General features: G+C 59.2%; 56 protein-coding genes and 5 tRNA genes (1 of these 61 running past the window's edge). 44 read left to right on the top strand and 17 right to left on the bottom strand.

Going from position 1 to position 56,261, the window contains the following annotated elements; genetic code table 11:
* The first annotated feature begins 661 nt into the window (after positions 1–661).
* On the top strand, positions 662–1,234 hold the full coding sequence (locus ACEG18_RS01360) for a hypothetical protein (RefSeq protein WP_372540958.1): 573 nt from the start codon (positions 662–664) through the stop codon (positions 1,232–1,234).
* A 307-nt stretch (positions 1,235–1,541) separates the two neighbouring features.
* Here the strand turns inward: ACEG18_RS01360 and ACEG18_RS01355 are convergent, their stop codons facing one another.
* Positions 1,542–1,757 (bottom strand): hypothetical protein, encoded by a 216-nt coding sequence (locus ACEG18_RS01355; protein WP_117747089.1) that lies wholly within the window; start codon positions 1,755–1,757, stop codon positions 1,542–1,544.
* 80 nt (positions 1,758–1,837) lie between these two features.
* Positions 1,838–2,503, bottom strand: coding sequence for a hypothetical protein (locus ACEG18_RS01350; RefSeq protein ID WP_204987176.1), 666 nt, complete (start codon positions 2,501–2,503; stop codon positions 1,838–1,840).
* A gap of 858 nt (positions 2,504–3,361) precedes the next feature.
* On the opposite strand from ACEG18_RS01350, the gene ACEG18_RS01345 reads away from it, so the two are divergent.
* Positions 3,362–5,062 carry an AIPR family protein gene (locus ACEG18_RS01345; protein WP_372540957.1) on the top strand — a complete coding sequence of 567 codons (1,701 nt, stop codon included), beginning with the start codon at positions 3,362–3,364 and terminating at the stop codon, positions 5,060–5,062.
* Positions 5,063–5,390: 328 nt separating this feature from the next.
* On the opposite strand, the gene ACEG18_RS01340 is transcribed toward ACEG18_RS01345, so the two are convergent.
* On the bottom strand, positions 5,391–5,591 hold the full coding sequence (locus ACEG18_RS01340; protein ID WP_368159231.1) for a transposase: 201 nt from the start codon (positions 5,589–5,591) through the stop codon (positions 5,391–5,393).
* A gap of 183 nt (positions 5,592–5,774) precedes the next feature.
* On the opposite strand from ACEG18_RS01340, the gene ACEG18_RS01335 reads away from it, so the two are divergent.
* The 5 genes from ACEG18_RS01335 (at position 5,775) to ACEG18_RS01315 (ending at position 11,322) form a co-directional block, all read left to right on the top strand.
* The gene (locus ACEG18_RS01335) at positions 5,775–8,012 is read left to right on the top strand and encodes a hypothetical protein (protein ID WP_349088379.1); all 2,238 of its coding nucleotides are present in this window, start codon (positions 5,775–5,777) and stop codon (positions 8,010–8,012) included.
* Between the two features lie 160 nt (positions 8,013–8,172).
* Entirely contained in the window at positions 8,173–8,511 is a 339-nt protein-coding gene (locus tag ACEG18_RS01330) for a hypothetical protein (RefSeq protein ID WP_161154736.1), read from the top strand.
* A 5-nt stretch (positions 8,512–8,516) separates the two neighbouring features.
* Entirely contained in the window at positions 8,517–9,161 is a 645-nt protein-coding gene (locus tag ACEG18_RS01325; protein ID WP_372540956.1) for a hypothetical protein, read from the top strand.
* A gap of 255 nt (positions 9,162–9,416) precedes the next feature.
* The gene (locus ACEG18_RS01320) at positions 9,417–10,532 is read left to right on the top strand and encodes an AAA family ATPase (protein WP_372540955.1); all 1,116 of its coding nucleotides are present in this window, start codon (positions 9,417–9,419) and stop codon (positions 10,530–10,532) included.
* Positions 10,525–11,322: a hypothetical protein gene (locus ACEG18_RS01315; protein WP_161154730.1), complete on the top strand. Its 798-nt coding sequence runs from the start codon at positions 10,525–10,527 to the stop codon at positions 11,320–11,322. Before ACEG18_RS01320 ends, ACEG18_RS01315 begins: the two co-directional genes overlap by 8 nt.
* A gap of 131 nt (positions 11,323–11,453) precedes the next feature.
* Here the strand turns inward: ACEG18_RS01315 and ACEG18_RS01310 are convergent, their stop codons facing one another.
* A complete protein-coding gene (locus ACEG18_RS01310) occupies positions 11,454–12,755 on the bottom strand; it encodes an RNA-binding domain-containing protein (RefSeq protein WP_372541242.1) in 1,302 nt (433 codons plus the stop codon).
* A gap of 284 nt (positions 12,756–13,039) precedes the next feature.
* On the opposite strand from ACEG18_RS01310, the gene ACEG18_RS01305 reads away from it, so the two are divergent.
* From ACEG18_RS01305 to ACEG18_RS01295, 3 genes are all read left to right on the top strand, one after another.
* Positions 13,040–13,828 carry a DUF3825 domain-containing protein gene (locus ACEG18_RS01305; RefSeq protein ID WP_372540954.1) on the top strand — a complete coding sequence of 263 codons (789 nt, stop codon included), beginning with the start codon at positions 13,040–13,042 and terminating at the stop codon, positions 13,826–13,828.
* Positions 13,829–13,966: 138 nt separating this feature from the next.
* Positions 13,967–14,041 (top strand) — tRNA-Val (locus ACEG18_RS01300).
* A 392-nt stretch (positions 14,042–14,433) separates the two neighbouring features.
* Positions 14,434–14,506, top strand: a tRNA-Ala gene (locus tag ACEG18_RS01295).
* 115 nt (positions 14,507–14,621) lie between these two features.
* On the opposite strand, the gene ACEG18_RS01290 is transcribed toward ACEG18_RS01295, so the two are convergent.
* Positions 14,622–14,697 (bottom strand) — tRNA-Ile (locus ACEG18_RS01290).
* 281 nt (positions 14,698–14,978) lie between these two features.
* On the opposite strand from ACEG18_RS01290, the gene ACEG18_RS01285 reads away from it, so the two are divergent.
* The 20 genes from ACEG18_RS01285 to ACEG18_RS01190 all read left to right on the top strand — a co-directional run bounded on the left by ACEG18_RS01285 (position 14,979) and on the right by ACEG18_RS01190 (position 32,361).
* Positions 14,979–15,051 (top strand) — tRNA-Ala (locus tag ACEG18_RS01285).
* A 75-nt stretch (positions 15,052–15,126) separates the two neighbouring features.
* Positions 15,127–17,160, top strand: coding sequence for an ABC-F family ATP-binding cassette domain-containing protein (locus ACEG18_RS01280; RefSeq protein WP_372540953.1), 2,034 nt, complete (start codon positions 15,127–15,129; stop codon positions 17,158–17,160).
* Positions 17,147–17,443 (top strand): hypothetical protein, encoded by a 297-nt coding sequence (locus ACEG18_RS01275; protein WP_372540952.1) that lies wholly within the window; start codon positions 17,147–17,149, stop codon positions 17,441–17,443. The genes ACEG18_RS01280 and ACEG18_RS01275 overlap by 14 nt, the downstream gene beginning before the upstream one ends.
* Positions 17,444–17,452: 9 nt before the next feature.
* The gene (locus ACEG18_RS01270; RefSeq protein ID WP_372540951.1) at positions 17,453–18,136 is read left to right on the top strand and encodes a site-2 protease family protein; all 684 of its coding nucleotides are present in this window, start codon (positions 17,453–17,455) and stop codon (positions 18,134–18,136) included.
* 84 nt (positions 18,137–18,220) lie between these two features.
* On the top strand, positions 18,221–19,033 hold the full coding sequence (locus ACEG18_RS01265; protein WP_372540950.1) for a segregation and condensation protein A: 813 nt from the start codon (positions 18,221–18,223) through the stop codon (positions 19,031–19,033).
* A gap of 11 nt (positions 19,034–19,044) precedes the next feature.
* Positions 19,045–19,773 carry an SMC-Scp complex subunit ScpB gene (scpB, locus tag ACEG18_RS01260; protein ID WP_372540949.1) on the top strand — a complete coding sequence of 243 codons (729 nt, stop codon included), beginning with the start codon at positions 19,045–19,047 and terminating at the stop codon, positions 19,771–19,773.
* The gene (locus ACEG18_RS01255) at positions 19,760–20,722 is read left to right on the top strand and encodes a pseudouridine synthase (protein WP_372540948.1); all 963 of its coding nucleotides are present in this window, start codon (positions 19,760–19,762) and stop codon (positions 20,720–20,722) included. The genes scpB and ACEG18_RS01255 overlap by 14 nt, the downstream gene beginning before the upstream one ends.
* A 66-nt stretch (positions 20,723–20,788) precedes the next feature.
* Entirely contained in the window at positions 20,789–21,475 is a 687-nt protein-coding gene (gene cmk / locus ACEG18_RS01250; protein ID WP_342996813.1) for a (d)CMP kinase, read from the top strand.
* A gap of 3 nt (positions 21,476–21,478) precedes the next feature.
* The gene (locus ACEG18_RS01245; RefSeq protein WP_372540947.1) at positions 21,479–22,207 is read left to right on the top strand and encodes a lysophospholipid acyltransferase family protein; all 729 of its coding nucleotides are present in this window, start codon (positions 21,479–21,481) and stop codon (positions 22,205–22,207) included.
* Positions 22,208–22,209: 2 nt separating this feature from the next.
* On the top strand, positions 22,210–23,106 hold the full coding sequence (locus tag ACEG18_RS01240) for a 4-hydroxy-3-methylbut-2-enyl diphosphate reductase (RefSeq protein ID WP_372540946.1): 897 nt from the start codon (positions 22,210–22,212) through the stop codon (positions 23,104–23,106).
* A gap of 2 nt (positions 23,107–23,108) precedes the next feature.
* The gene (locus ACEG18_RS01235; RefSeq protein ID WP_372540945.1) at positions 23,109–24,551 is read left to right on the top strand and encodes a DUF512 domain-containing protein; all 1,443 of its coding nucleotides are present in this window, start codon (positions 23,109–23,111) and stop codon (positions 24,549–24,551) included.
* Positions 24,552–24,561: 10 nt separating this feature from the next.
* Complete coding sequence (gene der, locus ACEG18_RS01230) at positions 24,562–25,896, top strand: ribosome biogenesis GTPase Der (protein WP_006236029.1); 1,335 nt, start codon at positions 24,562–24,564, stop codon at positions 25,894–25,896.
* Positions 25,889–26,572, top strand: coding sequence for a glycerol-3-phosphate 1-O-acyltransferase PlsY (gene plsY, locus ACEG18_RS01225; protein WP_372540944.1), 684 nt, complete (start codon positions 25,889–25,891; stop codon positions 26,570–26,572). The genes der and plsY overlap by 8 nt, the downstream gene beginning before the upstream one ends.
* A gap of 9 nt (positions 26,573–26,581) precedes the next feature.
* Positions 26,582–27,589, top strand: coding sequence for an NAD(P)H-dependent glycerol-3-phosphate dehydrogenase (locus ACEG18_RS01220; protein ID WP_372540943.1), 1,008 nt, complete (start codon positions 26,582–26,584; stop codon positions 27,587–27,589).
* Positions 27,590–27,607: 18 nt separating this feature from the next.
* A complete protein-coding gene (rpe, locus tag ACEG18_RS01215) occupies positions 27,608–28,279 on the top strand; it encodes a ribulose-phosphate 3-epimerase (protein ID WP_022095090.1) in 672 nt (223 codons plus the stop codon).
* A gap of 6 nt (positions 28,280–28,285) precedes the next feature.
* The gene (locus ACEG18_RS01210; protein ID WP_372540942.1) at positions 28,286–29,464 is read left to right on the top strand and encodes a cysteine desulfurase family protein; all 1,179 of its coding nucleotides are present in this window, start codon (positions 28,286–28,288) and stop codon (positions 29,462–29,464) included.
* Entirely contained in the window at positions 29,461–30,270 is an 810-nt protein-coding gene (locus ACEG18_RS01205) for a Nif3-like dinuclear metal center hexameric protein (RefSeq protein WP_372540941.1), read from the top strand. Before ACEG18_RS01210 ends, ACEG18_RS01205 begins: the two co-directional genes overlap by 4 nt.
* Positions 30,267–30,986 (top strand): zinc ribbon domain-containing protein, encoded by a 720-nt coding sequence (locus ACEG18_RS01200; RefSeq protein WP_117646532.1) that lies wholly within the window; start codon positions 30,267–30,269, stop codon positions 30,984–30,986. Before ACEG18_RS01205 ends, ACEG18_RS01200 begins: the two co-directional genes overlap by 4 nt.
* A 3-nt stretch (positions 30,987–30,989) precedes the next feature.
* Positions 30,990–32,204, top strand: a complete 1,215-nt coding sequence (coaBC, locus tag ACEG18_RS01195) for a bifunctional phosphopantothenoylcysteine decarboxylase/phosphopantothenate--cysteine ligase CoaBC (RefSeq protein ID WP_372541241.1) — start codon at positions 30,990–30,992, stop codon at positions 32,202–32,204.
* A gap of 80 nt (positions 32,205–32,284) precedes the next feature.
* A tRNA-Pro gene (locus tag ACEG18_RS01190) sits at positions 32,285–32,361 on the top strand.
* Positions 32,362–32,895: 534 nt separating this feature from the next.
* On the opposite strand, the gene ACEG18_RS01185 is transcribed toward ACEG18_RS01190, so the two are convergent.
* Entirely contained in the window at positions 32,896–33,717 is an 822-nt protein-coding gene (locus tag ACEG18_RS01185) for a DUF6273 domain-containing protein (protein WP_372540940.1), read from the bottom strand.
* 390 nt (positions 33,718–34,107) lie between these two features.
* Between ACEG18_RS01185 and ACEG18_RS01180 the strand changes: the two genes are divergently transcribed.
* From ACEG18_RS01180 to ACEG18_RS01160, 5 genes are all read left to right on the top strand, one after another.
* Positions 34,108–34,347, top strand: a complete 240-nt coding sequence (locus ACEG18_RS01180) for a hypothetical protein (RefSeq protein ID WP_158570979.1) — start codon at positions 34,108–34,110, stop codon at positions 34,345–34,347.
* A 2-nt stretch (positions 34,348–34,349) separates the two neighbouring features.
* Positions 34,350–35,768 (top strand): hypothetical protein, encoded by a 1,419-nt coding sequence (locus ACEG18_RS01175; RefSeq protein ID WP_372540939.1) that lies wholly within the window; start codon positions 34,350–34,352, stop codon positions 35,766–35,768.
* A gap of 362 nt (positions 35,769–36,130) precedes the next feature.
* A complete protein-coding gene (locus tag ACEG18_RS01170) occupies positions 36,131–36,292 on the top strand; it encodes a hypothetical protein (RefSeq protein ID WP_372540938.1) in 162 nt (53 codons plus the stop codon).
* 29 nt (positions 36,293–36,321) lie between these two features.
* Positions 36,322–36,585 (top strand): hypothetical protein, encoded by a 264-nt coding sequence (locus ACEG18_RS01165; RefSeq protein ID WP_196022704.1) that lies wholly within the window; start codon positions 36,322–36,324, stop codon positions 36,583–36,585.
* 155 nt (positions 36,586–36,740) lie between these two features.
* On the top strand, positions 36,741–36,980 hold the full coding sequence (locus tag ACEG18_RS01160) for a hypothetical protein (RefSeq protein ID WP_022093933.1): 240 nt from the start codon (positions 36,741–36,743) through the stop codon (positions 36,978–36,980).
* 450 nt (positions 36,981–37,430) lie between these two features.
* Here the strand turns inward: ACEG18_RS01160 and ACEG18_RS01155 are convergent, their stop codons facing one another.
* Positions 37,431–37,859 carry a hypothetical protein gene (locus ACEG18_RS01155; protein ID WP_372540937.1) on the bottom strand — a complete coding sequence of 143 codons (429 nt, stop codon included), beginning with the start codon at positions 37,857–37,859 and terminating at the stop codon, positions 37,431–37,433.
* Between the two features lies 1 nt (position 37,860).
* Positions 37,861–39,549: an ATP-binding cassette domain-containing protein gene (locus ACEG18_RS01150; RefSeq protein WP_372540936.1), complete on the bottom strand. Its 1,689-nt coding sequence runs from the start codon at positions 39,547–39,549 to the stop codon at positions 37,861–37,863.
* Between the two features lie 1,373 nt (positions 39,550–40,922).
* Between ACEG18_RS01150 and ACEG18_RS01145 the strand changes: the two genes are divergently transcribed.
* Both ACEG18_RS01145 and ACEG18_RS01140 read left to right on the top strand, forming a co-directional pair.
* A complete protein-coding gene (locus tag ACEG18_RS01145) occupies positions 40,923–41,576 on the top strand; it encodes a DUF1648 domain-containing protein (RefSeq protein ID WP_372540935.1) in 654 nt (217 codons plus the stop codon).
* A gap of 551 nt (positions 41,577–42,127) precedes the next feature.
* Entirely contained in the window at positions 42,128–42,322 is a 195-nt protein-coding gene (locus ACEG18_RS01140; RefSeq protein WP_117717075.1) for a YlcI/YnfO family protein, read from the top strand.
* A gap of 12 nt (positions 42,323–42,334) precedes the next feature.
* Here the strand turns inward: ACEG18_RS01140 and ACEG18_RS01135 are convergent, their stop codons facing one another.
* The 6 genes from ACEG18_RS01135 to ACEG18_RS01110 are packed head-to-tail and all read right to left on the bottom strand — an operon-like array spanning position 42,335 to position 47,171.
* The gene (locus ACEG18_RS01135; protein ID WP_372540934.1) at positions 42,335–43,732 is read right to left on the bottom strand and encodes a sensor histidine kinase; all 1,398 of its coding nucleotides are present in this window, start codon (positions 43,730–43,732) and stop codon (positions 42,335–42,337) included.
* Positions 43,733–43,758: 26 nt separating this feature from the next.
* Positions 43,759–44,421: a response regulator transcription factor gene (locus ACEG18_RS01130; RefSeq protein WP_372540933.1), complete on the bottom strand. Its 663-nt coding sequence runs from the start codon at positions 44,419–44,421 to the stop codon at positions 43,759–43,761.
* Between the two features lie 45 nt (positions 44,422–44,466).
* Positions 44,467–44,844, bottom strand: coding sequence for a hypothetical protein (locus ACEG18_RS01125; protein ID WP_372540932.1), 378 nt, complete (start codon positions 44,842–44,844; stop codon positions 44,467–44,469).
* Positions 44,845–44,860: 16 nt separating this feature from the next.
* Positions 44,861–45,676 (bottom strand): ABC-2 family transporter permease, encoded by an 816-nt coding sequence (locus tag ACEG18_RS01120; RefSeq protein ID WP_372540931.1) that lies wholly within the window; start codon positions 45,674–45,676, stop codon positions 44,861–44,863.
* Positions 45,676–46,446: an ABC-2 family transporter permease gene (locus tag ACEG18_RS01115; RefSeq protein WP_372540930.1), complete on the bottom strand. Its 771-nt coding sequence runs from the start codon at positions 46,444–46,446 to the stop codon at positions 45,676–45,678. The genes ACEG18_RS01120 and ACEG18_RS01115 overlap by 1 nt, the downstream gene beginning before the upstream one ends.
* On the bottom strand, positions 46,443–47,171 hold the full coding sequence (locus ACEG18_RS01110; RefSeq protein ID WP_372540929.1) for a lantibiotic protection ABC transporter ATP-binding protein: 729 nt from the start codon (positions 47,169–47,171) through the stop codon (positions 46,443–46,445). Before ACEG18_RS01110 ends, ACEG18_RS01115 begins: the two co-directional genes overlap by 4 nt.
* Before the next feature lie 396 nt (positions 47,172–47,567).
* Here ACEG18_RS01110 and ACEG18_RS01105 point away from each other — a divergent pair, with 396 nt between their 5' ends.
* The 6 genes from ACEG18_RS01105 (at position 47,568) to ACEG18_RS01080 (ending at position 52,415) form a co-directional block, all read left to right on the top strand.
* Positions 47,568–48,272: a CDP-alcohol phosphatidyltransferase family protein gene (locus ACEG18_RS01105; RefSeq protein WP_089573364.1), complete on the top strand. Its 705-nt coding sequence runs from the start codon at positions 47,568–47,570 to the stop codon at positions 48,270–48,272.
* Between the two features lie 66 nt (positions 48,273–48,338).
* Positions 48,339–48,773, top strand: coding sequence for an FHA domain-containing protein (locus ACEG18_RS01100; protein WP_006236002.1), 435 nt, complete (start codon positions 48,339–48,341; stop codon positions 48,771–48,773).
* Between the two features lie 3 nt (positions 48,774–48,776).
* Positions 48,777–49,655 (top strand): transcriptional regulator FtsR, encoded by an 879-nt coding sequence (gene ftsR, locus ACEG18_RS01095; RefSeq protein ID WP_117736838.1) that lies wholly within the window; start codon positions 48,777–48,779, stop codon positions 49,653–49,655.
* A gap of 40 nt (positions 49,656–49,695) precedes the next feature.
* Complete coding sequence (locus ACEG18_RS01090; protein WP_089573365.1) at positions 49,696–50,226, top strand: adenine phosphoribosyltransferase; 531 nt, start codon at positions 49,696–49,698, stop codon at positions 50,224–50,226.
* 32 nt (positions 50,227–50,258) lie between these two features.
* The gene (locus ACEG18_RS01085) at positions 50,259–51,383 is read left to right on the top strand and encodes a coiled-coil domain-containing protein (RefSeq protein ID WP_195404077.1); all 1,125 of its coding nucleotides are present in this window, start codon (positions 50,259–50,261) and stop codon (positions 51,381–51,383) included.
* 165 nt (positions 51,384–51,548) lie between these two features.
* Positions 51,549–52,415 (top strand): DegV family protein, encoded by an 867-nt coding sequence (locus tag ACEG18_RS01080; RefSeq protein ID WP_372540928.1) that lies wholly within the window; start codon positions 51,549–51,551, stop codon positions 52,413–52,415.
* Between the two features lie 73 nt (positions 52,416–52,488).
* Here ACEG18_RS01080 and ACEG18_RS01075 read toward each other — a convergent pair whose 3' ends face one another.
* Both ACEG18_RS01075 and ACEG18_RS01070 read right to left on the bottom strand, forming a co-directional pair.
* Positions 52,489–53,100, bottom strand: a complete 612-nt coding sequence (locus ACEG18_RS01075) for a DUF1836 domain-containing protein (RefSeq protein ID WP_192934578.1) — start codon at positions 53,098–53,100, stop codon at positions 52,489–52,491.
* 153 nt (positions 53,101–53,253) lie between these two features.
* The gene (locus ACEG18_RS01070) at positions 53,254–54,192 is read right to left on the bottom strand and encodes an NAD(P)/FAD-dependent oxidoreductase (RefSeq protein WP_372540927.1); all 939 of its coding nucleotides are present in this window, start codon (positions 54,190–54,192) and stop codon (positions 53,254–53,256) included.
* Positions 54,193–54,310: 118 nt separating this feature from the next.
* Here ACEG18_RS01070 and ACEG18_RS01065 point away from each other — a divergent pair, with 118 nt between their 5' ends.
* Positions 54,311–55,612 carry an MGDG synthase family glycosyltransferase gene (locus ACEG18_RS01065; RefSeq protein WP_372540926.1) on the top strand — a complete coding sequence of 434 codons (1,302 nt, stop codon included), beginning with the start codon at positions 54,311–54,313 and terminating at the stop codon, positions 55,610–55,612.
* Between the two features lie 465 nt (positions 55,613–56,077).
* Here the strand turns inward: ACEG18_RS01065 and dut are convergent, their stop codons facing one another.
* A protein-coding gene (gene dut, locus ACEG18_RS01060) for a dUTP diphosphatase (protein WP_117766605.1) crosses the window boundary here: on the bottom strand, positions 56,078–56,261 show its final stretch. 260 nt of this gene lie beyond the right edge of the window; the window shows 184 of its 444 coding nt (coding positions 261–444); its start codon lies off the right edge, out of view; its stop codon occupies positions 56,078–56,080.

Below are 56,261 nucleotides of genomic sequence, written 5' to 3'. Positions count from 1 at the left end.
AGCTGGACTACACCTCGGTCAACGCCGTCACGCAGCTGGGCAAGACTCTGCTCGATGCGCTGCCCAAAGAGGGGGGGGAGGCGGCTGAGGCCGAGCGGCCCTTCTGCAGGGACTCTGGGTCGGCGAGCCGACGCTGTCAATCTACCACGCCGGCGAGCGCATCGCCACGCACCGGTTGCTGCCGCCCAATGTCTGGAATGTTACCGTCAATGGGAAATCGGCCAATTGGTTGTATTTAGATTAGCCCTAACGCAACTGCTACTCCGACGTTGGCGAGGAGGGCGCATACGCTGTCTGCCTCGCCGAGCAGGAGGGTGTGCTTGCTGAGGGCGGGCTCGTCTGGCATTCACATAATCCAAGCTAACACCTTTCCGGTCAAATCCTGCTACAGCCCTGCTGAATCCAGACGCGAGGTTTTGTAAGGCCTCTATAAGGCGGAATCTGTAGAGGAGGGAGGCTGTGGTATCGTGCGTTTCGACGATGATATGCCTTGCGAAGGGTTTTACGAGCTCTACCGCGTACTCTTTTACCCCGGGCTTCACGAGAGGCCTACGGCCAGAATGCGGGATGTGCGACGGGGGCAGCGAGCCGTCCGCCAAGTGGGGCCCGACGACCGGAAGCCTCTCCTTGAGGCGGCGACACTGGCGGATGGGTTGGCCAAATGATCACGGATGGCGTTGTAATTTGTTTCAACGGCCAAATCGATTTCGGCACGGCTGTTGCTTTCCTATCTTTGGCGCTCACTCTCCTCCAGTGGATTGTCTCGCTGGTACGGGGCCGCCGGGCGGCCGCGCGGAGCCAGGCATCGGCCATCTGTGCCCGTGTGGTCAGGATGTCCGAGAGGGAGACGGCCACGGTTGGAGGGTGCAGGGCTGATATCGCGCCGCAGTTCGGCCTAGAGGTGATGAACAATAGCAACGACCTCGTTTACCAAGTTATCCTCACTGCCGTGCTCGTCCAAGGCGCCGGGCCTGAAGACGGGAGGGCCGTCGAGGGGAGCGACGGCAGGGTTCTGCTCTCGTCCGTTGCTCCGGGCAAAACCGTGAGGTGCATCGGGCATCTCGATTGCTCGATGCATAAGGCCCTCGGCTGCGAGGTGGCTTTCACCGATCGCTACGGACGCAGTTGGGTGCGGAAGAGCGACGGTCATTTGGGCAGGATTCGATTCAAAACGCCCGTCGATTATTACGGTCTAATGCAGCCTGTAGAGTGGATGGACTTCGATGAGCCGTAATCGACATGCTCTAATTTTGAACGAAAAACCCCGGAGACGATCGATAACGATTCTTCTTTGATGATGCAAGCGGCGCTACTAATAGTAGCGCCGCTTGTTTTATATTCCACTTGCAGATCCATCTGGACATCGCGTTCCAAAACTGGCAGAAACGTTCCTCGTTGCCGAATACGAGATTGTTTTCAGCACACAGAGCGGAACACATCCAAATTGCTCCAAATGGTTTGAATGTAACTTCGACCGTTTTCGGTTAGCGGAGTTTTATGGAGTATGAAAAAATCTGGTTGGAAGTTGTTAAATCTCTGGTTTAGAGCGATTTGGCCACCGATCCAAACCAGAGATTTAACGTTAGATAGCTGTTGAATCCCAGCCAGTAATTTGACGTAGTGTCACAGCGGCTGGGCACGCTGCTTTCGGCATGGCTTTGCAGAGTGATTTCGAGCACTGCTTTTAATTGCTTTAGCTGCAGATAGTCTAGAACCGGCTGCATCTGAGCTGGGACCATATTGATCAGCGCTTCCATCGGGGGCTCCTTTCCTCCTGGTTCGATGGAAACAATTCTGAAGCGTAGGCCTACGTCCCGGTAAATGATTATTTGGTGGCTTAACTCATCTCCGCGCCTAAGACAAGCGCCCTCGCTTGTTCAGCGATCCTAAATTGATCATCACTTCCGAACGATATGGCTTTATACATTTGAGATACAAGATCGAAATCGTAGTTATGCCCTGGCACCGTGACAATGACGCGCTCGAAAGAGACCGAATATGCACTCAATGAAAGAAAGGCAGCAAGCGCCTCTTCGAGCATTACCGTATCGGCCAGCACATCCGACCTTATGAATAGGTGATTGTGCGCAAATGGCCTATACCCGCCGCCGTTTAGCTTACCAAGTTTTTCCTTGTAAGCTTCTATAACCAGGCCAAAAGAATCTTTGCCGCTGGGACCGAAGAGGCCCCAATCAAACACCTCAGCACCAACCTGCTCGATTCGTTCCGTCAGCCGTTCCTTAAGCTTTGCGTCATCCGTTTCGCGGAGCTTCGCATACAAAGCGTCCGCCTCCTGGGTTTCTTGAGATATTGCTTGGGTTACCTCGACTCCCAGGTCATGGAGTTCATCCCAAAGGTCGGGTTTGTCCCTATGCGACAGGTTTCTATACGTTGCTTCATCAAGGAATTGAAGCACGAGACGGGCGTATACCTCCCAGATATCGAATGGCATATGGGAGGGCAGCACGCCTTCGTAACTTGTCGTTGTTCCCTTATTGTCCATGTTCAAATTGTACAACCTCGTCAATCGCGATTTTCCCCGCTCATTAGCATCGACAGGAGAGCGTCTCTAAGCGAGGAAAGTGCTTGCATTTCAATCCTGTTGTCGAGAATGGTATCGAACAGAGGCATCAAGTTCTCGCAAAGTGCCGAAATGGCACCGGAATTATGGGGTATCTCCAACTGTAGTTTTTCAAGGCGCTCAGGTTAGACTGGGCAGTTCCCTGTGCAATGCCAATCATATGTTCCTTAAAGGCAGTTTGCCAGAACCAGAAAAAAATCCTGTCAGCGTGTCTTTCCTGACAGAAACGAGCACGGCAACTCGATGATTAAGTAAACAGTCAGGTTCCGCAACAATTCCGACCCTACCAACACTGCCCATGAGCGAAAGCACGATATCTCCTAGCATGAGTCTGCAATACGATTTTATGCGGCCAGGAATGTTCACGATACGATTGGCGTCAGAACAGTCAACGTTGCCGTCCCGCACGTTCTTGATTGTCTGAACTTTATAGTTGCCGTCATCTGAATAAGTGCCGCTATTGAAAGCGTAACCGTTCCCAAAGTCGACCAGTTTATGCAGTGATATAGCAGCGTCGCATTCCGATAGATACCTATCGAGTAACCGTCTTTCTCCGTACCGCCTGTAGCGGGCGGTACGGAGAAAGACGGTTACTCACGATCTGCCCACATGTTCCTGCGTTCTATGTTTGCCTGCGTCACCGCAGCCCATGCTGAATAAAGTGTTGCGACGATTTTGCCCAAAGCTTATCAGGCTGTTAAGACGCGGTTGTTTTGGTGCTTACACTAAAATCATAAAAGTCGTATCATTTCATTAGCTTATTCATCTTTAGGAGGAAGAATGCCAACCAACAGCCAGATTCTGATAGACGGATTCATTTCGGACGAATTCTCTAAGCAGACTGAATATAGTTCTAAAGGGGACTACTTTGAACTGTTGGCTTCTTCTCGATACATGGCTCCATACGACCTTGACGACGATGAGATAGCGGAGGGGCTCATTGGAGGGTCGCGAGACGGGGGCTGCGATGCTATTTACATCTTCGCCAACAATTATTTCTTGAGTGAGGATGTCCAGATTCAAAACTACATCAATCGTGGATCAAGGGTTGAAATTGTTATTCTTCAGACTAAGGTTTCAAAATCATTCAAAGAAGACGCGTTCTTGAAGTGGAAGGACACCTGCAATGACCTTCTGACATTCGATAAAAACTTAAATGATTTCGACGATAAATATTCTGATCGCGTTATCGATACTTTTGGAAGAATAAGAGAAGCGATTCAAGCGGCGGCGATGGCCGGAAACGAAATCCGAATGAAGTTCGTGTACATCGCGAATGCGGATTCACCATCGGACGGCGTTAAGATTCAGAAAGAGCAGCTTCCCGCTGCCATTGACAAAATCGTCGGCGTAAGCCGATTTAGTTCTTCGTGTGTTTTAGTTGGAGCAGACGAATTGATGCGCATCTGGTCGCCTCCCGCAGAGAGTGGGCTTGTTATGCGTTTTTCGGGGTCCTATGCATCAGTTCCTCAGAGAACGGATGTCTTTGGCCTGGTGTCTTTGTCGGATTACTACCGCTTCCTCACTGACGACCAAGAACAGCTCCGTAGCTATCTTTTTGAGGCGAACGTCAGAGATTACGAGGGAAATGTTTCAGTCAACAAAGGAATCAGGGAAACGTTGGAGCATCCTAGCGAAGACGATTTCTGGTGGCTCAACAACGGGGTAACGATACTGGCTTCTGAAGCCTACCAAATAGCAGGAGCAGAAGTGAAAATGGAAGAGCCTCGCATCGTTAATGGACTTCAAACGTCGTATGAAATATATAAATTTATGGAGTCTCGCACAGAAGACGCCGAAGATTCCAGAAATGTGATGGTAAAAATCCTTGTGCCGGGAAGCGATGAGACCAGAAACAGAGTGATACTGGCGACGAACAACCAAACTCAGGTGAAAAAGACATCGCTTCGCGCTACTGACCAAATCCATATCCAGATAGAACTCTACATGAAAAGAAATGGACTGTATTATGAAAGGCGGAAGAACTATTACAAAAACCAGGGGAGGAAGAGAGAAGAGATCGTAACCCTCTCCTTTCTTGCGCAATGCATGATGTCGATACTTCTCGGCAGGCCGGATCAGGCAAGGGCAAGACCGTCGACACTTTTGTCTGACGAAGTTCAATATAAGAAAATATTTGGTCAGGATGGCAACCTTGAGGCTTACTACAGAGCCGCTAGTCTCGGAAAACAGGTTTGCCTGAAGTTTCCACAAATTAAGAGAGACTTAGAGGGTTCCCAAATAAGCGACATAAGATTTTACGTGATAATGGGCGTTGCTTCCATGTTGTCCAATAAAGATAGCCTGACATTTGGTGACATAGAGAATCTCGACCTTGACAAGCTTTCAGATGAAATTATTCAAACTGTTGCGGACATGGTGATGGATGTTTATCTGGCCCTTGGCGGAACATCCAAAGCTGCTAAGTCTTACGCCATGGCAAGTAAGGTCAAGGAAAAGATTTCACTACTGTTGCCTTAGGGCAATCCAGGGCTGTTCTCTAGAATGCCATCAGCAGAGAGGTCCTTTTTGCAAAGGGCCTCTCTATTTTCGTTCGGTTCCGAACAGTTTGACGATCACTAATCAGCTCGCGTCGTCAACCGCTTCGCTTTCAGCCCCTACTTTGATGCAGGCGTAGGCGACGAGCGTGCACAGCCCCATACCCATTCCAATCAGGTGCAACAGGAAGGCCATTTTCTCGCCTTACTTTTCGCCTTCGTACGGCTTTTCGGGGGCGAGCCCGTCTGGACGGCGTGCCATGAGCACGGCGCCACCCTGACGGCGGCCGGCGTCCACGAGACAACCGAGGCTATGTACAGGGCGCAGGGGCAGTAGACCACTGTATGCGGATGAAGTGCGCTGCACAGCGCCGGCACTTGGCCCCAGGGAACATCTCGGCGAGCGAGCCGACCATGCCGACGGCCTTGTCGCCGGTGAACATGCGCACGCCGCGAAGCCCTCGTAGCTCGCAATCGAGCTGGCATATGCAGTCCGCTGGTAGTATTTGCAAACTGGCTGATCAGGTAATTCTCACAATGCGCGTTTTATGCTGGCGGCGGGTTGCGGATATCCCAGTCATTGCAAAAACAATTTCCAAAACATGTGTTCTATTTGAAACTACATGAAGGAAGATCACTATAGAATGCAAGCTACAATAGCAAACGAGTATTGGACTCGAGTCTAGCGGAGGATTATGGGGTTCCAAGATATCCTTGCTGCGATTGATATCATCACGGGGCCTGACCCGGCCCTTTCTATCCTGGCGGTTTCGATTGTCGTCGCGCCGGCGTTGCTGTGGTTGTGTAAGCAGGCTTTGGCGCGGTTTTACAAGGCTGATATCTTTGTTGTGGCACTGGCGTTCGTCGCATTGTTTGCATCGGTTAGGCTTAGCCTTTTATGGTTGACGGGTGTGGCATCGGTCTTTCTCGCGGTGTGTCTGCTCGCTCTTCCCGCCAACTATTTTTGGTGTGCGCAGCGGCTAGATGACATAGTGGGCAAGGCTGATCCCTCTCTTCCCGATTGCGACTACGTAGCTGCCTTCAGGCTGATGAACTCGGTTGACCGTGATCGACTGTCCAGAAGGCAGCTCGCCTGCCTCGACAAGGACAGGATTTTCTGCAACATCTACTTGGGAAACAACGGCGTTGCAAAAAGGATGCTTGAGGACGAAAACTTAGAACCGGCTTTCAGGCATTTCGCCCTCCATATTATCGCGGACTCCGCTTGCGATCGTGCTGGGTCGCAAGCGGAACTCGAAAGCGCCTTGGCCGAGATATCCGACAAGACAGACCCTTTCATCAAAGTCCAGCTTTGGCACAACCGCGCGGTTGGCTATATCGTGAACGGTCAGTTCAAAGTCGCCGACGACGAGTTCAAGAAGACGTATCGTGAAGCCAAGCGTCTGGGCGTTCGGAATAAGTCGTTCCTCTTGCTACTGTTTGAGAATGCAACATTGAATAAAACGAAAATCGGCTTGCCTGATGGCGGCATTGAAGAAGGGTGGGGGTTGATTGAGGAATGCGAAAAGGCGCTTGCGCCGATTGGCCCCAACGATTTTGGGCAGCTCTTCAATCTGCGGCTTCTTTTCATGAGGCAGATAGGGGCAAGCATCGAGGACAGGAACAAGTTGTATTTGGCCGAGGTCGAAAGCACCCTCAGCAATGCCTCCCTTTCCGAGCAACAGCGCGTCGTCGCTATGGCGAGCTTGGGAAGAATCGCGTGGGCCGACGGGCTCGACCCCGCCCCCGTGCTCAATTTCTTCGAAGGATGCGATCGGTTTTTGTGCGTGAGCGACCCCGATGCACGTTACTATGCCCATATGAACCTGAGGGCGATGCTTTCGGGCTTGGCGGTGGATGACCGCTCCCTAAATACTTTGGCTGAGAGCGTAATGCGGTATTTCAAGGATGGGGACGCGGAGCATGATTTGGATGTGATGGAGGATGGCCTTCCTCCCGAGGCGATTCTGCGGCGCTCCCAAGTGCTGCGAGAACGCGCTGCCCTAGCCTTAATGGTGGGAGAGAACGTTGAGCGCGCCGTGTCGTACACTGATGAGGCTATAGGCCTCCTTGAGGGAAGCTTGCAGGTTATGGCGGCGCTCGAGTGTCGATGGCAGCTTGCCCGGCTGACACTGTACGACAAACCCGAGGTGGCAAAAATGCAGCTCTCGATTGCCGAAGAGCGCCTCGCTACGCTCAACAAGCAACCGTCCCTCGGATATCCCTATCTCGAGATGAGCCTGTGCTACGCCTTGCTTGGTATGCGTGCCGAGTGCAGAGGCGCGTATGAAAGGGCCGCCGGCTTCGAGACTCCGATGAGCCATTACGCGCCCGGCATTCGGATTAACATTACCGCCGCCGCCTTCTGTGCCAGGTTCTACATGCTTACGGAAATGCTTGGAAATCCCGAAGAGGTTTGCCCCTTGCTTAAAACTCGAGAGGGCAGGGCGTGGCTGTCTCGCTATCCGAAGGTTTCTTCCCTGTCGAAAACGCTTCTTTGCGGGAAGTTTCTTGGGTATGGGGATGTCGTGCCCGCCATGACGAGGCTATTCTTGGACGAGGCAGGGAAGCTATATGCCGAAACGTGGCTCGTCGTCCAAGAGATCGGGCTCGCGTTCGATCTTGATTCCAGAAAGCCCGGCGAAGAGTATGGGCTGGTTGTCGAGATCCAAAGGCACCCGCTGGTTGCCGATGACGATGCCCTTGCGAGGGTCGCTGTGCAGCACGGGTATACTGTGCTTGGTGCGAGGTTGGACCTGTGCAACGAAGACCTCCTCGGGGTCGATGACGCAGCCGCCGTATTCGATGTGCTGGATGCCTTGGGCATATTGGCCGAAGGACGCGTGCCCACATTGGAAGACATCATGAAGAGTTACCTCGAAAGCTGTGTCGACGTTCCTGCCGGCGGTTGGGGTACCTTTGCCGAGAGGTAGCTTCGTCCTGCCACGCTTCACAAAACGTTTCACAAACTTCTCGTTGCTGGCCAAGTTCTCAACACGTAGCGCTGCAATGGCCCTGCCTGTTTTATCCTTCTAGCCCCTTGGGGCTGCGGTGGAAATCCTAGACCAAAAGAGAACCGGGAGGATCATACGGATGTACAGCGCAGAGCAAAGGGCAAAGGTCATCGTGACGTTCGCCAGGTTCGGATGCAGCACGGCTGACACCATAGCAAAGCTCGGCTACCCCAGCCGCGTCACGCTCCACAACTGGTGGAAGGAGTACCAGATCGACGGCGATGAGCTCCTGGAAAGGGAGCATCGCAGGCCGAGGTGTTCCGACGAGGCGAAGCGGGATGCGGTCAATCGCTACCCGGGGCACGGGAAAAGCCTGGCGCGCACGATAAAGGCCATTGGATACCCGAGCCGCGAGGTACTCTCCAAAAGGAACGACGAGCGCACCCAGGTGATCTGCGCTGTGCGCGAGAAGGAGTGACGCGTGTGGGCCGCGTGATCGCCGACGACACGGCCGTGCGCGGCGGCGCGCCCGCCGCCGGCGTGCGTGCCTACGGTGTGTGCCTGCAGGACGCTGGCGCCGGCGACGGCTCGGCCGGGTGTGGGCTTTCCGTCGATGCCTCGTGGCTCGATGCGACCGGTACCGATGGCGGTGTCGGGTGCACGAGCGGGTCGCTTGCGTCCGCACGGTTTGTGACGCCTGCGGGCGGGGCCTTCGGTGCCGGCGGCGTGTTGGATGCCTCCGGGGCCATGGCGCCGCTTGTAGTGATCGAGCCCCAGGGCGCCACGGCGCCGGCGGGGGAGACCGGCGGGCGCGAGGCGCCCGGTGGCACGGGCGAGCCGGCCGGCGGTGCCGGTCCTGCCACTGGGCAGCCCGGTGCCGGGCCCGCGACGGATCCCGCGCTGAAGCCGGCGAGCACGACGCCCAGGATAACCACGACAACCAAAGCGACAGTGACCAAGGCCACGGCGTCCAAGCCATCCAAGGCCAAGGCTGCCAGCGCCGCCGCCACGCTCCCCAAGACCACCGACGTCAACTGGATCGCAGTCTCCTTAGCGCTATTCCTGCTGGGAGCAGCGCTCCTGGGTTCCGCACGCCGCTCAACTTGCGCCTACACGCTGCCGGGCTGAGTGGATTTCAACCTTCTTCGGATGATCCGCATCTCTATCGTTCGTCGCTCTGGAAAACCTCGCCCCGCATATCTCGTAGGTTGTCTCATGTAGTTGCCAGCACTACGGAATCGGTTGGACAGGTCCGGTGCGCATCGCGTACTTCCGTAGTTTTTCTTCGGAATATCCGTATTAAAAATACGGGTAAATTGACCGATTTGCTCAGCTGCTTTACCCTGTGTCTCAAATAACCTCAGAAAGCAGAGGAACTGTACCATGCTCAAGAAGTTTTCGGTTTCAAATTTCAAGTGCTTCGATAAGCGAATTACATTTGATCTATCCGATCCCGCCAACTACTCATTTAATCAACAGGTGATTCAGGGCGGCGTTAAGGCAAAGGGCATCATATATGGTGCGAATGGCAGCGGAAAGTCCAATTTCGCCCTCGCGATATTCGACATCGTTCTGCATCTGACCGACAAGGAAAAGCTGCTCAAAAAATACTTGCCATATCGGTGCCTTGATTCAAAGAGTTCAATCACAGAGTTTCAATACGATTTTGTCTTCGACAATATCGACGTCGTATACCGCTACGGGAAAACCGACCCACAGACGCTTGTGTACGAGAGCCTGTGCATTGATGACGTGGAGGTCTTGAGCTACAGGTTCGACGCTCAAACGGGCCATGTTGACCTGCCGGGCGCCGAGTCCCTCTCGCTTTCTACCGATCTCCCCGCTGAGTCCGACAGGCTGTCGCGTGTCAAATACGTCAAGAGCAATGCAATACTGCGAGATGAGCCGTCTGCCAGGGCGTTTAGAGCCTTCACCTCCTTTGTCGACAACATGCTGATGTTCTACTCACTCGACGAGCGCGGGTACCAGGGGCTTTCGGTTGGCACGGATAGCTTTACCCAGGGCATTATTCGCGAGGGGAAGATGGAGGACTTCCAAGAATTCTTGCGCCAGCAGGGAATCTCCCTGAACCTCGTATCCGTGAACGTGAATGGAGTTCCCGAGCTTTATTGCAGGTTCGAGGGCGGTACCGTTCCGTTTGCGTCGGTTGCCTCGACAGGCACCATGTCACTTGCTCTGTACTACTACTGGTATATCAAGATGAGCAAGGCTTCCTTGGTCTTCATCGATGAATTCGATGCTTTTTATCACTTTGAATTGTCCCGGTCGATCGTGGAGATGCTGCGGGACCTCGAGGGTGTCCAGGTTTTCATTACGACGCACAACACGGACCTTTTGACGAACGACCTCATGCGGCCCGATGTCTATTTCATTCTCAAGGAGGGGGAGATTCGCTCGCTGGAGAAGCTAACGCCCAAGGAGCTCAGATTGGCCCATAACCTCCAGAAGATGTTTAAGGCCGGTGCTTTCGATGGCTAGTCCGGTCACGCTTTTCATCGTTGAAGGGGAGTCGCGTGACCTGCGCTTTGCGGAGAAGATGAAAGAGCTTTTTCTGAAAGGGAGAGATGACCTGAGGGTGATCTGTCTGCCAGCGGCGCAGAACATCTACATGCTCTACGAACGGCTTGCAGAGGAGGACTTCGATCTGGATGTTGTGGAGGTGCTAAGAGAAACGGTGCCTTCCGCTGCAAAATGTCTAGAGGGCGTGGAGCGGGATTCTGTTGACGAGGTCTTTCTCTTCTTTGACTACGACTCCCATCAAAACAATGCGCCTGGATGCGAGTCCGATGCCCTTGTGGAGGCAATGCTCCTCGCATTCGATAACGAGCACGAGAGCGGAAAGCTCTATATAAGCTACCCGATGGTCGAGGCGCTGTACGATTATCGCGCGGGGCAGTGCCAGGCGCATTCAGGCTGTTTTGTTGACAACTCGGAAATCGCTCAATATAAAAAGATGTCGGGAGAGGGAAACGTTAACGTGGGGAAGCACATGGAGCTTCCCCAATGGAAAGATGCAATCGCTGCCTTCGTATTGAGATGCAAGTGCCTGCTCGATCTCGATGAGGTTTCATTTGGGACATATCGAGAGCTGGTTACGGTCGATGCGATTTTCCGCGAGGAGAAAAGAATGCGGAGCGAGGACGGTTCGGTGTTTGTGCTGTCGGCTTTTCCAGAGTTTCTACTCGACTACTTTGACGATAAGTTCTTTAATTCCATGGCCCCGATGCGCCACCTTAAGTTCGATGATTGCCCTCGAGAAAAAGGATGAGGCGCAATTAATCTCGCGGGCACAGGTTCTCCTGCCTAAATCGTGAACTCGGCATAAGAGCCCCAACTCGCCCGTTAGCCAATTGCTCTTGACCAGAAGGCAAAGTGGACAATTGCCTCAGAGACACATCATTACGCCAATTCGTATCGCAAGGTGCGGCCTCCGCCGTGTCTTGCGATTTGCCCCTTATCCACCATCTCTTTCAATATGCGGCCGGCCGTGGACTGGCCGATCCCGAGCAACGTCTGCGCTTCCTTTCGGGTGATTGAGGGGTGCTCTGCCAAGAACCGCAGGATCTCGTCCTCTCGGGAATAGGAAGCAGCGGGCGCCTCCTTGCTGTTTGCCGTGGGCGTTTCCGCTGCCGTTGCTGCGAAGTTCGTGTTGGGCAGGACGATTTTGAATGCGTTGTTCGTGGCCATGATTTGCGGCTGAGAGGCCGCACCCGCGTAGGCCCCCATGATCTTCCTCATCCCCGTGCCGTATGCCTCGATGAGCTGCAGGCGGTAGAAGACGTTGGCGAGATGCGGGTTCCGGCAGGCGGAGACGCCCATCATCAAATCCTCCAGCTCAAAGCCGGGCAGAAGGCCGCCGACTGACACGAACTCGATCCTGTCGTCGTAGACGCTGATCAGCGTGCTGGTGCGGAAGGAGTAGTCCCTGTGCACGATCGAGTTCAGCAAGGCCTCGCGCACGGCGACCTCCGGGTAGTCCCGGGTGTCGACGCGCAGCAGCTTTTGGTAAGTGGCATGGGTCTGGTTGTGGAAGTCGATGTAGTCGTAGACCTCGTCGAGCTGCTGCATGAGGGACCCGGAGAACTCCCGGCGATCATTGAACACACTCGGGTCCGTCCCCTCGAAAACGGCCGCTTTTACGGTATGCGGGCACTGGTCGGACAGGAGCAGGCCGAGGTTTGTGTAGAGACCGTCCGATGAGGTTATATTCAGGGCCTGCATCTGCGGCGCGCCGAAGGGGATCTTTCGTGTCTCGAATTCCCCTTTCGTCGACTCGAAGGTGAGCGCTTGGTCGAGGGAGCGCATGTCCTCAAAGCTGTCGCCGTCAGTCTCTTTGATCATCTGCCGGATGGCAGCATCGGTCGCCGGGACGGAGGAGTACCCCTGCCGCACGTAGACACCCTCGGGGCGCAGGCCCTTCTTCGCTAGGTAGTAGGGGCGGTTCGTGCCGCGCTGGACCTTGACGGCCACGACCGCCTTCCCGTCGCAGTCGAGCGTTTTATAGCTGACAAACATGGTGACGTCTGGCTTAACGGCGTCTCTCACCATGTTGGAGACCTGCAGGGCGCACGCATCCGCGTCCTCGACGCCCGGCACGGCGCCGTCGTCGGCGACGCCAACGTAGACCGTGCCGCCGCCGCAGTTCGCAAATGCGACGATCTCCTTCTTGATGCCGTTCTGCGCAATGGCCTTCAGCTCGATTGTCTCTGTTTCCTGGAATTTGATGCTGTCCGCCTTCCGATTCTATTCTGCCCATATTCTAACCATTTTGCTAACCATGGTGGTTAGCAAAATGGTTAGAATTATGCTTCCCAAAGCAGAGGCGCACCGCCCTTTTCAAGCAATGAAACAGCAGGTAGAGACTTTGTCGATTTGAGGAGCTCGCGCATAAGCTTAGGCTCAATTGTGCTGTGCTCCTCAAGGAGACGCCGCCCGTATAGAATCAAACCATCCGCACGCCAGCTATCAATTGGATTGGACGCCACATGGAGATCCCCGGCACCCTGTGCAGCAATGTCTACGACTTTGCGTTTTGCCCCGAGCCCAGCTACGACCGCCTGGTAGACCTCGCCGATCCCGAGGACTGGGGCCCCAGCAACCGCATCCTCAAAAACTACCTGTCGTTCTCGTTTAGCCGCGCGGTATTTCTGACCGAGCGCGACGTGAACCAGACCGCGCCGTCCAACCTGCCGCTGGTGTTCGACGACGACCGTTGCCTGTTCAACACCGGCCTGTACACGCGCCGCTACGAGACCATCTACGGCCTGTTTGAGCCCAACACCAAGCCCGACGCACACCAACGCTGGTTTTTGAAGGGCTTCTTTAGGGAAAGCGACCCCATGCTGGTCTCGTTTGAGTACCTGACGTGCCGTGTCCGCTTTGCCGAGGACCCCTCCGAGCTGGTATTTGACTACCGCTTGCCAATCCGCTCCAACATCGACCACATCCTGGGCGACGAGGAAAACCTCACGCGCATCCCCGCCAGTCTGATGGGGGAGGGAAACTCGCTGCTACTGCGCCGCGCCTTTGAGGGCGCCGTCGTCGAGGCCGCCCGCCGCGCCGCCGCCAACTACACGCTCGCCGTGCCACAGTTCTACGGTGGACGGATTCAACTGCTTCTGCCGCTGTGCCTGACCGGCGACAAGCCCGAGCTGGCGCTGACAATCCAACGCGAGGGCGGATTCTACGCCGCGCGCACCTGCCTCACGCTCGAGATGGCCTACAACAACGCGCGTCTTATCTGCCGCCCCGAGACCTCGTGGATAAAGCGGTAAAGGCTCCTTGAGCTGCGGGTTTGCTGTTAATCTGGACCGCGCCAGAGCAGCCAGCGCCCACGAATTTAAAATCGAGGGGAAAAAGTTCTTGGTAAACCACGCGCGGCTATGATAGTATCTCTTTTGCCGAAAGGCGACGGGCGATTGGCTCAGGGGTAGAGCATATCCTTCACACGGATGGGGTCACAAGTTCGAATCTTGTATCGCCCACCATCAAAAGCGCAGGTCAGAGGTATTAAGCCTCTGGCCTTTTTGTTTTTGCCACCAAAGGTGACACCAAAAGTGACACCAAATTTTGCAACTTTATTAAAATGGGGCCTCCTTTTTTATTGAATATGACCCCTTCACAATTCCTACAAATGTATAAAATCACCTAACTAAAAGTTTTGTACCTCGGGTCTCATAGACTAAATGTAACTATGGTTTACGTTTTTAATGCAAGCGTGTATAAGTGTTTCAAACTGTTGCAGAGGTGTAACACTTTGCGGCTTTATTAGCTCTTGGCTATTAGTAGATTTGTAACCTCATCTCATACCGTCGCGGAAAGTTTTTCCAAAATTGTCCTTGCATCGCCGCCGGTGTTCCCGTATAGTACTTCTTCGCACGGGGGCGTAGCTCAGCTGGGAGAGCGCTTGACTGGCAGTCAAGAGGTCAGGGGTTCGATCCCCCTCGTCTCCACCCGAGCATTGAAGAAGGCTCCAACGCAAGTTGGGGCTTTTTTTCATATAGGCACACAATTTAAGCTATATAAAAGAAAGAAGGCCAGAGATGGTGTCTGACCTTTTAGAAATTCTGGTGGGCCCTCCGGGATTCGAACCCAGAACCCAGGGATTATGAGTCCCCTGCGCTAACCGTTGCGCCAAGAGCCCTTGTAGTTAGTGGCTGCGATAGTAATGGCGGCTATCCATTTGCATTAGTTTCTCACCACGAGGAAGAATACTACCATGCACGCGATGGTCGTTCAACGCACGATCTTGTCGACCAGGAGAATCAGGCGTTCGCCTTTGTCCTTGCAGTCGATAGGAGGCCGTCTTGCCCGCTTCCGGGCGCCCCGAGCGGCTGCCGGGCACCGCCACACCGCCCCCGCAGAAGTTTTTCCAAAAATGTCCTTGCATCGCCGTCCGAGTTCCCGTATAGTATTTCTTCGCACGGGGGCGTAGCTCAGCTGGGAGAGCGCTTGACTGGCAGTCAAGAGGTCAGGGGTTCGATTCCCCTCGTCTCCACCCGAGCATTGAATGAGGCTCCAACGCAAGTTGGGGCCTTTTTTCATATAGGCACACAAGGTCAAAGGCGGCACCATGATCCTCCTGGTCGACAAGATCGAAAAAAGCTTCGGCGCACGCGTCCTCTTTAGCGGCGCGTCCTTCCAGATCAACCCCGGCGAGCGCTTCGCGCTCGTGGGCCCCAACGGCGCCGGCAAAACCACCATGCTCAAGATCATTATGGGCATCGACAGTCCCGACTCCGGCCAGGTCCAGTACGCCAAGGACTGCCAGGTGGGCTACCTAGAGCAGGAAACTAATCTGGAGCAAAAGGACACCACCATCCTTGCCGAGGTCATGGCCGCCGCCAAGGAAATCCGCCGCATGGGCGAGCGCGCCAACGAGCTGCAGGCCCAGATCACCGAGCTCTCCGAGCAGGGCAAGGACGTCGACGCGCTCCTTAACGAGTACGGCCAGGTCCAGGACCGCTTTGAGCACCTGGGCGGCTACGAGCTCGAGAGCAACGCCCGCAAAATCCTGTCCGGCTTGGGCTTTAAGGTCACCGACTTTGAGCGCCCGTGCTCCGAGTTCTCGGGCGGCTGGCAGATGCGCATCGCGCTCGCCAAGCTCTTCCTGCGCCACCCCGACCTGCTGCTTCTGGACGAGCCCACCAACCACCTGGACCTCGAAAGCGTCCAGTGGCTGCGCGGCTTTATCGCCAACTACGACGGCGCCGTCCTCATCGTCAGCCACGACCGCGCCTTCATGGACGCTTGCGTCGACCACGTCGCTGCTCTCGAAAACCGCCGCGTGACCACCTACACCGGCAACTACAGCAGCTACCTCAAGCAGCGCGAGGACAACCTGGAGCAGATGCGCGCCAAGCGCGCCGCCCAGGAGCGCGACATCGCCCATATGCAGGTCTTCGTCGACAAGTTCCGCTACAAGCCCACCAAGGCTGCCCAGGCCCAGGAGCGCATCCGCAAGATCGAGCAGATCAAAAAGGAGCTCGTCATCCTGCCTGAGGGCCACAAGCACATCGACTTTAAGTTCCCCGACCCGCCGCGCTCCGGCGACATGGTCGTGGGCCTGGAGGGCGTCTCCAAGTCCTACGGCGACAAGCACATCTACAGCGACATCGACCTCAAGCTCTACCGCGGCGAGCACGTGGCACTCGTCGGCCCCAACGGTGCCGGCAAGTCCACGCTCATGAAGATCCTCGCCGGCCTGGAGCCGCCCACCACCGGCACCCGGGACCTGGGCACCAACGTGGGCGTGGCCTACTACGCCCAGCACGCACTCGAGGGCATGACCGAGTCCAATACCGTCCTGCAAGAGATCGACACCGTCACGCCCAAGTGGACCGTGCCGCAGCAGCGCAGCCTGCTGGGCGCCTTCCTGTTTAGCGACAACGATTCCATCGAGAAGCAGGTTCGCGTCCTCTCCGGAGGCGAAAAAGCGCGTCTGGCCCTGGCCAAGATGCTCGTGGCCCCCGAGGCGCTCCTGTGCCTGGACGAGCCCACCAACCACCTGGACATCGACTCGGTGGATATGCTCGAGAACGCCCTACAAAACTTCCCCGGCACCATCGTGCTGATCAGCCACGACGAGCACCTGGTGCGCGCCGTGGCCAACCGCGTGATCGACATCCGCGATGGCAAGGTCACGGTCTATGACGGCGACTACGACTACTACCTCTACAAGCGCGAGGACCTCGCAGCCCGCGCCGCCGCCGAGGCGTCCACGGAGAGTGCGCCGGCCACGGCCAAGTCCGCCAAGGTCACTGCGGCCCAGCCCGATGCGCCCGCCGCCGCTTCCAAGCCTGCCGAGGGCAAAAAGACCAAGGAGCAAAAGCGCGCCGAGGCCCAGGCCCGCGCTGCGCTCAACAAAAAGCTCAAGGGCGTGCGCAACCAGCTAAAGAAGATCGAGACGGAGCTCGACAAAAAGCGCGCCCGCTATGACGAGCTTATGGAATTGATGGCAAGCGAAGAGCTTTATGCCGATCAAGACAAGTTCAACGCCGCACTGGGGGAATATAACGGCCTTAAGCAAGAGCTACCCAAGCTCGAGGACGAATGGCTGGAGCTTTCCACCCAGATCGAAGAGGAGACCGCGCGTGAACTCTCGTAAGGCCGCCGCCGTGGCGATGAGCATCATCGCCATCGCCTGTCGCATCTGCGGCATCTTTATGAGCGCGATGACCGTGCTGCTGTGCTTTAGCGGTCTCACCGCCAAGCTGCAGATCGTCGGCTTTGTCGTTGAGCTTTCGCACGCACTTCCGAGCGCCATTGCCGGCTACGGCGTCATCACGTCGCCTTTTGGCGGCGTGTTCCGTCTGGATTACGCCATCGTGGCCGTCATCCTGTTTGTGGCCGACTACCTACTCACGCGCGCCTCGCGCCGCGTCCGCTAGGGGAGCGCCATGTCCAGCAGCTACCTCATGAACCTGCTCGCCAGCGCCGTCGCCGTCATCGTGGGCATCGTGATCCACGAGAGCGCGCACGCCGCCGCGGCCTGGGCACTCGGCGATAAGACGGCCCGTTCGCGCGGCCGCGTCTCGCTCAACCCGCTCAACCACATCGACCCGTTTGGCACCATCCTCCTGCCGCTGCTTATGCTCGCCGCCGGAGGCCCGGTGTTCGCCTTTGCCAAGCCGGTACCCGTCTACCTCAACAACCTCAAGCACCCCAAGCGCGACGAGGTCCTGGTGAGCGCGGCCGGCCCCACGTCGAACATCGCACTCGCATGCCTGGCCGCAGCCCTCATGCACCCGGCCTATGGCAACCTCTACGCAAGCATGTCCTTTGCCGTTGCGTCCCAAATCATGAACTTCGGTGCCACGTTTATCGTGGTCAACCTGTCGCTCGCGTTCTTTAACCTCATCCCGATTCCGCCGCTCGATGGCTCGTCGATCATCGTGCCCTTCCTCAAGGGCAAGGCGCTCAACAACTATTACCGTCTGCAGCAATACGCTATGCCCATCCTCATCCTGGTGCTGTACCTGCTGCCTATGTGGACCGGCATCGATGTAATCGGCCGCTATTTCGACGTTACCGTGTATCCGCTTGCTGAGCAGCTGCTCAACTTCGCAATCGCCGGCATCTAAGGTAAACTTACAGGTCGATCGTGCAAAACGGTCGCAACATGCACCCAAACCGCGCCGCGAAGGCGCCGTCAAAGGAGGTCGAAGATGTCGTATCGCGTGTCGACGCAGGTCTACAGCGGACCGTTCGACCTGCTGCTGCAGCTGGTAACCCGCCAAAAAGTAGATATCGGCGCCATCTCCATCAGCGAGGTGGCCGAGCAGTACCTGGCCGAGGCCGAGCGCATCGAGGCGCTGGACCTGGACGTGGCGAGCGACTTTTTGCTGGTCGCGGCAACCCTTTTGGACATCAAGGCCGCCTCGCTGGTGCCGCAGGAGGCCCCGAGCAAAGTCGATGACGACGATGACGAGTTCGACGAAGACCTCAAGGAACTCAGCGCGCTCGACGGCGACGCCCTGCGCGAGGTCCTGATTCAGCGCCTGATTGCCTACAAGCAGTTTAAAGGCGCGGCTGCGGCCCTGGGCGCGCGCATGCAGGCCGAAAGCCGCATGCACCCGCGTGTGGCCGGCCCCGACCCCGAGTTCCTTGGGCTCATGCCCGACTACCTGGCTGGCATCACCCTGCGCGGTCTGGCCGTCATCTGTGCCGACCTTGACGGCAAGCGCCAGACCTTCTTATTGGAGGCCGAGCACGTGGCGCCGCATCGCGTGCCGCTCGACCTGACGGTGGCCTCCGTCGACCGCTTTACCATGGCGCACCAAACCTGCACCTTCCGCGAGCTGTTGGACGGCGATGCCACCACCGAGCAGCTCGTCGTTACCTTCCTGGCCATGCTCGAGCTCGCCAAGCGCGGCTCGCTCACGCTGAGCCAGGACGAGATCTTCGGAACCATCTGCATCAACCGAGTCGAGGGCGCCGAGGCATACGTGCCCGGCGAGGGCCCCGAGCTCACCGAATAGGAGCCGCAACCATGTCAACCCTTTCCACGCTGGAGGCAAACAGCCTCAAAGGCGCCCTCGAGGCGCTGCTGCTGGTGTCGAGCGACCCGGTGAGCGCGCCCGCGCTGGCAGGTGCGCTGGATATCGCCCCGGGCGAGTGCGCATCGCTTTTGGCAGAGCTCAAGGTTGAGTATGAGGAGGCCAACCGCGGCTTTCAGCTGCGCGAGGTTGCCGGCGGCTGGCGCCTGTTTACGCATCCCGCCTACCACGACGTGGTCGAGGCCTACGTGCTGAGCTGGGACACGCAAAAGCTGTCGCAGGCAGCGCTCGAAACCCTGGCCGTCATCGCATACCACCAGCCCGTGACGCGCGAGGTGGTCAAGGGCATCCGCGGCGTCAATTCCGACGGCGTCATCGCGTCGCTCGTGGACAAGGGCCTGGTGCGCGAGCTCGGCCGCGACCCCCAGCGCGGTCAAGCCATCATTTACGGCACGACCAACGCCTTCTTGGAAAAGTTCGGTCTGCGCTCCACCCGCGACCTGCCCGACCTGGAGCAGTTTGCCCCCGACGAGCAGTCGCGTCAGTTTATCCGCGAGCGCCTGAGCGGCCGCAGCATTCAGTCCACGCTCGAGGAGCAGGCCGATGACCTGGACGAAGAGCGCGAACTGCTCGATACCGATATTGAAGATGTTGAGGCAATCGAGGACTTGGAGAACCTGGTCGTCGACGAAACCTCGGAGGATTTGCATGACGAGGACTAACGAAGTAGGGGAGACGAGCGCCACGGGCAACGCAGCACCCGCAACCGACGCTCAGCCCGTCTATCCGCACACCATGCGCCTGCAGCGCTTTTTGGCGCGCGCGGGCGTGGCGAGCCGCCGCGGCTCGGAAGACCTAATGACCGCCGGCCGCGTGACCGTCAACGGCGAGGTCGCGACCGAGCTGGGCACCAAGGTCGACGTCGACCGCGACCATATCGAGGTCGACGGCATGCCCGTCAAGCTCAACCAGGGCGCCGCGTACCTGATGCTCTACAAGCCGACCGGCTACCTCACCACCATGAGCGACCCGCAGGAGCGCCCTTGCGTGGCCGAGCTGGTCCCGCGCGACCGCTTTCCGGGGCTCTTCCCGGTGGGCCGCCTGGACCGCGACACCACAGGCCTTTTGCTCTTTACCACCGACGGCGACCTGTCGCAGGACCTGCTGCATCCCAGCAAGCACGTCTATAAGACCTACCAGGCGCTCGTGGACGGCCACCTGACCGATCGCGACTTAGAACCACTCCGCCGCGGCATCGAACTCGACGACGGCCTGTGCCAGCCGGCGATCTGCCGCGTCATCAACGCGCGCGAAGCAGAGGCCGTGGCTCCGCAAGGCGTAAAGCCCGGTACCACCGCCGTGGAGGTCATCATCCGCGAGGGGCGCAAGAACCAGGTCAAGCGCATGCTGAGCAAGATTCACCATCCGGTAATCCGCCTGCATCGCTGCAACTTTGCCGGCCTGGAGCTCAAGGACGTGGCCAAGGGCTCGTGGCGCGAGCTCACCGACCGCGAGGTACAGATCCTCAAGGCCGGCGGCATCCCGCCCAAGCAGGCGAGCGCCAAGCGCGCCGGCGCGCCGGCGACCAACACCGCGAGCCGCACGCGCCACCACGGCAGCCACGGTTCCGCGCCCAAGCGCAACACCTACCGCGAGCGCTACACGGGCTAACCAGTCCGCCGAGCCCCAGCGCCCGCGTCCCATACCAGCACGTCAACCACCGAAAGGAAGCATTGCATGATCGTCGCCATCGACGGCCCCGCCGGTTCCGGCAAGTCCACCATCGCCAAGGAGATCGCCCGCCAGCTGGGCTTTAACAAGCTCGACACGGGCGCTATGTATCGCGCCGTCACCTTCGCCGCGCTCGACCGCGGCATCGACCTGGACGACGAGGCGGCCATCGACGCCCTCGCCGAGCAGATCGAGATTCGCTTTACCAACGGCACCGGCGAGGACACGCGCCTGACCATCGACGGCCAGGACGCATCGGCCGCCATCCGCACCCCGCAGGTCGACGCCAACGTGTCCAAGGTCTCGGCCTACCCGGGCGTGCGCGCCGCCATGCTCATCCACCAGCGTCGTGCCGCCGAGGACCGCGACATCGTCGCCGAGGGTCGCGACATCGGCACCGTCGTGTTCCCCAACGCGCAGGTCAAGGTGTTCCTGACCGCCGACCCGCGCGAGCGTGCCCGTCGCCGTGTGCTGCAGCGCCACCAAAACGACGCCCAGCCGCTCACCGAAGAGCAGCTCGAGGCCGAGGTCGACGAGACCCTCGATGCCCTCAAGCAGCGCGATAAGCTCGACAGCAGCCGCGAGGTCGCACCGCTCGTGCCTGCCGAGGACGCCGTGCACGTCGACTCCACCGCCCACACCATCGACGAGGTCGTCTCGATAATCGAGGACCTCATCAACCAAAGGAGGTAGCCCATGCGCCTGTTTAAGCAGACGCCCGAGGATTACTACAACGCCCCCTACGCCGAGTTCCCGGCGCTCATCCGCGGCACCGTCGCCGTGGTCATGGGCATCCTGTGGGCCTTCTCCAAGCTCATGTGGCGCTGGAAAGTCGAGGACAGCGACTTGCTGTTTGAGCGCCAGGAAGGCCGCGGCAGTGTGGTCATCTGTAACCACACCTCGATGGCTGAACTCTTGGCCGTGGAGACGGCACTGTTCTTTGGCGGCCGCCGCATTCGCCCCATTTTTAAGTCCGAGTTTGCGAAGAGCAAGATCGTGCGCTGGGCCTTTAGCCGCGTGGGCGGCATCCCCGTCGAGCGTGGCACCGCCGACATGAAGTGTCTGCGTGCCGCCCAGCATGCGCTGCAGCGCGGCGAGGACGTCCTGATCTTCCCCGAGGGCACGCGTATCCGCTCGCGCGAGATCAAGTCCGAGGTCCACGGCGGCTTTGCACTCATCGCCCAGATGGGCAAGGCGCCCGTCAACCCGCTCGCCATTTGTGGCTGGTCCGACATCACGCCCAAAGGCAAAAAGCTCATGCGCCCCAAGAAGTGCTGGATCCGTGCCGGCAAGGCCGTCTTACTTTCCGACGCACCGGCCGAGCTCAAGCGCAAGGAGCGCCTGGCATGGTTTGAGTCCGAGGCCATGAGCCGCGTATACGCCATGCGTGACGACCTGTGCGCCGAGCACCCGGGCAGGTTCTAGCCATGGGTGAGAACGTCATGAATACCGCTGCGGCCGCCGCTGAGGAGGTCGTCCCCACCATCGAGATCGCTGCCCACGCGGGCACCTGCTACGGCGTGCAGCGCGCGCTCGACATGGCGCTGGCTGCAGCGCCGCAGACAGGGGAGAGCGCTAAGGTCCACACCTTGGGGCCGCTCATCCATAACCCCATCGTGGTACGCGAGCTCACCGAGGCAGGCATCGGTCTAGCCGACACCTTGGACGACGCCGCATCGGGCACCGTGATCATCCGCGCCCACGGCGTGGTGCCACAGGTGATCGATGCTGCCCGCAAGCGTGGCCTTAACGTGGTCGATGCCACCTGCCCCTACGTGAAGAAGGTCCATGTGGCGGCCGAGCGCCTAGTGCGCGAGGGCTACCACGTGATCGTCGTGGGCGAGCCGGGCCATCCCGAGGTCGAGGGCATTCTGGGCCACGCTGGTGATGACGCGCAGGTCGTGAGCTGTGCCGCCGACGCCGATGCCCTGCCGCTCAAGGGCAAGGTAGGCCTCGTCGTACAGACCACCCAGACCGCGCAGAACCTCGCCGAGGTCGTGGCCGCTATCACCCCGCGCGTGCAGGAATTGCGCGTGATCAACACCATCTGCGCCGCCACGAGTGAGCGTCAACAGGCAGCAGCCACACTTGCCAACCGCTGCGACTGCATGGTCGTCGTGGGCGGCAAAAACTCAGGCAACACCCGCCGCCTGGCGCAGATTTGCGCAGACGTCTGCGAGCACACGCATCACATCGAGGAAGCCTCCGAGCTTGAGGCCGCGTGGTTTACCGACGCTCACCACATCGGCATCACCGCCGGAGCCTCCACCCCGCAAGAACACATCGAGCGCGCCGTCGCGCGCATCAAGGAGCTTTGCCGCTAATCATGGACCAGACCGTACCCGCATACGCCGCCGAGGTGGCCGATTACGGGCGCAGCCGCGACCCCGAGCCGGGTGAGGGCGCGCTCGTAAAGAACGTGCGTCCCGAATCACCCGCGTGGGATGTGGGTATCGAGCCGGGCATGCGCGTGCTAACGGTCAACGGCGAGCAGCTCACCGACATGATCGTGTGGCTTTGGGAAGCCGACGACGACACCGTCGACCTCGAAGTTTTCGACCCGCGCGACGGCACCGTCACCCCCGTCGAGCTCGACCGCTTTCCCGGCGAGGATTGGGGTTTGGAGTTCGATGGCCCCATCTTCGACGGCATGCGTACCTGCGTCAACGCCTGCGTGTTCTGCTTTATGACCATGCTGCCCAAGGGCGGCCGCTCCACGCTCTATATTCGCGATGACGACTACCGCCTGAGCTTTTTGCAGGGCAACTTTGTCACGCTCACGAACCTCTCCGACGAGGACGTGCAAAACGTCATCCAACGCAACATGAGCCCCATGAACGTGTCGGTCCACGCCGTGAGCCCCGATGTGCGCCGCCGTATGATGGGCCGCAACGCCCAGCGCGGCATGGACGTACTCGAGGCCATCATGGCCGCCGGCATCGAGATTCACGCACAGATCGTGTTGTGCCCCGGCATGAACGACGGCGATGAGCTGGAAAAGACCCTGCGCTTTTGCGAGGAGCACGAGCAAATCACAAGCCTGGGCATTGTGCCGCTCGGTTTTACCAAGCATCAGAACCGCTTTAGCTGGTCCTATAGCGACAAGCCCGAGCTAGCGCGCGAGACCATTGCCATGATCCGACCGTTCCAGGACCGAGCCTATGAGCGCTTTGGCCGCCACACCTTCCAGATGAGCGACGAGTTCTATCTGGACGCCGGCATCGATCCTCCCGAGGCGGACTTTTACGACGGTTACCCGCAGTACTACGACGGCATCGGCATGATCCGCTCGTATCTGGACGAGACCGACGACGTGCTGGCTACCGATGCCGAGCGACTAACCCGCGTCCGCGCGGTCATCGCCGCCCGCAGCCAGCACCTGCTGTGCCTCTCCGGCGCCAGCGCGCGCGACACCGTGGCGCGCTTTGTGGAGTCGCCGCATGGTCTCGGCGGCACTGTCACGGCCATCAAGAACCGCTACTTCGGCGGCAACGTGGACGTGACCGGCCTCATCGTCGCGTGTGACATTCTGGAGCAGCTGCCCCAAGACCTGTCGGGGGTTATGCTCTTTGTGCCTAAGCTCATGTTCAACGCTGACGGCATGACGCTTGACGAGTATCATCGTGACGATTTACTCGCAAGCCTTACCAGTCGCGGCGCCGAGGTTCATGTGGTGTCGACCATGCCGCATGAGCTGCTCGATACCCTGGAGCGCATCCTTGGCATTGTGCCCGCAGACTCTAACACTTCCACTGACCCTACCCATTAAAGGAGAGCAGATGAAACCTATCGTCGCCGTCGTCGGACGCCCCAACGTGGGCAAGTCCACGCTCGTCAACCGCCTGGCCCAGACTTCGGACGCCATCGTCCACGAGTCCCGCGGCGTCACGCGCGACCGCTCGTATCACACGGCCGATTGGAACGGCCGCGAGTTCACTATCGTCGACACGGGCGGTATCGAGCCGCTCAAGAGTGACGATGTCTTTGCCACGTCTATCCGCGACCAGGCGCTCGCCGCCGCCGAGGAAGCCGCCGTCATCCTATTTGTGGTCGACGGCCGCACCGGCGTCACCGAGGAGGACGAGTCGGTCGCTCGCATGCTCAAGCGCTGCGACAAGCCGGTCTTTCTGCTGGTGAACAAGCTCGACAACCCCGATCGCGAGAACGACAGCATCTGGGAGTTCTATTCGCTCGGCATCGGTGAGCCCACGCCGCTCTCGGCCCTGCATGGTCATGGCACGGGCGACCTGCTCGACGACATCGTGGCGCTGCTTCCCGAGGAAGAGGATGAAGTCGCCGACGAGTTCCCCGATGCGCTGAACGTGGCCATCATCGGCCGCCCCAACGCCGGCAAGTCGTCGCTGTTCAACCGCATCCTGGGCGCCGACCGTTCTATCGTGTCCAACATTGCCGGCACGACGCGCGACGCCATCGACACTGTCGTCGAGCGTAACGGCAAGCACTACCGCATGGTCGACACCGCGGGCATTCGCAAGAAGAGCACCGTGTACGAGAACATCGAGTACTACTCCATGGTCCGCGGCCTGCGCGCCATCGACCGCGCCGACGTGGCGCTGCTCGTCGTCGACGCCTCCGTGGGCGTTACCGAGCAGGACCAGAAGGTCATGGGTCTTGCCATCGAGCGCGGCTGCGCCATCGTTGTGCTGCTCAACAAGTGGGATCTGCTCGACGACGACCGTAAGCGCGAGGCCTGCATGGAGACCATCGACCGCCGTCTGGGCGTCATGGCTCCCTGGGCCCAGTACCTGCGCATCTCTGCTCTCACCGGCCGCAGCGTCGAGAAGATCTGGGCGATGGTAGACGCCGCCGAAAAGACGCGCTCGCAAAAGATCAGCACCTCGCGCCTTAACACGTTCCTCACCGACCTGCGCGAGTTTGGCCACACCGTGGTAGACGGTAAGCGCCGCCTGCGCATGCACTACGTGACCCAGACGGGCGTCAACCCGCCGACGTTCACGTTTTTCGTCAACCACAGCGACCTGGTCAACGACACCTACCAGCGCTATGTAGAGAACCGCATGCGCTCGACCTTCGACTTTGCCGGCACGCCCATTCGACTCTTCTTTAGGAAGAAGGAGCAAAAGGATGCATAATCCGATTCTGCTGACCGCCATCTGCGCCGTGGTCTCGTTCTTTATCGGAGCGATTCCGTTTGGCCTGATCCTGGGCCGCGTGTTCAACCACACCGACATTCGCAAGGCGGGCTCCGGCAACATCGGCACCACCAACGCCCTGCGCGTGGCCGGTCCCAAGGTCGCCGCGCTCACCCTGCTGCTCGACTGTCTTAAGGGCGCCATCTGCGTCCTTATCGCGCGTCCGCTCATCGCGAGCGTGGGCTATGGCTTCCCCGTAAGCATCATGGCGCCCGGAGCCCCCGGCGACTGGATGCTCGGTGTCATCTGCCTGGCAGCGGTGTGGGGCCACATCTTCTCGCCCTACCTCAACTTCCATGGTGGCAAGGGTATTGCCGTGGGCCTGGGCGTCATCCTCGCCTGGTACTGGCCCATTGGCCTGTCGCTGCTGGGCATGTTTATCGTGGCCGTTGCCATCACCAAATACGTGTCGGTGGGCTCACTTGCCGCCGCCATCGGTCTTCCCATCGCTGCTTGTGCGGTCTTTCCGTACAGCAGCCTGGGCCTCAAGTTTTGCATGGCGCTGATCAGCATCACCGTGGTGTGGGCCCATCGTGCGAACATCAAAAAGCTCATGGCCGGTAAGGAGTCCAAGCTCTCGTTTACCAAGCGCGTCACCGAGCCCGACGATAAGTAGGAGAGAGTCATGAATGTTGCGCTGATTGGCTCCGGCTCCTGGGGAACCGCCGTCGCCGGCCTTGCCGCCGCGCGAGCCGAGCACGTGACCATGTGGGCCCATAGCGAGCAGACCGCCGTCGGCATCAATGGCGAGCACCGTAATCCTCGCTACCTAGTGGACTATGAACTGCCGACCAATGTTGTTGCCACGACGGATCTGGCGCAGGCACTCGAAGGCACCGATGCCATCATCTTTGCCGTTCCTTCGACGCACCTGCGCAGCGTGTGCCACCAGGCCGCGCCCTTTATCGCCGCCGATGCCCCAGTGCTCTGCCTCACCAAGGGCATTGAGCCCGAGTCCGGCCTGCTCATGAGCGAGGTCATCGCCAGCGAGATCGGCAACGAGCGTCGTGTGGCGGCGCTTTCGGGCCCCAACCATGCCGAAGAGATCTGCCGCGGCGGACTTTCGGCCGCCGTCATCGCCAGCGAGGACCAGAAGGTGGGGGAGACCTTTAAAGAGCTGCTGCTTTCCACGGCCTTCCGCATCTACCTGTCGCAAGACATGACCGGCGTCGAGGTCTGCGGCGCCATGAAAAACGTCATCGCTATCGTATGCGGAATCTCTGCCGGCTCGGGCGCGGGCGACAACACGCTTGCCCTCATCATGACGCGCGGTCTGGCCGAGATCAGTCGCCTGGTACACGCCCGCGGCGGCCAGGCCATGACCTGCATGGGACTTGCCGGCATGGGCGACCTTATCGCCACCTGCACCTCCGAGCATTCGCGCAACCGCACCTTTGGCTACGAGTTCGCTCATGGCGTTTCGCTCGACGAGTACCAGACGCGCACGCATATGGTCGTGGAGGGCGCCGTTGCCGCCCGAAGTGTGAGCGAGCTCGCCCGTTCACTTGGCGTAGACATTCCGCTCACCTTTGCCGTGGAGCAAACGCTCTACAACGGTGTTACTTTGGATAGGGCGCTCGAGATCCTTACCGATCGCGTACCCTCCCAAGAGTTCTACGGACTCACCGACTAGCGCAGAAAGGCTTCTACCATGGGTTCCATCAAAATCGCTCCGTCCGTCCTTTCGGCCGACATGGCCAACCTCAAGGGCGAGCTCGACAAGATCGCCGGTGCCGACTACGTGCACTTCGACGTTATGGACGGTCACTTTACCGGTAACCTCACCTTTGGCGTTGACATCCTCAAGGCCGTCAAGCGCTCCACCGATGTACCGGTCGACGCGCACCTGATGGTGTCGAATCCCGACGAGACGGTCGATTGGTACGCCGACGCCGGTGCCGACATGATCACCGTGCACTACGAGGCCTCCACACACCTGCACCGCACGCTCACGCATCTGCAGCAGCGCGGCGTCAAGGCCGGCGTGGTGCTCAACCCCGCCACCCCCGTGTGCGTACTCGAGAGCATCATCGACGTCGTTGATATGGTGCTGCTGATGAGCGTGAACCCTGGCTTTGGCGGCCAGAGCTTTATCCCTGGTACTATTGCCAAACTGCACGAGCTTAAGGCCATGTGCGAGCGTCACGGCGTTTCGCCCCTCATCGAGGTCGACGGCGGTATTTCTTCCAAGAACATCGCCGAGGTCGTCAAGGCCGGCGCCAACGTGCTCGTAGCCGGCTCCGCTGTATTTAAGTCCGAAGATCCCGCCGCCGAGGTTGCGCTGCTGCAGAAGCTGGGCAACGAGGCCGCACAGGAGGCATAAACCCTTATGACCGCAGGTCAAAACCGCATACCAGTGAATCTTGACTATGCCGCCTCGACGCCCATGCGCGCCGAGGCGCGCCTTGCGCAGCGCGAATATGACGACAGTGAGCTTGCCGGCGTCAACCCCAACTCGCTGCACTCGCTTGGCCGCAAGGCCGCCGCACGCCTGGAAGTCGCCCGTCGCGAGATCGCCCGCAGCTTTGGCGCTCGCGTTCGCCCGTCCGAGATCATCCTTACCAACGGCGGCACCGAGGCCAACCAGCTGGCACTGCTCGGTCTTGCCGAGGGAGCTCGTCAACGCGATCGTAAGCGCAATCGTGTCATCGTTTCGGCCATCGAGCACGATTCGATTCTGGACAACCTGCCGCTGCTGCGTGCCGCCGGCTTTACCGTCGACCTGGTGCAGCCCTGCCGCGCGGGCTACATTGAGCCTGCCGCGCTTGTCGAGTTGCTAGGCGATGACGTTGCGCTCGTGAGCATTATGGTCGCCAACAACGAGACCGGCGTGGTACAGCCCATCCGCGAGCTGGCCGCCGTCGCACATGCCGCCGGCGCCTTGTTTCATACCGATGCCATCCAGGGCTACTTGCATATTCCGCTCGATGTCACTGAGCTGGACGTCGACGCTATGACCGTTGCCGCGCACAAGATCGGCGGCCCTGTGGCATCCGGCGCGCTCTACCTTAAGAACCGCACGCCGCTGCGTCCGCGTATCTTTGGCGGTGGACAGGAAGCCGGCCGTCGCGCCGGTACGCAGGATCTGCGCACGCAGCTGGCTTTTGCCGCTGCCGCCAGCACGCTGGCGCCCCACGTGGCCCAGGAGCGCGCGGAACTGCAGACCTTGTCCGACAAGCTCTACGCCACGCTTACGGCCCATCCTCGCATTCACGCCACGATGGGCGACTACGCGCAGGCGGATCGTCTGCCGGGTATGGTTTCAATCTACGTAGACGGCATGGACTCCGAGGAGCTCATCATCAAGCTCGATGCCGCCGGCTTTGAGGTTTCGGCCGGCTCGGCGTGCTCGAGCGGCAGCATGGACCCGAGCCATGTGCTCAGCGCCATGGGCATTGGTCGCGAGCAGGCTTTGGGGTCGCTGCGCATCTCGTTCGATGACCGCGTGAATCCGAGTGATCTGGACGAGTTTGCCCAGACGCTGCTCTCGATCGTAGGTGCCGCATGATCGTCGCCGAGCTCGAGCGCGCCCTGCTGGCACGCTATCCCAAGACGGACGCCGAGGGCTGGGATCACGTAGGACTCTCCGTTGGCGACCCAGCCGCCGAAATTACCGGCGTGGCCTGCGCACTCGACGCGACCGAAGCCAACGTGCACCGCGCCCAGGAGGCCGGTGCCAACGTGTTGTTGACGCATCATCCTATATACATCAAGGCGCCCGAGGCCTTTTGTCCGGCAGATGCCACACGCCCCCAATGCAGCGCGGCGCTCTACGAGGCAGCGCGTTGCGGCGTGAGCATTATCTCGCTCCACACCAACCTGGACCGCTCGCACGAAGCCCGTGTCTGCCTGAGCAAGCTGCTGGGTGCCGCACCCGTGAGCTCACTGGAGCACGTGGACGACCCCGAGGCCACCGGCCTGGGCGCACTTGCAACGCTCAACGACTCGTGCACGCTGCGCGATCTTGCCACCCGTGCTGCCACGGCCTTTGGCAGCGACCCGCGTGTGTGGGGCAAAGCCGATCGCCCGTGCCGCACCGTCGCCATTTTGGGCGGCTCCCTGGGCGACTTCGGAGAGCTCGCTATCGCCGCGGGCGCAGATGTTGTCGTGACGGGCGAGGCGGGCTACCACGTGGCGCAAGACCTTGCCTTGCGCGGGCTGCCGGTGATCTTGCTCGGACACGACCGCTCCGAGGAGCCGTTCGTTGATATATTGATGAACTCTGCAGTTGACGCCGGGGTCGACCCCCGTCATGCGATTAAAATACTGAACCCTTGCCAATGGTGGACTGTGACAAAAGGAGAGAACCTATGAGCGCCGGCGCTACGCTACTCAAGCTGCAACAGATCGATTTGGAGCTCGCCCGCAACAAGAGCGAACTTGCCAATATGCCGGAGCTCAAGGAGCTCGCTTCCAAGCGCAAGACCTACGTTAAGCTCAAGGCCGAGATGACCAAGCTCTACGCCCAGCGCAAGGACCTGGATATTGAACTCGACGATCTCAACACCACCGAGATCCAGACCAATAACGCCATCGAGGCCGCCAAGAAGCGTCACGTCGACGGATCTGATTACCGCGAGGTGCAGGACCTGGAGAATGAGCTTGCCACCCTGGCAAAGCGTCTGGACAAGATCGAGCACACCCGCAAAGATGTCGTCGTCGCCCATAAGGAGGCGCTCGACCGCGAGGCTCGCGCGCAGGCCATCATCGCCAAGTTCGAGGAGGGCGTGAAGGCCGATACCAAGGCCGCCCGCGCCAAGGCCGCCGACCTCCAGGCCCAGATCGATGCCGCCACCAAGGAGCGCACCGCGCTTGCCGCCACGCTGCCGACCGACGTGCTCACCGATTATGAGCGCCTGCTCAAGCAGTTCCGCGGCCTGGCCGTCGAGACCATCAAGGGCAACATCCCCACGGTTTGCCACACCGCACTGCAGGCGTCGTCCATGAGCGACCTCAACCACGACGGTAGTGAGATTACGCATTGCCCGTACTGCCACCGCCTGCTGGTGCTTCCCAACAAGGAAGCCTAAATGATGACGGCGGCATCCAACAATTCAATGCAACTTGAGGGAAAAACGATCCTGCTGGGTATTACCGGCGGGATCGCCGTCTATAAGTCGTGCAATATCGTGCGCCTGCTGCAAAAGCGCGGCGCGCGCGTCAAGGTCGTTATGAGCGAGCATGCCACCGAGTTTGTGGGCCCGCTCACCTTCCGAGCGCTCACCAACGAGCCGGTCGCCGTTGGTCTATTCGACGACCCCTCCGACCCCATTCACCACATTTCGCTGGCGCAGGAGCCCGATCTGGTGGTCGTGGCGCCCGCGACGGCCAATATCATCGCAAAGATGGCCAACGGAATCGCCGATGACCTCATCTCCACCACGCTGCTTGCCACGCCGCGCCCCATCGTGATCGCCCCTGCCATGAACAACGGCATGTGGAAGGCGCCGGCGACGCAGGCCAACATGGCCACGCTGCGCGACCGTGGCGTCCATGTGGTAGGACCCGGTAGTGGCTACCTTGCCTGCGGCGACGTGGACACGGGACGCATGAGCGAGCCCGAGGACATCGTTAAGGCCGTCTGCGAGGTGCTCAACCCCGCGCCGCAAGACCTTGCGGGCAAGCGCATCGTAATCACCGCCGGCCCCACGCACGAGCCGATCGACCCCGTGCGCTTTATTGGCAACCGGTCGTCGGGCAAGATGGGCATCGCCCTGGCGGGGGAGGCTGCTCGCCGCGGCGCTGCGGTCACGCTTGTGCTGGGACCGACATCGCTCGATGTCCCCCGCGGCGTGGAGTGCATGCGCGTGCAGACCGCCGCAGAGATGCTGCAGGCGGCGCTGGGCGCCTTTCAGACGGCCGATGCGGCCATTTGTGCGGCTGCCGTCGCTGACTACACGCCCGCAGCCCCTGCCGACCATAAGCTCAAAAAGGCCAACGAGCGCCTGGATCGCATCGAACTGGTCGAGACGGTCGATATCTTGGCCGAGCTTTCGCGCCAAAAGGGAGAGCGGTGCGTGATCGGCTTTGCGGCCGAGACCGATAACGTCGTGGAGTACGCGCAGCGAAAGCTCGCCCGCAAGGGTTGCGATGCCATTATCGCCAACGATGTCTCGCGCGCCGATTCGGGCTTTGGAACCGATACTAACAAGGCCTGGATCGTGAGCACAGCGGGCACGCAAGAACTTCCCGTTCTAACAAAACCCCAGCTCGCAGATACAATTTTGGACTTGCTTCAAAATTTGTAAAAAAGTTCTTGCACAAGGGCAAAGTTTCGGGTTAATATACTCCCTGTTGCGAGCGAGAGCACAGCAACAAACAAAAGCTTCGGGACGTGGCGCAGCTTGGTAGCGCACTTGACTGGGGGTCAAGGGGTCGCTGGTTCGAATCCAGTCGTCCCGACCAGAAGTTTGCAGGTCAGGCATCTAGTGCCTGACCTTTTTTGTTTTAAGCAATTGATTAATTTTCAGTAAGCAACAGGGTGCCAATAATCTACTTGCGCCATACTCGCTTTTTGCGGTTACTTGCGCGTTTTGCACGCGCTTGAGCCGATTTATTAACGCGATACGAATCTACATACGCGTAGCTGGTATACAGCCGAGTACAGGCCGTATTTATCGCGGCGATTTACACAGATATAGCGACTGTAACGAACAAGCGTGTCGCTATATTTATTCCAGTAGTTCACTTGATCGGTGGACAAGTGGGCTGTTGCAACGAAACGCCAAGCGGGATGGGCTCTATACGAGGGCGCCGCAGAGGTAATAGAGGTGAAGTGCGGCAGGCGCTCTGAGAGGCGCAGTACGACCCCTTTTTCCTCGAACCGACTACCTTTGTACCATGAACCTCAAATTGTTCAAGTAATCGCCAAAAGAAAGGCCCGCGCAGGATTGCACGGGCCTTTCACTAGACAAACTAGAAGACAAGCTAGAAGACAGGTTAAAAACACCAGGCGAGGCATATGCAATACGAGTACGTCGCGCCGTAGTCGTTATAGTTACCGTTGCTATAGATACAGCGGAAGTACGCGGAGCCGCTCGGATCCACGGAGCGCGTCCAGTGATAAAAGCTCGACGACACCCCTGAATGGTTCGAGTACGTCACGCCCTTGGATTTGTAGTACTCGTACTGGGTACCGTCGGTCTGGCGGTCTCCGTAGATCTCGGTCATCGAGAGCAGGAAGACTTTATCGGTCGTGGCCGATGGGGCGCTGGCACTGCCACCACCCTTGTTATCGGTCATCTTCGTGACGGCCTTCGCCTTGGACTGGAGTTCGATCGGTAGGAGCGACCAGAGGTCACCGGAATTGAGGCGGCCGCGGATCTCCGATTTCTCCCAGCCGCCGGCATTGGTGCTCGTGGCGTTCATTCGCTGCTCGTCCATGGCAGTGTTGGTTACCTCGAACGTGAGCCCAGCCTTACCGGAGCCGTCCGCGAGGTCATCGTGGTTGATACCGATGATGCGATACTCGAGCGTCTTGCCGTTCGTCAACTTCATCGAGAACTTCGTCCCCGCGTCCATCGCGGCCTTCGCCTTTGCGTACGCCGGCGACGCCTCGCCCTTGGCGGCGATGTCCTCGGCCACGGCCTCCTGCTCGTCGAGCGTCCAGTCCTTCGCGTCCTTGGCGACAGCCGCCTGGACGGTCGCGGAATCGGCTCCCGCAGAGCCGCCGCCGGTTGCGCCGCCCTCGACCCCGCCGGTCGTCCCATTGCTCACCGTGTTGCCGACCAGGTTGAACTGGTTGCGGATGGCCCCCGCCACGCCGGGTCCCGCGAACACGATCACCAGGCCGATGATGGCGATGATCAGGACGTACTCGATGATAGATTGGCCTCGGAGGCGGGTTCTCCTAGGAGATACCTCCCCCCCCCGAAGGTTAATTGCCGCTGCATGCATTTGCGGCTCCCTTCGCTCAGGGTTTGTAGATACATCGCCGAGCGTAGGGCTATTTCAGATTTCTGCATCGGTCTTGCCGCAGCGGCAAACGTAATTAACTAAACGCCTTCGCGGCGCAATCAACCGCTCACTCAATCGAATTTGTTGCTCAACAAATTCGCAGGTGAGGACAGTAGAATTGGTGTTATCGGAAGTGACGGATGACCGCCGGTGTCGAAGCTGGCGGCCGAGAAGAAAGGACCGAAAATGAGAACTATGGAGCTGATCATCTTCTTCCTGCCTCTCCTGGCGATCGCCGCCAACATCTGCGGCGTGGCGGAGCTCGTTAAGATTGCCAGGGCCAAGGGGCATTACACCAATGACGCGGGAATCCTCTGGTTCATCGGCCTTTTCGGCACGGCGCTCATGGTCGGCCTGATCGTCTGCGCACTGCCAGACCGAGCTGCGCCGGCGCCCAGCGCAAAAACGGATGAAGACGCCCTGCCCGAGGTGTAGACATGTCAAAGTACAAGATCGTCTACCGCGACGCCAACCCCTCCTGGCAGGAACTCTGCCCCGTCAGGGTACTGGCCGTCCAGGTCTCCAGGGACACCGAGACGGGAGCTTGCTTCCTCCAGACAAAGATCGTCAACGTATCGACGAAACCCATCAGCCGCATAGAGTTCACGGTCGGGCTCGAGGGCGAGGGAGGGGAGACGGAGAACGTCGACTTCTCGCTCCTAGATGCCGACCTGCCCGCCGGCGAGGTGCTCAGGCCCAAGGCGGTGAGAATCAAGCTGTCTGTTATCACCGGCTCGCGTGCCGTTGTGACGCGAGCGGACTGCGAGACGTCCTTCGACGACCCGGTCGACATCGATAGCCCCGCGCCACTCGCGCTCAACGGAATCGAGGAGTCGGAACGCGATGTCCTGCTCTCCGAGATGGGCGCCGATGCCTGCAAATGCTCGGGTGTCCATTCCGAGCACGAGGGATGGTGGCAGTGCGGCTGCGGGGCGGTGAACCTCAAGCGCGGAACCTGCTGGAACTGCGGCGCCGTGCGCGAGAAACTGGCGGATCTGGAAGATGCCGCGTTCCTGGATGAATCCAGAAGGGACAGGGTCTACAAGACGAGCGTCGCGATACTCGAGAAGGGCAACAGGAAGGAAGCTGAGGCCGCAAAGGAAAGCCTCGAGAGGCTGGCCGAGCAGGGATACGAGGACTCGGGCGAGAAGGCAAGAGAGGCCGGCGCGAAGATTGCGAACCTCTCCAAAAGGAGGAAGAAAATAGCCGTCGCGGCTGTCGCGGGCATCGTCCTGCTTGCCGTCATGGTCGCCATCTCGCCCCTGCCGTCCATGCTCGAAGCAAGGGCGGACATGAAGGCGGAGCAGGAGAAAATCGAAAGCGTCGCGATTGAGCAGACCGTCGAACTGGGAACATATTCGGGCGAGCTCTCGGCTTATACAGGAAAGGATATCGAGGGCCAACCGATTGAATGGATAGTCCTCCACAAGGAGGGCGACAGGGCTCTCCTCATGACCGAGCATTGCATCGATGAGATGGAATTCAGCGAGAATGGAGACGTATGGGACTTCAAGTCAAGCTCGCTGTATAGGTATCTGAACGGACCCTTCAAAGAATACGCCTTCAACGATGCCGAGCGCGGGATTTTAGCAGGCGACGTAACGATTCTAGACTCCTGGAGCGATTACCTTAGCGAGGATAATATGTACGCGACTCTAGCCGGCACGGACGTCCCCGAGGCATGGTGGGCTTCCGATATAGAGAAATGCGAAGACGATTCATATGGGGCCTACTACGCCGGTCAACCCTTGACTAGTTACATTGACGAAGAAGGTGGCATCTCCTGCGGCGACCTCGGCAGCACGCAGGATTCGACTCTCGGAGTTCGCCCAGCCATCTGGGTCAAATTGAATTAGCAATCGATTTTTCCATCGGTTAAATTGTGAAGGTGGCTTCCGAACCATCGGGAGCCACCTTTATGCGTTCACTTGAACTTGGCTATTGCCGTGCCTTGGGAAGGATTACGCCGGGGGCATTCTTGTTGGAGTTGCCATGCAGTGTATTCGGGCTGACGTTTCAGTCGGAACAATCCAGATGAAGACTCCGGCACTGCTCAAACATTCCCGTTTAGTCATATACGTCACTGAAATCGCACTTGGCACCGAGACCAGTTACGTCCACATCCGCGTCCGGAACGAATCGAAGCGGTATCCCGTTTCAAAACGAAGCCTCGGTCCATGAAGGAGACTTTCCCATATACATAGATTAAGATAATACCGTGTATGACGAATATGAACTTGAGCATATTCCGTCCGTATTCATACTGGATGATCAAGGAAACATCATCGGCTTATCCGAAGGAGAGGAAGAACCTCTTGCCTTATTAAAGAAATACGCCAAATACAACGGATATAAAGCGGAAGAAGGCGACATCAAGTAACTATCAAAGGCCAGATTAAGGAGCCAGCCATGAAGAAATGCCTGCCCTCCATCGTCTCAGCAGCTCTTTGCCTCTCCCTTGTCATGACACCATTTGTGCCCGTTGCGGCAGCCCATGCCGACGAGGGATCTCCCGCCGAGAGCAGCGAGATCTACGTCGGAGACAACTACGACGAAAATTACGATATATCCCTTTTTTTGAGCGCGGGCGCTGCACGGATTCATATTCCAAGGCGTGGTGCGATTCTCACGGATCTGCAAATAACCGCACCGTCCCTCACAAGGTCAAGCTGAACGCGAAGGAGGAGGCTTGCCTGCGCGATCTCTAGCTTGCTGGCACCGCTGAAGTTATCGCCGGTCTCGTGACAACCGGTCCTAGCGGCGGCTTTTTTGCAACCGCAATGACATCGTACCGACTTTTCACTTGCATGTTCTGAAAGGAAGTTGCCATGTTGTCGCAAAATCAATCGAGATACTTGACCACAATCGGCTTTGCCCTGCTTGCATTACTCTTTGCTAGCGACCTCTTGCTGAAACCGCCCAAGGAACTCGTTTCGCTTGCCATAGCCTGCATTTCCGCCCTTTACTTTACGGCAACCCTATTCGTCGGACTAAAGGAGAGGAAAAAAGGCGCAGTCGTTGCATCTGCCGTAGGCGTGATCATAGCCATTGCCTCATTCTTTATCTGACACATTGGTGATCTAGGGGCGATATCGTAGGAATACGACCGGGAGAGCCGGGACCAGATTGCCCGGGTTGCCCGGTCGGCTCGCGCGACGGCGCGGCGGTTCCACAGAAAGCTCTCCGGACTTCACACCGTTTCTGATCGCATTGTAGACAGCCATCTCGTCTTCGCTGTCGGCGAGCACGCGGTGTGCGTCGTCGTTTTGGATGTCCAGTAAATCTCGAAGGTCCTCCATGCACCAGCGTCCGAGATTTGGCCATGCGCGTTGCGCGAGCTGATAAGTGTCGATTGCGATGTTGTAGTTAAAGTCCAGGCCAAAGCCGTCCCAGGCAGAACGGCTTTGTTTCCTTGATTATCAACTTTATCCGGACACTTCCCGAATTCGTCCGTGTGTGTACGGATGAATGCGGGATTCGATACCCCGGTGGCTTGATCGGCAGGCCGCCGGGAACTCTCACTCCTCGATAAAAGCCGGCACTCGGTTAGTCCTACGCATCTTGAAATCGCCAGTCTCGTGGGAGACGTAGAGAATGCCGTCCATCCCATCTCGCGATGCATATGAAAGGTGAACTGAACCGCAATCCGCTCCATCATTGTCGAGAAGATCGAACGAATTCGGGTCGCTCGTTGCGGCCAAACGACCACTCAGACAAGAGCCATCGTCATTACAGATTTGCCATTCCATGTCTTCGCCTGCAAGAATCGCCATAGACGGCCTGGTCGCGCCATCGTTGGCATACATCCCGTCTATGCCAAACCCATTTTCAGCGCCATCGATGAACGACTGCTCGGACCTATACCTTGCAAATGATGCACATAGCACCATTGCAAGACAAAGCACAAAGCCAACAATCGCTATCTTTGCATAGCTCTTGCCTATCATGTCATTCACCTCCCTCGTATGTATCGAGGTATTCCTGCTTGAGCGTCTGCGAGGACGACTCGGTCTTTTCCACGAGCGTGCCGGCCTCGATGAAGTAGAACGAGTCGGTGAGGTCTGCCAGGTCGTCGAGCAGATGGCTTGAAATGAGCACGCTTCGTCCCCGCGCCACCTCGCTGCGCATCGCGTCGCAGGAGGTTTTCCGCTTTCCCGGATCGAGGCCGTTCAGCGGTTCATCGAGGATGAGGTACGGGCAATCGGTCGCTATCGCCATGGCAAGCTTTACCTGCTGCTTCATTCCCGTCGAGAGTTTACGGGTCGGCTTGTCGAGATATGGGGAGATTCCGAGGGAGTCGCAGAGCGAGTCGATGTCGGCGGCCGATTTCCACGCCTCCCTAACGAAAGCAAGGTGCTCGATGGCCGATAGCGTGGGATAGAGATCCGCGCCGCCCGAAGAGCTCAGGTAGACGAGTTCTGCAAATTCGGCTGATCGACGTTGGCAGATTCCGTCTGCCGCCAGGCTTCCCGAGCGGATGCGGGTGGGAAATTGGCCCGACAGCGCTTCAAGAAGGGTGGTTTTCCCCGAGCCGTTGGGAGCAACGAGGCCCGCCGCCGTTCCCGGGCCCAAGGAAAGCGACCCGATCGAAAGTATCGTCGTGCTCCCGTATCCCACGCTCGCGTCTAGAAGCTCGAGCCCATGGTGCTTTTTCGCGGGTCCAGGCTGTTTGGGGGAACGTGTCGCAACGGCGCCGACCGCGAAAAGGACCGCGACGTATGCCAGGGCCACGGCAAGCATCGATGCGCCGCCCGAACCGGAGCCAATGAATTCTGTCGGGAAGCATCCTACGTAACCCGTTGCCTCGATAGGCGAGAATACGGGCAGTGGCAGGAGCCCGAGCACGGCATTATGCCCCAGTGCCGAATCGGACAATAACGGGAATGCCGGGGCCGCGACAAGCAGCGCGGAGGTAAGGGGGCCCGCGAGGACGCGCCTCGTTGCGGTCGATAGGACGGCGGAGCAAACGGATATCAAGGTTCCGCCCGCAAGAAGCGCGAGAAGCAGGGCTGTGAAGACGTTTCCCGCGGTCGTGGTGGTAAGCGCGCCGTCATGGAAGAAGGCGATCGGGTACCCAATTTGCCCGAAGCCGTTTAGGACCAAGGCGTAAATGCCCCCGGGTGCGAGGCCGGCGAGGAGCATCGCGGTCCCCGCGACGATTATCGAAAACACGATCTGAATAAGGCGCCGGAATTTGGGCACGGGCGCCTTTGCCGCCAGGGTCCCGGGCCTTGTGGCGCCGAGCACGAGTATCGACGAGAGAAGGAAGGGGATGAAGGGAAGGAAAGACGGCGCCGTGGCAATGGCGTAAGGCAGGAAGGAAAGGAATGGCAGGTCGTTTGCGGAGGCCGGGATATCCGTGATGCCGGAGCTGCTCAGGGCACGGCAATATGCGAGCGCTGCGTCATTGGTCTCTCGGTCTCCCACGATGGACCCGGATTGGAAGCCTTCGCCCATGAGCGCGTAGTAGCTCTCGGCAGAATCGAGAAAGGCGGCGTCGGTTTGAGCGGCAAGGGCGGCGTTCGCGTATCTTGCAAGCTCCGCGTCATTTTGCTGCTCTGGAGATAGGTCTGTGCCGCTGGCCTGGGGCGCGCGCGTATTGAATGCGTCGACAAAGCCCTGCATGCCCTGTTTCATAAAGAAGGGCCCGTAGATGGGTGAATTGAACGCAATGGGGACGGAAAAGGCTGCAGCGAGAACGAGCGTACAAATCCATACGGCCTTGTCTCTTAGGATTAGTTTGAGAAGAAGTCGACAGTACATTTAGAAGCACCTACGTTCCTCAAAGCATCGTTAGATTAATAATGACAGACCGGATGAAGATACGTGCGACGGGGGCGAGGCGAATGGCTGAGCGGTATCGATACGCGGGTTCAACGGCATCATATTGGCCACATAGATTATTAACTTGCATTTCTAACAGTTAAGGAGACGGGTGCTTTCCAGCACACTCCTTCGATGATGCCTTCCGCTAGTTGCTATGCCGGTTTCAGCCAACAAAGAATGTGCCCGGGCGCTCAGGTTCACCGTTAGCGTTGGCAACATATGAGATGGGCCATACCCTTACCGCGCGCCGATTGCGCGAGAGGTGTCGGTCTCCATGTTTATTCCACCTGCTTGTTATCAACCAGCTTCGTTCAACGTTAGACATTCAAGATGTCAGACGTCGAACCTGCGCCAAAGACGCAGCTGGGGCTACTAGTTGCCTACAATCGCTCGCGAAGCTCGCCTGTTCGTGCGTGAATATCTGACAGCTCCGTCAGACATTGTCGGACATTTGATTGTTCGACAAATGCGCACGTGGTCGCGTTCGCAAAGATTACTGAACGGTCGATGGGTGCGTTGAGACCGGAGCAAACGGCGGATGCCAGAAAAATGGCCTCACAGAATCGCACCCATGGATGATAAAATTGACCTCCCTGGCGCAAATACCCGGGCGGTCAATTCATCCCCTCGTTCGCGATCCTGTTGGGTTTTGGGGCTTTGACATGTTGTTGACGGATGGATCAGCCGTACAGCTTGATCTCCCGGGGTTCCATGTGGTCGTCCCCCAATAAGACGTCCCTGATGTAGCTCTGCGGCAGGAACTCGACGGGCAGCACTGGGTCGTCGACGTAGCCGGGCACGGGGAGTAGGCGTGGCCTTTGGATATAGCGTGGCCGCCTGCCGGCGGTCGGACTGCCACTTCAGTCAAAAGCTCAGGCGCGCGCATTAAAATAATGGATATATCGCTTGATAGGCTTTTGACCAAGCATGAACATCGCAGGTAAATCCGTGTACCAATTTTTGGTATACGAATTTACCTGCGGTTTGCTGAAAGCTCTGACATGCGCTGTCGACTTCATTAAAATCGATTGCCGATCAAGTCTTCCTATATATGCGAGCCCTGAGAAACTGCGCTGTGAACCTGAGACTGCTATCGATCGGCCCGGTGCACCGGGCCGCTGTCCTCGAGCCGACATCAGCTTGCCGGTCTCAAAACGTATACTTGATTTAAGGCGGAGTGGAATGTGGGCGCGCAAGGAGATGCGGAATCGATGAGAGCCTCAAAAAAAATTACTGCAGTGTTATCATCTTTCATCCTCTCTATTCTTCCATTTCTGATTCTATGGGCGGCTTGGTCAGTCCTCCCTGATACAATTCCCGCTCATTGGAGTGGGGGTGTGGTTGATCGATGGGGTAATAAGCTTGAATTGCTGGTTGTTCCGCTGTTTTCCCTGATTGGCTCTATTGCAATTTCTGTGTACCTTATTGTTTCCACGCGGCGAAGAGAGTTCGCGGATTTCTCTGTTCGAATGCGACGGGACTTTGTTGCGTGCTATATTTCTAGTCTTCTTTTATCGACAACCTGCTCAGTGATAATTGCCGTTTGGGTTCAGTTGATTCTTACGCAAAACACTGCGGTTGATGGGGGGCTTGGACTATCGATCCTGTATTCCCTTCCCGGGCTATATGTGATCTTGTGCGCTTTGCCGCCTTTTTATGCGAGCGGCGAGAGCAAAAAGGCAGAGCGCCTGATAACAGTTCTTATTGGCGGCGCGGAGATTGTTCTTTGTGGAATAGTGCTTGAAGGTTCGGCTGCCTCTTATGCGATGATTGGACTGATGATTCTGTTCTGTGCGTTTGAGATTGTGTCACTGGTAAGGGATAGCCGGTCCTTATGAGTTGAATTACGCGCGTGCGGATATAAAGGGTGGCATGTTAAATTTGTTGAAAACTCTGACATGCGCTGCCGACTTCATTAAAATCGATTACCAATCAAGTCTTCCTATATATGCGAGCCCTGAGAAGCTGCGCTGTGAACCTGAGACCGCTATCGATCGGCCCGGTGCACCGGGCCGCTGTCCTCGAGCCGGCATCAGCTTGCCGGTCTCAAAACGTATGCCGTCCGGTACGACCAACAGCCGAGTCTTGTGCCCAGTTCGAGCAGCGCCAGAGCCCCGTGCCGGAACCCACGCAGCCGATGGCAGGGGAATTCAGCCGCGGCCATCGAGGAGCCGACCCAGGGACGGCGCCCCCAGTCCTCGAAAGATTTCCACCGCCCCCTACAGGCCTGGATTGATTTAACAGTTGATTTAATCTGGCTGAACAAGCCGAGCATGGGCCGGTTGACAAAATGTAAGGTAAAATAGCAGATACGACCGTACGCCGGTGCGGGGTTCGGGTGATGTGATAGAAAGTAATACACGTATTACATCTAACCGGGAGGTGCATCATGGCAACCGCCACCGCAGCCCTGAGAACCCCCGAGGACCTCGCGAACAGGTACGACCGCCTGGCGAAGTCGACGGGCCGCACGAAAACCTTCTACATGACGGAGGCGCTTGCCGCAGAGATAGGCAGGCTCGAATACGAGTACGGCCTCATGAATTATCCGGGAAGCGTTTGGTTGCGAGGTATGCCAGTGTGAGGGCCTGATTCGTCAGGCCCCGCACAGGGGGACCGCGATGGTGGCCACCGCGCCGCCCGAGGGGCTGTTGGCGAGCGAGACGGAGCCCCCGTGGGCGCTCGCGGCCTCGGAGGCGACGTGGAGGCCGAGCCCGTAATGGCGGCCTCCGTCGCGCGAGGAGCGAGAGGAGTCGTCTGTGAAGAGGCGCTCGCAGCCGCGTTCGAGGGCGGCGGGAGAAAAGCCCGGTCCGTCATCGGCGACCTCGATGACGAGGTATCCACCAGCGACGTCGCAGGAGACCACCACGCGCGAGCGCGCGTGCTCGGCGGCGTTGGCCACGAGGTTCGCGGCGGCTCGCGCCAGGGTGGTTCGGTCGAGTGGGGCCTCGGGCGCGCCCGCGACAGCGGGGCCCGTGGCTGCGTCGAGCGTCACGCCTCGCGCCCGGGCGATCTGGGCGGCCTCGGCGAGGACCTGCTCGCAGAGCTCGGCCGGCCGCATGGGGGCCCTCTCCGCCCCGCCGGACCCGCGCGAGGCCTCGATGAGCAGGCGCACGTAGCCGTCGAGCCTTTCGACACTGCCGGCTATGTCGCGCGCGGCGGCCGCGAGGTCGGCGTCTTTCTCGTCTTCCAGCTCCTCCGCCACGAAGTCGGCGTTGGCGCGCAGCACGGTGAGCGGCGTCTTGAGATCGTGGGCGAGCGACGCCACCTGCTCGCGCTGCCCCCGCTCCGCGGCCCAGCGGGCCTCGAGCGACTCGGCGAGGGAGGCCCGCATGGCGTCCATCGCGGCGAGGACGTCGTTCACCTCGCGCACGTTGGTGCTGCCGACCGCGAAGTCGAGCTCCCCCGCGCCGACGCGCCCCGCCGCCTCCGCGAGCGGCGCCATCTTGCGCGAGATCACGCGGCTCGCGCGGCGCGCCACGAGCGCGAGCGCGAGCGCGCTTCCCGCCGTGGCGCCGACGAGCATGAGGTTCTGCGGGTTGGGAAGCAGGCCGGCGAGATCGCGCGAGACCCACTGCGGCAGGTACTCGCTGACGAGCGCGCATGCCCCGCCGTCCTTGAGCGGGAACGCGGCGTAGGTGAGGCCCGAGCCCCCGCCCTCGATCTCCACTGTGCCCGGATCCGCGGCGAGTGCCGTACGGGCCATTTCCGTCGCGTCCTCGAGCCGCGTGCCCTCGAGGTCTGTCATCAGCACGTATCCGTCCTTGTTCAGGATGAGGTAGCGGTACGCCGTCGGCACGTCCTGCTGCCCGCAGACGCCGTCGCGTGCCAGGCCCTCCGCGACCTCGCGTGCATTGGCCGGCCCCCAGCTTGCCTCGTAGACGAAGCCCACATTGATCGCCGCGGAGAGCGCCATGAACGAGGCGAGCCACGCCGTGGCGACCGCCGCGAACGCGTAGGCGAAGTAGCGCGCGATGACGAAGGAGAGCGGCATGCCCCCGCGACCTCGCGCCCCGGTCCTCAGAGCTGCCACTTGTACCCCATCCCCCAGACGGTCGCGATCGGATCGGCGCCGGCCTCGGAGAGTTTCCTCCGGGCGCGGCTGACCTGCATGGATATGGCCGCGTCGTCGGCGTCGCTCTCCCAGCCGAGCACCGCCTCGCGTATCTGCGCGCGGCTCATGACCTGCCCGGGGTGGCGCGCGAGGTACTCGCAGATGGCGTACTCGGTGGGAGTGAGCGGCACGGTCTCGCCGCCCACGGCGAGGTCGCGCGCCCCGAGGTCGATCAGCACCTCCCCGAAGGAGAGGGCGTGCGAGCGCGGCCGGCGCTCACGGCGTAGATGGGCCGCGACCTTGGCGCGCAGTTCCGCGGCCCCGAAGGGCTTGCGGACGTAGTCGTCGGCGCCCAGGCCGTAGGCGGCCACGGCGTCCTCCTCGGCCACGCGCGCGGTCAGGAAGACGATGGGCCCGTCGAAGTCCGGGCGGATCTGCCGCACGAGCTCGAAGCCGTCGAGCCCCGGCATCATGACATCGCAGAGCACGAGGTCGAAGCGCGAGAGGTCCATCCCCGGGACTGTCGTCGGGTCGGCCGCCCTGACGACCTCATGGCCGTCGCGGCCGAGGACGCGCGCGAGCGCGTCGAGAATCGCCCGTTCATCATCCACTGCCAGTATCCTCGCCATGTTCGACCTCCTGAAACTCTCGTCGGAATTGTACTAGCGCCGCACTCAGCGGTCCAGAGCCCTGCGCGCAGCCGCGGGCGCCTCGGCCGCGTCGCACGCGTGGTAGCGCACGCCCGAGCCGCCGCGCGCCTCGATCTCGAGCCAGCCCTCGCCGTCCGACTCCCGCCCGAAGAAGATGAGCTGGAGCTCTCGGACATTGCCCCTGTCGTCCGCAGCGTCCACCAGGTAGACGTAGTTTGTCCCCGCCCCGGTGGCGTCGGCGTAGGAGCTCGCGTGGCTGCCGGGCTCGGGCGCGGGCGCCCACATGGGGATCTCAGGGTTGGGCAGCACGCGGTCTGCGATCGAGCGCAGCGCCGACCCCCAGCCGGCGTCGAGCAGGGCATTCCCGCCCAGAAGGAGCGCTGCGGAGAGGAGGGCGAGCATGGCGGCGAGCGGCCTCCTACGCATCTGCCCTCCCGTCCTCGAAGCGGCAGAACCAGGCGAGAAGGACGGCGTCGGCTGCCAGGGTGAGCGCGAGGCCAGCGAGCGCAGTCGTGAGGAGAGGGCCCGCCGCGCGTGCGGCGTCGATGAAGGCCTCCACCCCGAGCGACCCCAGGCGCGCGGGCCAGGCGAGCGGCACCCAGCCCAGGGGCGTCGCCAGGGCACCGGTGAGCTCGCCGGTCATGAGGCCGTGCGCAAGTCCGCCCACCGAGAAGAACGCGAGGAGCGTCCCCGCCGCGCCGCCGCCGATGGCGGCGTTGCGGCCGAGGCGCAGGGCCACGCCGAGCCCCAGCGCGTAGAGGGGCAAGCTGCCCAGCACGATGCCCGCCCAGGCGGCCGCAAGCGGAGCGGGCCCGAGCGGCAGGCGTCCGGCGACGGCGAGCGCGCCCCCGAACACGCTGAGCGCCACGGCCAGCGCGCCCGCGCCGAGCGCCGCAAGGGCGAGCAGCTTCGCCGCGACGGCGCGCCCGCGCGAGGGGACCGCCATGAGGTTGGCGAGGCGCCCGGCAGCGCGCTCCTCGTCCACAGCGAGCCCGCAGACGATGGCGGACATGAGCGGCATGAGAGCGCCGAGGAACTGGGCGTAGGCGTCCGCGCCCAGCGCCGGGTCCCATCGGGTTACGGAGAAGTAGTCGCCGCAGGCAAGACCGGCTGCCAGGCCGCAGGCGAGGTGCGCCGCCGAGAGCGGGGAGCGCGCCAGGCGCAGGGCCTCGGAGAGCAGGGCCCGCGGGAGAGTCATGCGCGGCGTCGGGTCGGAGAGTCGTGTCACGGCCATCACCTCTCCTCGGAGCGCGCGAACCAGGCCGCGCCCGCCGCCGTGAGCGCGGCGAACGCGAGCGCGCAGACCGCAAGGCCCGCCAGCGTGAGCATGCCGTCTGCCGCGAGCGCCCCGCCGAGCGCCATGTCCGCCGCGAGCGGCTCGCCGCTCGGCAGCACGGGGATGAAGCTCGTGGGGATGACCATGCTCGCCGACGGCGGAAAGAGCTGCGGCAGCGGCATCAGCGACCAGGCGAACCCACCCACGAGTTGCGCGGCGAGCGGGCAGAAGATGCCCGCGAGCATGCCGAGCCGCGCCGTGAGGAAGAGCCCTGCGGGGATCATCCACGCCGCGGTCACCGTGTTGACGAGCGCGCAGAGGAGCATCGTGAGCGTGCCCGCGGCCGTGAGGCCCTGCGAGGAGAACGCCGATCCCGCGAGGTAGATGCCGAAGACCACGAGGTTCGAGAGCGCGCAGAGCGCGAGGCACCAGAGCGCCTTGGCCCACCAGGCGCGCCCGAGCGGGAAGCCCAGGCCCAAAAGCCCCCGCATCCGCGTGCGAGCGTCCGCCCGCGCGACGCACGCCACCACGAGCGAGAGAGACACGGGCAGGAAGAGCGCGTACCAGTAGTTCCACGCGCTGAAGATCTGCACGCCCCGGTAGGGCATCGCGCCGAGCAGCGGCATCGGCAGCGCCATGAGCACGGCCAGGCGAACCGGTGCCGCGTGGCGCGACTTCAGGGCCTCGGCGCGCAGGGCCGCGAGCAGGCCGCCTTTCTCACCCGTCATGCCGCCACCTCCCCGCGCGCTCGTCGCCCTTCCCGACAGAAGCTCATGAAGAGTTCCTCGAGGTCCTGCTCGGGACGAAGCGCATCCTCGTAGGCAAGGCGCCCCCCGCAGATGATGCCGATGGTGTCCGCCATCTGCTGCACCTCGGAGAGGATGTGGCTCGAGACGATCACCGTCGTACCCGCCGCCGCGAAGCCGCGGATCTGGTCGCGCAGTTCCTCGATGCCGATGGGGTCGAGGCCGTTGGTGGGCTCGTCGAGCACGAGCAGGCGTGGCCGGGCGATCAGCGCCAACGCGAGCCCCAGGCGCTGCCGCATCCCCATCGAGAAGCGCCCGGCGCGCTTCTTCCCGGTGTCCGCGAGGTCCACGGCGGCGAGCACCTCATCTATGCGGCTCTCGGGAAGGCCCAGCAGCGTGGTGCGCACGCGCAGGTTCTCGCGCGCGGTGAGGTTGGGGTAGAGCGGCGCCTCCTCGATGAGGCTGCCGATTGCGTAGAGGTCCTCGCGGCGCCAGGCGTGCCCGGCAAAGAGGATCTCCCCGGCCGTCGGCCGCAGCATCCCGCAGATCATCTTGAGCGTTGTCGACTTGCCGGCGCCGTTGGGACCGAGCAGCCCGTACACCTCGCCCTCGCGGATATGAAGGCTCACGTCGGCCACGGCGTCCTGCGCCTGGTCGCCGCGGCCGAAGCGCTTGGTGAGCCCACGCGTCTCGAGCATGTAACCCATGGGTTTATCCTTTCTCTTCCGGGCGCGCGGGCCGAGTCACCGTGCCCGCGCGCCTTACCTTTCGGGTTCACCATCCATGGTGGGGCGCGTTTCTAACGAAGCCGTAACGGCCGTTGGGTTCTTTTGGCGCCAACCCTTCTCGACCCGCACATCATGATTAATTTGCTTAAGGCAACAACTTTCCCGATCGATGTAATCACCGAATCAAAACGTGTACATCACCCTCCAAAACCGACATTTTTCGGCATGTTTGGAGGCTGATGTACACGAATGTGAAATCCACCGCCGCCCAAAAGCGCCTTCCTCATGTCTGGACTCTCTATGCTTACGCTGGATAGACATCGCCGGAACGGGTATAGTAGCGAAAGTTTTGTCGTTAACCAGCGGGGGAGTCCTGTGGGCATCAAAAAGAAGATCAAAAAGGAGCTTATCGGCACTTCCGATTACCCGTCGAATAAGATCTTTACGATCTCCAATTTCATCACCTTTACGCGCCTGATCCTCACTCTGGTATTTCTGTACCTGTTTGTGACGGATAACAACCGCGTCATCGCCATCGTTATCTACGCCGTTGCCGCCTCTACCGACTGGATGGACGGTCAGATCGCCCGCATGACCAAGACGGTCTCGTGGCTCGGCAAGGTCATGGACCCCATCTGCGACCGTGCGCTGCTGTTCACCGGCGTACTTGGGCTGGTGGTCCGCGGAGAGCTGCCCATCTGGGTCTGCGTGCTCATTATTGGCCGCGACATCTATCTGGGCATCGGCACGCTTATCGTTCGTCATTATCACCGTCGCCCCATCGATGTCGTCTTTCCCGGAAAGATTGCCACTGCACTGCTCATGACCGGCTTCTCGCTCATGCTGCTCGGGTTCCCCGTTATTGACGGCCTGCATCTTTTACCTTCAACCCTTACGGCCTTCCCGGGCCTCAACGGAAGCTCGGTGCCCCTCGGCATCTTCTTTGTGTACGGCGGCGTGATCTTCTCCATGCTCACGGCTGTCATCTATTCCATTAAGGGCGGAGTGGCCATTAAACAGGCTCTCGCGCATCCCGAGGACGAGGACATCGACTTTCTGAACCCCGAAATCGAAGACTGATTCGTTGGGGTATGATTACGTACGGTTCATTATTTGCGGCACGTCCGCGATAAGTTAGGGGTTGTCATGGACAACATGGTTAACAATATGCCTCAGAATGATAAGACTGCTGACGCTACCTGCGTATTCCGCGTGCCTTCAAGCGACGTCACCGTTCCCGACCTCATGGCCAACGTGCGCATCACCGCCCCCGTTCTGTCCATCGTCAAGGGTCCGCAGACTGGTGCCGCCTTTGAGCTCGAGGACGACGTGACCACCATCGGCCGCGATCCTGCGAACGGCATCTTCCTCAATGACATGACCGTATCGCGCAGCCACGCGCGCATTATCCGCGAGGGCCTCGGCGCTCGCATCGAGGACTTGGGCTCGCTCAATGGCACCTGGGTCGACGGTGCCATCGTCAATGCAGCCCCGCTGCACGACGGTTCTTCCGTCCAGATCGGTACGTTTACGCTCATCTACCACGAGAGCACGCCGGAGCGCATCGAAACCGGTGAGTAGGGCATGGCCGAACGCAACTATCTGAGTATCGGCCAAGTCGTCAACCTACTTCGAGGCGCATACCCCGATCTTTCGAACTCAAAAATTAGATTTCTAGAAGATGAGGGGCTCATTACCCCTCATCGTACGCCTAAGGGATACCGTCAATACTCTAAGGAGGACGTTGATCGCCTGGAGGTCATCCTGCATTTGCAGAAGACCCGCTACATGCCGCTCAACGTGATTAAGCAGCGCTTGGAAAACGCCACGGACCTGTCAACGCTCGCTTACGAGGTGGGCTTGCTGTCCGATGTTCCGCTCAAGACGGAGCCCAAGGAGACTAAGCAAAAGCTGCATCCCATTGAGACCATTCCCGATATGCTGGGCGTCGAGATTTCGTTTATCCGCTCGCTCGCCGAGAACGACCTCATTCGCATCATCAAGAGTCCGCAGAATCGTGAGCTCGTCGATGGTCGCGATTTTCCAATCATCCGCTACTGCTCCGAGCTGTCACGCTTCCATATCGAGCCCCGCAACCTGCGTCAGTACGTGTCTTCCGCCAACCGCGAGTCCTCGATGTTTGAGCAGGTGCTCGTGAGCATGCTCGGAATGGATACCTCCGATGACGAGCGCGACGCCAAGCTCGAACGTGCGTTTAAGAAGCTTCACGACCTGACCGAGGGTGTGCACACTGCGCTGCTCAAGAACCGCGTTTTTGAGTCTCTCAATGCCGTGGTCGAGGACGCCGACATCGATGCACTCGATGAGGAAATCACTCGCTCCGAGTCCACCAAAGCCAAAAACGAAGAGATAGCCACGCCGGCTTCGCACGAGGATTCTCTCGTAAAGCCGCTCAAGGTCGTCGCCCCTTCGCACTCCGGTACCGCCACGGCGGGCAAATAACCGCTGCCGCTTATCCGGCAACCCATTGAAAGGTCATGCAATGTACGACTTCGAATCTCAAATCGTCGACATCCCCGACTATCCCGAGCCCGGAGTCATCTTTAAAGACATCACGCCGCTCTTTGGCAATCCCGAGGCGCTCAAAGCCATGACCGATACCCTCGCCGAGCACTTTGCCGGCATGGGAATCACCAAGGTCGTGGGTCCCGAGGCTCGCGGCTTTATGGTTGGCGTACCGGTGGCTGTAGCCCTTGGCGCCGGCTTTGTTCCCGCACGTAAACCGGGCAAGCTGCCGCGCGAGACCGTAAGCCAGAGCTACGAGCTCGAGTACGGCACCGATTCAATTGAGATCCATGCCGACGCTATCAGCTCTAAAGATACCGTGTTGATTCTGGACGACTTGGTCGCGACGGGCGGAACCGTCGAGGCAACAGGTAAACTGGTGCGAGATATGGGCGCAAAGCTTATCGGTTACGGTTGTATACTTGAGCTTGCGTTTCTCAACCCGCGCGAGAAGCTCACGCCGTCTGATGACGATGTGGAGCTCTTTAGCCTGGTGACGGTAGACTAGCCGTTACCCTTAGTTACTGGAAAGGAAGCTACATGCGCACAGCAAACACGCACAAAAACATGGCACGCTGCGCTGCTACGGCAACCCTCGCTTGTGTTTTGGGCTTGGGCCTCGCGGCTCCTGCCTACGCCGATACCGCATCCGACCTTGCCGCTGCTCGTACGAAACTCGAGCAGATCGGCACCCAAACCCAGCAGATTTACGATGAGCTTGCCACGCAGACGCAGGCGCTCGATCAGACTGCCGGCGAGATCACGCAAAAGCAGCAGGAGATCGCCGATGGTCAGGCCAAGCTCTCGACCTATGTCGCCGGCGAGTACAAAACCGGCGGTCTGAGCCTGCTTCAGGTTTTGACGGGTGTCGATGATCTGAGCGATATGCTCAACCGCCTGTTCTACTACGGCAAAGTTTCCGACAAGCAAGCTCAGACCATTCAAGAGGTCAAGGAGCTTAAGCAGCAGCTCACCGATAAGCAGGCCGAGCAGGAGAAGAACGTCGCCACCACGCAAAAGAAGGTCGACGAGCTTAACGCCCAGCAGGCTGAAGCCCAGAACGTCGTAAACTCCCTGGATTCGCAGCTGCAGGCCGAGCTTGCCGCAGAGGCCGAGGCCAACGCCGCGCTGCAGGCCGGCATCAACGCCAGTACTGCCGAGAAGGCCACGGTGAGCAACGAGACTGCCGGTACGACCGAGAACACCAACAACGGTGGTCAGACCAGCAATAACAACCAGGGCGGCAACACTCCGGCTCCTACGCCGACACCCGCTCCGACGCCGCAGCCCTCCACGCCTGCTCCGGCTCCGACGCCTTCTGCTCCGAGCCAGTCCGTCGATGGCGGTTCCGTTGTTTCGCGCGCCTACAGCAAGCTTGGTTGCGCTTATTCCTGGGGCGGAATTGGCCCGAACAGCTTCGACTGCTCTGGTTTTGTTAGCTATTGCCTCACTGGTCGCTATTGCCGCCTCGGCACCACGGGTACCTTTATGGGCTGGACGCGTGTGTCCGATCCGCAGCCCGGTGACGTTGTGGTCAACTCGTACCACACCGGCATTTACATCGGTGGTGGTCAGATGATTCATGCTTCCGACTACAATACGGGTGTTATCATCAGCTCCGTTGCCGCCGGCATGAACAACAACTATATCTTCGTGCGTTACTAAGTCATCTTACACAGCGTGTGAATGTGGACCTCGTGGCTTTAAGTCGCGAGGTCCATTCTTTTTTTTCTAATCTTGTACGGCTATCTAGTATTCAAAACTAGATAGCCGTACATTCAGTTTGCAAGATGGCTATAATTGTTGAGGAACAATTAGAAAGGACCCTCTATGAGCTGGGCACTTATCTCCGATTCAAGCTGCAACCTCCGCGATTGGCAACCGACCGCGCCCCATACCACCTTTGCATTTGCGCCCCTCAAAATTCGAGTGGGGGAGCGTGAATTCATCGATGACCTTTCACTCGATGTTCATGAGCTCAACTGCGCTGTTCAGGCGGAGACGAACGCTTCTTCGAGCGCTTGTCCCAGCGTAGGGGAGTGGGCCGAGCTCTTCAAATTGGCAGACAAGACCATCTGCATGCCAATCTCTGAGGGCGTGTCGGGCAGCTACAACGCAGCAGCCACGGCTCGCGATATGGTTCTTGCCGAGGAACCGGACCGCAATATTCATCTTGTCAATTCGCGCGCAGCTGGCGGCAAAATGGACCTCATTTTCTTGCTGTTCGACCGCTATCTTGCAAGCAATCCGGATGTCTCATTCGAGGACGCTTGCGCATACTTCGATAGCCTTGAGCAGAACAGCAAAATCCTTTTCAGCTTGTGCAATTACGAAAACCTGGCCAAAGCCGGACGTATCCCTAAGGCAGCCGGCGTCATTGCCAACAAGCTCAATATCCGCATTTTGGGCACGGCGAGTGAGGCCGGTAAAATCGAACTCGTCGGTCACACGCGTGGCGAAAAGAAGATGCTAAACAAGATCATCGACACCATGGAAGCCGAAGGTTTTACGGGCGGCGAGGTCGTTATCGACCATGTCGAGAATGAGGCAGGCGCCCAAGCACTTGCCAGCCGAATTGTGGAGCGCTGGCCAGGTTCCAAGACTATCATCATGCCCTGTAACGGGCTAGATTCATACTATGCCGAAATGCATGGGCTCATTATCGGCTACGGCATGGGCGTGGCTTCGGGCCAATAACGTCCAACCAAGCAAAAATACGGGCGGGACAAAGTGACAGATGACCCTTTGCTCCGCCCGTTTTATACGTCGGCTAGCTATTAAACCCATTAAACTTTAGATAGCTCATCAGGTACGCCTTCGAAACGAAGGATGAAACCGCACTGCGCACAAGCAGCGACTCACGCGTTACCTGATGCGCCGTATCGGGAACCGGCGTCTGCTCGACGGAAAACGCCGAACGAATCGATGCCTCGAGCTGATCGACCACATAATCGAAGGCCGTCGGGGCATCGTAGCTCAAACGCTGAATGTTAAAGAGTGCCTGCACCGCAGCAATGGGTAACACCTGCTTAAAGAGGCAGATAGCGATCAGGCGGGCAATCTGCTCGCGGCCATATTGCTTTTTGACCGGAGCAGGCACCAGGCCGACCTTCACGTAGTTATTGATCATCGATGGCGTAATGACAGGGTGCTCAACGCAAATGGACAGCGGCTCCATCCACAGCGCAACATACTCAATGACCTGGTCGCGGTAGAGCGTCACATTGGGCAACTGGTTATAGCGCGGCAGACTCAACGTATTGAGTTTACGCACGATATCGGACTGAATGAATGCATCGGGTAGCACCGTGGGCTGAATATCCTCGGGCTTAATGCTGACCGACGAATCGGACATCGGAATAACGTATTTAGCGTGGTTCATAAGAGGCCTCCGTTCGTTTTCTATATTGTATTCTAGGTTATCTAGTTTTGCATACCACATAGCCGCCAAGAAAATTGGCGGGACAGTGCACTGATGCTTCGTCCCGCCATTTAGTAAATTGATAACAGCCTTACATAAGATATATTATCGTACTTATCCACGGAGAAACGCGTATGCGCTGGTTGCCGCTATGGCTCCATCAGAAACGGCGGTCACAACCTGGCGTAAACGCTTGGAACGGATGTCGCCAGCAGCAAATAAGCCAGGGGTGCGGGTTGCCATCGATTCGTCGGTCAAAATACCGCCGTCGGGCGCCAGATCCACCAGATGCTCTACAAGCTCGGTATGGGGCTGCGTACCAGCAAAGACAAAGATGCCAAACAAGCCAGGATCGAAGGACTCGGAATAGGTTTCACCGGTAGCGTTGTCCTTAAACATAATATTCGTGGGCATCGCCTCGCCCGAAAGCTCCACAATACTAGTTTGGTACCTAACTGTAATATTGTCCTTTGCGAGTACTTTCTGAACAACACCATCGGGCGCACGGAACTGGTCGCGGCGCAGCACGATGGTCACACTGCTGGCGATTTCTGACAAGAACAGGGCTTCCTCGCAGGCGGCATTGCCGCCACCGATGACAAAGACCTGTTTACCGCGAAAGAACATGCCATCGCACGTCGCGCAATACGAAACACCGCGACCGCGATACGTATCCTCGCCAACAAAACCAGCAGATCGCGGCGTAGCACCCATGCAAGCGATAACACTCGAGGCCAGCGTATCGCCCATATCATGATGCACCGTAAACAGCGCTGTATCGGCATCGTAATCGATACCCGTAACCATGCTCCATGCAACCTGTGCTCCCAGGCCCTCTGCATGTTGCTGAAAACGCTCGCCGAGTTCGGCGCCACTCAAGAGCGGAATGCCCGGATAGTTCTCGACCTCATTGGTTGTGGCGATCTGCCCTCCCGACATGCCCTGTTCAATCACGGTCGTCGTTAGGTTGGAGCGCGCAGCGTAAATGGCGGCAGCATAGCCCGCGGGGCCGCCACCGATAATAGCAACATCGATCGGCTGATGGGTAGTCATGAAGAGACCTCCTGTCGAAAGATTGGCGTTCTTTGCGCTCATACCCAAATTTACGTGAACGTGACACTCATGCACTACAATGATAAATCCGTGTTACAACGTCGAAGGGGAGTTATCGATGGATCAGACGCAGACGGGCGACGACGCTCCCCTGCTTACGCTCAGCACTCCCCAATCGAAGAAAACCACGCTCTTGGCTCAGCAAAAACCTCTCGTGACCATCGTGCACGCCTCGGTCGGCTCGGGCCACAAGGCCGCCGCAAATGCGATTGCGCAGGCATTCGACCTCATCCGCGGCACCAATGGCATCCCCGAGGACGTTGAGATTGAAGTACTCGATATCCTTGATTTTGGACGTATTAAATTCGACGGCAATAAAACCGCGGCTTCTTTTACGGGAGCCACGCGTCCCATTTACGACCTGACCTGGCGATATACGCTTACGGGACATCTGCTCTGGGGTGGCGGCACAGCATGGTCGCGAATTATGTTCCCCGCCTTCAACGAATATATTCGTAGCCGCAGGCCCATAGCCGTGGTCTCAACGCACATCACAGCTGCCAATGTCGCCGTGGGCGCCCGCGTAATTACGGGTATCGATTATCCGGTCATCTGCGTACCGACCGACTACGAAGTCGAGGGATGGTGGCCCCACAAGGACACCGATTTATTCTGTGTTGCCAACGAATTTATGGCCGAAACGCTGCGCCCGCGCAAGGTGCCCGAGGCAAATATTCGCATTACCGGTATTCCTATTCGCGCCGGATTCGACACAGATTACGATCGCGCGGAAGAGCTAGCCAAGTTCGACCTCCCCACCGACAAGACCATCGTGCTGGTAATGGCCGGCGCCAGCTTGCCTCAGCCTTACGTCCGCTTTCGCGCGGAGATGGACCGCACCCTCCCCTTCCTGCGCAGTTTCGAGGACATGCACTTTGTCTTTTTGCCGGGCAAAGACGTGGAGTATGCCACCCGGCTGAAGACGCTCTTCGATGCCATGAAGCTCGAGAACGTCACGGTGTTGGACTATGTCGACGACATGGCGGCCCTCATGCACGGGTGCGACCTGGCAATCCTCAAATCGGGCGGACTCACGGTCACCGAGTGTCTATGTGCACATCTGCCGATGATTCTGCTGGGCAAGTCCTATGGCCAGGAAAAGGCCAACACCACCATGCTCACCGGCATGGGCGCCAGCATGCATGTCACCACCGCACGAGAGCTCATCGTTACCCTACGTCACTTGCACGACCATCCCGAATCACTCAAAGCCCTACTCATCAACGGCGAAGTACTACGCCGCCCCCACGCAGCCGAAGACATAGCCATCGCAACCATGGAGCTCGTAGGCAAACCCCAAAAGCGCAAACGAGCCTTCTGCCGCTTCTACTGGGGCGGCAAACCCGCGCATATCCGCTAGTCGAATGTCCGCCGCTCTGCCGGAGCCGCCCTTATATCATTCCATGCTCAAACATTCTCGCTTCGCTGCGAAACTGCGCGTGGAACGATATAAGGGCGGCTCCGGCAGAGCGGCTGCGTTTACTTACTAGCAGCTACTTCGGTATCCCCTCCATTAGAACCTGCAAAGGTAAAACAGGAAAATATAAATACAGTAAGCCGATTCGACAAAGGGACAGCCCCTTTGTCGAATCGGCTTACTAGAAAAGTAAATATTGTTTCAAGCGAGTAACCGCCCGCCCGCCCCTCTCACATATCGTTCCACGCGCAGTTTCGCAGCGAGCGAAGCGAAGCGAGAATGTTTGAGCATGGAATGATATGTGTGGGAGGCGGGCGGAAGGGATACGAGCGCCCCGCGAGAATGTTTGAGCACGCGATGATATGTGTGGGTCCCGGGTGAGAGGCCGACCCTACATGTTGAAAATGATTAAGCGATGCCGCTGGAGCCGAAGCCTCCTTTGCCTCGGTCGGTTTCGTCTAGTTCTTCTACTTCTATGAGATTGACCGTGGGGACTTCTTGGATGACGAGTTGGGCTATGCGGTCGCCTTTGTTGATTTGGATGTCGTTGGTGGGATCCAGGTTGATGAGGATAACCTTGAGTTCTCCTCGG

Origin of the sequence: Collinsella aerofaciens (assembly GCF_041537385.1) — a bacterium.
In the GTDB taxonomy this organism is placed as follows: Bacteria; Actinomycetota; Coriobacteriia; order Coriobacteriales; family Coriobacteriaceae; genus Collinsella; species Collinsella aerofaciens_BV.
The sequence above is the reverse complement of the archived record's forward strand: the minus strand, read 5'-3'. Positions and strand labels throughout refer to the sequence as shown.

Coding starts and splice junctions, on each gene's coding strand:
- ACEG18_RS01115 (WP_372540930.1), bottom strand. CDS start 46,446: ATGACGGGTGAGAAAGGCGGCCTGCTCGCGGCCCTGCGCGCCGAGGCC.
- plsY (WP_372540944.1), top strand. CDS start 25,889: ATGCATAATCCGATTCTGCTGACCGCCATCTGCGCCGTGGTCTCGTTC.
- ACEG18_RS01070 (WP_372540927.1), bottom strand. CDS start 54,192: ATGACTACCCATCAGCCGATCGATGTTGCTATTATCGGTGGCGGCCCC.
- ACEG18_RS01165 (WP_196022704.1), top strand. CDS start 36,322: ATGAAGAAATGCCTGCCCTCCATCGTCTCAGCAGCTCTTTGCCTCTCC.
- ACEG18_RS01350 (WP_204987176.1), bottom strand. CDS start 2,503: ATGGACAATAAGGGAACAACGACAAGTTACGAAGGCGTGCTGCCCTCC.
- ACEG18_RS01220 (WP_372540943.1), top strand. CDS start 26,582: ATGAATGTTGCGCTGATTGGCTCCGGCTCCTGGGGAACCGCCGTCGCC.
- ACEG18_RS01345 (WP_372540957.1), top strand. CDS start 3,362: ATGCCAACCAACAGCCAGATTCTGATAGACGGATTCATTTCGGACGAA.
- ACEG18_RS01130 (WP_372540933.1), bottom strand. CDS start 44,421: ATGGCGAGGATACTGGCAGTGGATGATGAACGGGCGATTCTCGACGCG.
- ACEG18_RS01205 (WP_372540941.1), top strand. CDS start 29,461: ATGATCGTCGCCGAGCTCGAGCGCGCCCTGCTGGCACGCTATCCCAAG.
- ACEG18_RS01265 (WP_372540950.1), top strand. CDS start 18,221: ATGTCGTATCGCGTGTCGACGCAGGTCTACAGCGGACCGTTCGACCTG.
- ACEG18_RS01150 (WP_372540936.1), bottom strand. CDS start 39,549: ATGAAACAGGGCATGCAGGGCTTTGTCGACGCATTCAATACGCGCGCG.
- ACEG18_RS01335 (WP_349088379.1), top strand. CDS start 5,775: ATGGGGTTCCAAGATATCCTTGCTGCGATTGATATCATCACGGGGCCT.
- ACEG18_RS01075 (WP_192934578.1), bottom strand. CDS start 53,100: ATGAACCACGCTAAATACGTTATTCCGATGTCCGATTCGTCGGTCAGC.
- ACEG18_RS01330 (WP_161154736.1), top strand. CDS start 8,173: ATGTACAGCGCAGAGCAAAGGGCAAAGGTCATCGTGACGTTCGCCAGG.
- ACEG18_RS01255 (WP_372540948.1), top strand. CDS start 19,760: ATGACGAGGACTAACGAAGTAGGGGAGACGAGCGCCACGGGCAACGCA.
- ACEG18_RS01180 (WP_158570979.1), top strand. CDS start 34,108: ATGGAGCTGATCATCTTCTTCCTGCCTCTCCTGGCGATCGCCGCCAAC.
- ftsR (WP_117736838.1), top strand. CDS start 48,777: ATGGCCGAACGCAACTATCTGAGTATCGGCCAAGTCGTCAACCTACTT.
- ACEG18_RS01090 (WP_089573365.1), top strand. CDS start 49,696: ATGTACGACTTCGAATCTCAAATCGTCGACATCCCCGACTATCCCGAG.
- ACEG18_RS01110 (WP_372540929.1), bottom strand. CDS start 47,171: ATGGGTTACATGCTCGAGACGCGTGGGCTCACCAAGCGCTTCGGCCGC.
- ACEG18_RS01125 (WP_372540932.1), bottom strand. CDS start 44,844: ATGCTCGCCCTCCTCTCCGCAGCGCTCCTTCTGGGCGGGAATGCCCTG.
- ACEG18_RS01135 (WP_372540934.1), bottom strand. CDS start 43,732: ATGCCGCTCTCCTTCGTCATCGCGCGCTACTTCGCCTACGCGTTCGCG.
- rpe (WP_022095090.1), top strand. CDS start 27,608: ATGGGTTCCATCAAAATCGCTCCGTCCGTCCTTTCGGCCGACATGGCC.
- ACEG18_RS01355 (WP_117747089.1), bottom strand. CDS start 1,757: ATGGAAGCGCTGATCAATATGGTCCCAGCTCAGATGCAGCCGGTTCTA.
- ACEG18_RS01235 (WP_372540945.1), top strand. CDS start 23,109: ATGGACCAGACCGTACCCGCATACGCCGCCGAGGTGGCCGATTACGGG.
- ACEG18_RS01065 (WP_372540926.1), top strand. CDS start 54,311: ATGGATCAGACGCAGACGGGCGACGACGCTCCCCTGCTTACGCTCAGC.
- ACEG18_RS01080 (WP_372540928.1), top strand. CDS start 51,549: ATGAGCTGGGCACTTATCTCCGATTCAAGCTGCAACCTCCGCGATTGG.
- ACEG18_RS01270 (WP_372540951.1), top strand. CDS start 17,453: ATGTCCAGCAGCTACCTCATGAACCTGCTCGCCAGCGCCGTCGCCGTC.
- ACEG18_RS01085 (WP_195404077.1), top strand. CDS start 50,259: ATGCGCACAGCAAACACGCACAAAAACATGGCACGCTGCGCTGCTACG.
- ACEG18_RS01160 (WP_022093933.1), top strand. CDS start 36,741: ATGTTGTCGCAAAATCAATCGAGATACTTGACCACAATCGGCTTTGCC.
- ACEG18_RS01245 (WP_372540947.1), top strand. CDS start 21,479: ATGCGCCTGTTTAAGCAGACGCCCGAGGATTACTACAACGCCCCCTAC.
- ACEG18_RS01120 (WP_372540931.1), bottom strand. CDS start 45,676: ATGGCCGTGACACGACTCTCCGACCCGACGCCGCGCATGACTCTCCCG.
- ACEG18_RS01240 (WP_372540946.1), top strand. CDS start 22,210: ATGGGTGAGAACGTCATGAATACCGCTGCGGCCGCCGCTGAGGAGGTC.
- ACEG18_RS01320 (WP_372540955.1), top strand. CDS start 9,417: ATGCTCAAGAAGTTTTCGGTTTCAAATTTCAAGTGCTTCGATAAGCGA.
- scpB (WP_372540949.1), top strand. CDS start 19,045: ATGTCAACCCTTTCCACGCTGGAGGCAAACAGCCTCAAAGGCGCCCTC.
- ACEG18_RS01315 (WP_161154730.1), top strand. CDS start 10,525: ATGGCTAGTCCGGTCACGCTTTTCATCGTTGAAGGGGAGTCGCGTGAC.
- ACEG18_RS01155 (WP_372540937.1), bottom strand. CDS start 37,859: ATGATAGGCAAGAGCTATGCAAAGATAGCGATTGTTGGCTTTGTGCTT.
- cmk (WP_342996813.1), top strand. CDS start 20,789: ATGATCGTCGCCATCGACGGCCCCGCCGGTTCCGGCAAGTCCACCATC.
- der (WP_006236029.1), top strand. CDS start 24,562: ATGAAACCTATCGTCGCCGTCGTCGGACGCCCCAACGTGGGCAAGTCC.
- ACEG18_RS01360 (WP_372540958.1), top strand. CDS start 662: ATGATCACGGATGGCGTTGTAATTTGTTTCAACGGCCAAATCGATTTC.
- ACEG18_RS01280 (WP_372540953.1), top strand. CDS start 15,127: ATGATCCTCCTGGTCGACAAGATCGAAAAAAGCTTCGGCGCACGCGTC.
- ACEG18_RS01140 (WP_117717075.1), top strand. CDS start 42,128: ATGGCAACCGCCACCGCAGCCCTGAGAACCCCCGAGGACCTCGCGAAC.
- ACEG18_RS01175 (WP_372540939.1), top strand. CDS start 34,350: ATGTCAAAGTACAAGATCGTCTACCGCGACGCCAACCCCTCCTGGCAG.
- ACEG18_RS01200 (WP_117646532.1), top strand. CDS start 30,267: ATGAGCGCCGGCGCTACGCTACTCAAGCTGCAACAGATCGATTTGGAG.
- coaBC (WP_372541241.1), top strand. CDS start 30,990: ATGACGGCGGCATCCAACAATTCAATGCAACTTGAGGGAAAAACGATC.
- ACEG18_RS01305 (WP_372540954.1), top strand. CDS start 13,040: ATGGAGATCCCCGGCACCCTGTGCAGCAATGTCTACGACTTTGCGTTT.
- ACEG18_RS01100 (WP_006236002.1), top strand. CDS start 48,339: ATGGACAACATGGTTAACAATATGCCTCAGAATGATAAGACTGCTGAC.
- ACEG18_RS01210 (WP_372540942.1), top strand. CDS start 28,286: ATGACCGCAGGTCAAAACCGCATACCAGTGAATCTTGACTATGCCGCC.